Raw genomic sequence first — 57,671 nt, forward strand, 5'->3', positions numbered from 1 at the left:
AAATGGTCCGGGCGGGACGGGATCGTCACCACCAGGGTGTAAAGGGTGGCATTTTAATACGCGTTTCACCGTCAACCAACTGCCTTTTATCACTCCAAACCTGCGCAATGCCTCAATTCCGTAGCTTGAACAAGTTGGAGTGAAACGACAATGCGGCCCGAGTAGCGGACTAATCAGGCGTTGGTAGACCCGAATGAGGGCTATCAGGACCCGCGAGCCAGGCGACAGTGGCGGCGCCATAATTTTTCCAACGCTTCCGAGAGAGCACGGTTATCGAGGTCGGCAACCCCTTTTTTCGCCACCACCACGAAATCCATAGCCGGGAGTTCATGTTGGCGTAGACGGAAGCTTTCACGCGTCAGACGTTTAATCCGATTGCGTTCATGCGCTCGTCGAACGTTTTTCTTGGCGACTGTAAGACCGATACGGGGATGCCCCAGCGAATTCAGGCGGCCGAGGATGGTGATTTGCGGCGTGCCAGCCCGTTGTGGCTGCTGGAAGACGAATGTGAATTGACTGGGAGTTAACAAGCGTAACTCCCTGGGAAATGCGAGCTTAACCACTCAGGGGTTAGCTTTATTACTTAGAAACGGTCAGACGAGCACGGCCTTTAGCACGACGACGTGCCAGTACCTGACGACCATTTTTAGTAGCCATACGAGCACGGAAGCCGTGAGAACGGTTGCGCTTCAGTACAGACGGTTGAAAAGTGCGTTTCATGGCGATTTCTACCTAAACTTGAATAAATTCAATGGCTTTATTGGATATCCGCCCGAAAACCGAACGATGGACACCGAAGCCATGGGTGATTAAAGAGGCCGGATTGTAATAATTGTACACTCCGGAGTCAATTCTCTTTCCTTATTTACCGCGCTTTTCCGCACCTTTTCACAGGGAAAAAGTACAACTATATACCGGTGAAAACCAGCATTACGCGCCGGGTGGAGGATTATACGGGCTACCGGATAAAGCGCAAGGATCGTCCAGGATCTTTATTAGATCGATTAAGCCTAATTTTGTCTATGGTCATTAAATTTTCCAATATGCGGCTTAAATCGTGCCCGCCTGGTGTCTGGATCGTTTACACTTAGCGGGTTCTGGATCATCCTGTGGATAAATCGGGAAAATCTGTGAGAAACAGAAGATCTCTTGCGCAGTTTAGGCTATGATCCGCGGTCCCGATCGTTTTGCAGGATCTTGATCGGGCATATAACCGCAGACAGCGGTTCGTGCGTCACCCTTATGCAGGGTCTTTTCGACGTGCGTCAACAATCATGAATGTTTCAGCCTTAGTCATAATCGACTTTTGTTCGAGTGGAGTCCGCCGTGTCACTTTCGCTTTGGCAGCAATGTCTTGCCCGATTGCAGGATGAGTTACCAGCCACAGAATTCAGTATGTGGATACGCCCATTGCAGGCGGAACTGAGCGATAACACGCTGGCCTTGTACGCGCCAAACCGTTTTGTCCTCGATTGGGTACGGGACAAGTACCTCAATAATATCAATGGACTGCTAACCAGTTTCTGCGGAGCGGATGCCCCACAGTTGCGTTTTGAAGTGGGCACAAAGCCCGTGACACAAACGCTGAAAGTCCCTGCCAGCAATACAGTTGCACCGGCTCAGGCTGCTCAGGTGCAACCGCAACGTGCTGCGCCTTCTACGCGCTCAGGTTGGGATAACGTTCCGGCTCCGGCAGAACCGACCTATCGTTCCAACGTTAACGTTAAACATACATTTGATAACTTCGTCGAAGGTAAATCTAACCAACTGGCGCGCGCGGCGGCTCGTCAGGTGGCAGACAACCCTGGCGGTGCCTATAACCCGCTGTTCCTTTATGGCGGCACGGGGCTGGGTAAAACTCACCTGCTACATGCGGTGGGCAATGGCATTATGGCGCGCAAGCCGAATGCCAAAGTGGTTTATATGCACTCCGAACGCTTTGTTCAGGACATGGTAAAAGCCCTGCAAAACAACGCGATCGAAGAGTTTAAACGCTACTACCGTTCTGTTGACGCGCTGCTGATCGACGATATTCAGTTTTTTGCTAATAAAGAACGATCCCAGGAAGAGTTTTTCCACACCTTTAACGCCTTGCTGGAAGGTAATCAACAGATCATTCTTACTTCGGATCGTTATCCGAAAGAGATCAACGGCGTTGAGGATCGTTTGAAATCCCGCTTCGGCTGGGGGTTGACTGTGGCGATCGAACCGCCAGAGCTGGAAACCCGTGTGGCGATCCTTATGAAAAAGGCAGACGAAAATGACATTCGTCTGCCGGGTGAAGTGGCATTCTTTATCGCCAAGCGTCTACGCTCTAATGTGCGTGAGCTGGAAGGGGCGCTGAACCGTGTTATTGCTAACGCCAACTTTACCGGACGGGCGATCACCATTGACTTCGTGCGCGAAGCGTTGCGCGATTTGCTGGCATTGCAGGAAAAACTGGTCACCATCGACAATATTCAGAAGACGGTGGCGGAGTACTACAAGATCAAAGTCGCAGATCTCCTTTCCAAGCGTCGATCTCGCTCGGTGGCACGTCCGCGCCAGATGGCGATGGCGTTGGCTAAAGAGCTGACTAACCACAGTCTGCCGGAGATCGGTGATGCGTTTGGCGGTCGTGACCATACAACGGTGCTTCATGCCTGCCGTAAGATCGAGCAGTTGCGTGAAGAGAGCCATGATATCAAAGAAGATTTTTCAAATTTAATCAGAACATTGTCATCGTAAACCTATGAAATTTACCGTAGAACGTGAGCATTTATTAAAACCGCTACAACAGGTGAGCGGTCCGTTAGGTGGTCGTCCTACGCTACCGATTCTCGGTAATCTGCTGTTACAGGTTGCTGACGGTACGTTGTCGCTGACCGGTACTGATCTCGAGATGGAAATGGTGGCTCGTGTTGCGCTGATTCAGCCGCACGAACCAGGGGCGACGACCGTTCCGGCGCGCAAATTCTTTGATATCTGCCGTGGTCTGCCTGAAGGCGCGGAAATTGCTGTGCAACTGGAAGGTGAGCGGATGCTGGTGCGCTCCGGGCGCAGCCGTTTTTCGCTTTCTACTCTGCCAGCGGCGGATTTCCCGAATCTTGATGACTGGCAGAGCGAAGTTGAATTTACCCTGCCGCAGGCAACGATGAAACGTCTGATTGAAGCGACCCAGTTTTCGATGGCGCATCAGGACGTTCGCTATTACTTAAATGGTATGCTGTTCGAAACCGAAGGTGAAGAACTGCGCACCGTGGCGACTGACGGCCACCGCCTGGCGGTCTGTTCAATGCCAATTGGTCAGTCTTTGCCGAGCCATTCGGTGATCGTGCCGCGTAAAGGCGTGATTGAACTGATGCGTATGCTCGACGGCGGCGACAATCCGCTGCGCGTGCAGATTGGCAGCAACAACATTCGCGCCCACGTAGGTGACTTTATTTTTACCTCCAAACTAGTGGATGGTCGATTCCCGGATTACCGTCGCGTTCTGCCGAAGAACCCGGACAAACATCTGGAAGCAGGCTGCGATCTGCTCAAGCAGGCGTTTGCTCGTGCGGCAATTCTCTCTAACGAGAAATTCCGTGGCGTGCGTCTGTATGTCAGTGAAAATCAACTGAAGATCACCGCCAACAACCCGGAACAGGAAGAAGCGGAAGAGATCCTCGACGTCACCTACAGCGGCGCGGAGATGGAAATCGGCTTTAACGTCAGCTATGTGCTGGATGTTCTGAACGCGCTGAAATGTGAAAACGTGCGCATGATGCTGACCGATTCAGTTTCCAGCGTGCAGATTGAAGATGCGGCCAGCCAGAGTGCGGCTTATGTTGTCATGCCAATGAGACTGTAATGTCCCTCACCCGCTTGTTGATCCGCGATTTCCGCAATATCGAAACCGCGGATCTCGCTTTATCTCCCGGCTTTAACTTTCTGGTGGGTGCCAACGGCAGTGGCAAAACCAGCGTGCTGGAAGCTATCTATACGCTCGGCCACGGCCGGGCGTTTCGCAGTTTGCAGATTGGTCGCGTCATTCGCCACGAGCAGGAGGCGTTTGTTCTTCACGGGCGTTTACAGGGCGCAGAGCGCGAGACGGCGATTGGCTTAACCAAAGACAAACAGGGCGACAGTAAAGTCCGTATTGACGGTACTGACGGGCATAAAGTTGCGGAACTGGCGCACCTGATGCCGATGCAGTTGATAACGCCTGAGGGGTTTACTTTACTCAACGGTGGCCCCAAATACAGAAGAGCATTCCTCGACTGGGGATGCTTTCACAACGAACCCGGATTTTTCACCGCCTGGAGCAATCTCAAGCGATTGCTCAAGCAGCGTAATGCGGCGCTGAGGCAGGTGTCACGTTACGAACAGCTCCGCCCGTGGGATAAAGAACTGATCCCGCTGGCGGAGCAAATCAGCGCCTGGCGCGCCCAGTACAGCGCCGGTATCGCCGCCGATATGGCCGATACCTGTAAGCAATTTCTCCCTGAGTTTTCTCTGACTTTCTCTTTCCAGCGCGGCTGGGAGAAAGAGACAGAGTACGCTGAGGTGCTGGAACGTAATTTTGAACGCGATCGCCAGCTAACCTACACCGCGCACGGCCCGCATAAAGCGGACTTACGCATTCGCGCCGACGGTGCGCCGGTGGAAGATACCTTATCGCGTGGGCAGCTTAAGCTGCTGATGTGCGCCTTACGTCTGGCGCAAGGAGAGTTCCTCACCCGTGAAAGCGGGCGGCGGTGTCTCTACCTGATAGATGATTTTGCCTCTGAGCTTGATGATGAGCGTCGCGGGCTGCTTGCCAGCCGCTTAAAAGCGACGCAATCACAGGTCTTTGTCAGCGCGATCAGTGCTGAACACGTTATAGACATGTCGGACGAAAATTCGAAGATGTTTACCGTGGAAAAGGGTAAAATAACGGATTAACCCAAGTATAAATGAGCGAGAAACGTTGATGTCGAATTCTTATGACTCCTCCAGTATCAAAGTCCTGAAAGGGCTGGATGCGGTGCGTAAGCGCCCTGGTATGTATATCGGCGACACGGATGACGGCACCGGTCTGCACCACATGGTATTCGAGGTGGTAGATAACGCTATCGACGAAGCGCTCGCGGGTCACTGTAAAGAAATTATCGTCACTATTCATGCTGATAATTCCGTCTCTGTACAGGATGACGGGCGTGGCATTCCGACCGGTATTCACCCGGAAGAGGGTGTATCGGCGGCAGAAGTGATCATGACCGTGCTGCACGCAGGCGGTAAATTTGACGATAACTCCTATAAAGTGTCCGGCGGTCTGCACGGCGTTGGTGTTTCGGTAGTAAACGCCCTGTCGCAAAAACTGGAGCTGGTTATCCAGCGTGAAGGTAAAATTCACCGTCAGATCTACGTGCACGGTGTACCGCAGGCACCGCTGGCGGTTACCGGCGATACCGATAAAACCGGCACTATGGTACGTTTCTGGCCGAGCCTCGAAACCTTCACCAATGTAACCGAGTTTGAATATGAAATTCTGGCGAAACGCCTGCGAGAGTTGTCCTTCCTTAACTCCGGCGTTTCCATTCGCCTGAAAGACAAACGTGACGGCAAAGAAGACCACTTCCACTATGAAGGCGGTATCAAGGCGTTCGTTGAGTATCTGAACAAGAACAAAACGCCGATCCACCCGAACATCTTCTACTTCTCCACCGAAAAAGACGGTATCGGCGTTGAAGTGGCATTGCAGTGGAACGATGGCTTCCAGGAAAACATCTACTGCTTTACCAACAACATTCCGCAGCGTGATGGCGGTACTCACCTGGCGGGCTTCCGTGCGGCGATGACCCGTACTCTGAACGCCTACATGGACAAAGAAGGTTACAGCAAAAAAGCCAAAGTCAGCGCCACCGGCGACGATGCGCGTGAAGGCCTGATTGCGGTTGTGTCCGTGAAAGTACCAGATCCGAAATTCTCCTCCCAGACTAAAGACAAACTGGTTTCTTCTGAGGTGAAATCGGCGGTAGAACAGCAGATGAACGAACTGCTGGCAGAATACCTGCTGGAAAACCCAACCGATGCGAAAATCGTGGTTGGTAAAATTATCGATGCTGCCCGCGCCCGTGAAGCGGCACGTCGTGCGCGTGAAATGACGCGTCGTAAAGGTGCACTGGACTTAGCCGGCCTGCCGGGCAAACTGGCGGACTGCCAGGAACGCGATCCGGCGCTTTCTGAACTGTACCTTGTGGAAGGGGACTCCGCGGGCGGCTCTGCGAAGCAGGGGCGTAACCGCAAAAACCAGGCGATTCTGCCGTTGAAGGGTAAAATCCTCAACGTCGAGAAAGCCCGTTTCGATAAGATGCTGGCTTCCCAGGAAGTGGCAACGCTCATCACCGCGCTTGGCTGCGGTATCGGTCGTGACGAGTACAACCCGGACAAATTGCGTTATCACAGCATTATCATCATGACCGATGCGGACGTCGACGGCTCGCACATTCGTACGTTGCTGTTGACCTTCTTCTATCGTCAGATGCCGGAAATCATTGAACGCGGTCACGTCTACATTGCCCAGCCGCCGCTGTACAAAGTGAAGAAAGGCAAGCAGGAACAGTACATTAAAGACGATGAGGCGATGGATCAGTACCAAATCTCCATCGCGCTGGATGGTGCTTCTTTGCATACCAACGCCAGTGCACCAGCTTTAGCTGGCGAAGCGTTAGAAAAGCTGGTGTCTGAGTACAATGCGGCGCAGAAAATGATCGTTCGTATGGAACGTCGTTATCCGAAGGCGATGCTGAAAGAGCTTATCTATCAGCCGACGCTGACGGAAGCGGATCTCTCTGACGAGCAGGTTGTTACCCGTTGGGTGAATGCGCTGGTGACAGAACTGAACGATAAAGAGCAGCATGGCAGCCAGTGGAAGTTTGATGTCCACACCAATGCCGAGAAAAACCTGTTCGAGCCGATTGTTCGCGTGCGTACTCACGGTGTGGATACTGACTATCCGCTGGATCACGAGTTCATCACCGGTGGTGAATATCGTCGTATCTGCACGCTGGGCGAGAAACTGCGTGGCCTGCTGGAAGAAGATGCGTTTATCGAACGTGGTGAGCGTCGTCAGCCGGTAGCCAGCTTCGAGCAGGCGCTGGACTGGCTGGTGAAAGAGTCCCGTCGTGGCCTCTCCATCCAGCGTTATAAAGGTCTGGGCGAAATGAACCCGGAGCAGTTGTGGGAAACCACTATGGATCCGGAAAGCCGTCGTATGCTGCGCGTTACCGTTAAAGATGCGATTGCTGCCGACCAGTTGTTCACAACTCTGATGGGTGATGCTGTTGAACCGCGTCGTGCGTTTATCGAAGAGAACGCTCTGAAAGCGGCGAATATCGATATTTAATGGCATTAGCAATGCGAGCGTGCCTGATGCGCTACGCTTATCAGGCCTACAATACTCATGCAATATATTGAATTTTCATGATTTTGTAGGCCGGATAAGGCGGTTACGCCGCATCCGGCAAGAAGCTATAAGAAAAGGGCGGAGATGATCTCCGCCCTTTTTACTCCTGTAATCCGCAACTATCATCCCGCAGAACTATACTTTCTGAGTCAACACGTAACGCTTTACAGGTGATTATCATGGGACTTTTCGATGAAGTTGTCGGTGCCTTTCTGAAAGGCGATGCGGGGAAATATCAGGCCATTCTGAGCTGGGTTGAAGAGCAGGGAGGCATCCAGGTGCTGCTGGAGAAACTGCAAAGTGGCGGCTTAGGTGCCATTCTCTCAACCTGGTTGAGTAATCAACAGGGCAATCAACCGGTTAGCGGCGAACAACTGGAATCGGCACTGGGTACGAATGCAGTAGCCGATCTCGGGCAAAAACTCGGCGTAGATACCAGTGCTGCTTCCAACATGCTGGCGGAACAATTGCCGAAGATTATTGATGCGCTATCTCCGCAGGGCGAAGTTTCACCGCAAGCCAATAACGATCTGCTTTCCGCAGGCATGGAGTTGCTGAAAGGGAAACTCTTCCGCTAAGCAAAAGGGGAGCACGCAAGGCGCGTTGCATCCCCCTTTTCCCTCGGGTGTTGTACTGATTTTTGAGCGGAATCGCGTTAGCATGGGTCAGGAATCAATCTACCTGGGGAACTCATGGCTATCAAACTCATTGCTATCGATATGGATGGCACCCTTCTGCTGCCCGATCACACCATTTCACCCGCCGTTAAAAATGCGATTGCCGCAGCTCGCGCCCGCGGGGTGAATGTCGTGCTGACGACAGGTCGTCCTTATGCAGGTGTTCACAGCTACCTGAAAGAGCTGCATATGGAACAGCCGGGCGACTACTGTATTACTTATAACGGTGCACTGGTGCAGAAGGCCGCTGATGGCAGCACCGTGGCGCAAACAGCATTGAGCTATGACGACTATCGTTTCCTGGAAAAACTCTCTCGCGAAGTCGGTTCCCATTTCCACGCGCTGGACCGCACCACGCTATACACCGCCAACCGTGACATCAGCTATTACACGGTACATGAATCATTTGTGGCGACCATTCCGTTGGTGTTCTGCGAAGCGGAGAAAATGGACCCTGACACCCAGTTCCTGAAAGTGATGATGATTGATGAACCCGCCATCCTCGACCAGGCCATCGCGCGTATTCCGCAGGAAGTGAAAGAGAAATATACCGTACTGAAAAGCGCGCCGTACTTCCTCGAAATCCTCGACAAACGCGTCAATAAAGGCACCGGTGTGAAATCGCTGGCGGATGTGCTGGGCATTAAACCGGAAGAAATTATGGCGATTGGTGATCAGGAAAACGACATCGCAATGATTGAGTTCGCAGGCGTCGGCGTGGCGATGGATAACGCCATCCCATCGGTGAGAGAAGTGGCGAATTTTGTCACCAAATCCAACCTTGAAGATGGCGTGGCGTTTGCTATTGAAAAGTATGTGCTGAATTAATCAGTAAGCGGGCAAACAGTATGAACGTGTTTGCCCGCCGCAATTAACAATTTCTGGCCGTGCATAAAATCAGGAACTGGAGTGGTGAAGTCACAATATCCAGCGTAATGGTGACTGGCAGCAGCGCATTAGCGAGGGCGCGCGGGACTCCATCTGTTGCTTTATACGCATAAAATCCCACCGTAAAGGGTTGATGAAAAACCATCATGTTTGAGTAATCCGCTTTTTTATTTTTCTGGTGGATAGAGCCTTTCAGGCCGTCCAGTATCCATGTACAACGCCGGGTATCACAAATAAAACCATATTGTGTCGCCAGTGTTTTATCTTCCTCACCGTTCCAGTCGTAATAGAGCGTAATAGCACCAGAAAAATTCTTATGACCGCTGCTCAAAATAAATTTCGCGTTATCGGAAACGGTGATTCTTTCGCCATGAATTGCCGGGTCGTTCAGCATTTTAACCACCTCATCGCCGCCGTTGGTCAACAGGTAGTCCAGCGACTCTCCAACAAAAACATAGCCTTTCGTACCGTTACTATCCTCTGCCAGCGATAGACCCTTAATCGTGTCTGAGCGCCATTGCTGGGCATGTGGAGAGCTTGCGGTATTGAAAACCAGTCCAGCGGTTAGACATCCGGTCAACGCGAATGCTAAAGAACATAAACAGGCTGCTTTAATAAATCCTTTAAAATTCAACTTCATGATTAATCCTTTAAACAAGAGTGCTAAGCCGTTGAAAGCATACTCTTATTTCCCCCCTGTTTAGCGCCCGACATCCCTTTTCAGATTTCTGCCCGGCGCATGTCATTTTTTTATGCATTGTTCTTTTTGTGATCTAAATTGTAGTACAACAATATAAATTTGTACTACATTACGCGCACAGCAAACGCGAATGTCATCACGCTGGTACTACAAAGTTGCCGCGTTATGCATCGATCGGGGTAAAGTAGAGAAGAACATACAGAGCACAAGGACTCTCCATGACTCTCAATAAAACCGATCGCATCGTTATTACGCTGGGTAAACAGATCGTTCACGGCAAATACGTGCCAGGCTCGCCGCTTCCGGCCGAGGCGGAACTCTGTGAGGAGTTTGCAACCTCGCGCAACATCATCCGTGAAGTGTTCCGTTCGCTGATGGCGAAGCGCCTGATTGAAATGAAACGTTATCGCGGGGCGTTTGTGGCAGCGCGTAACCAGTGGAATTACCTCGACACTGACGTACTGCAATGGGTGCTGGAAAACGACTACGACCCACGGCTTATCAGTGCAATGAGCGAAGTACGAAATCTGGTGGAACCAGCGATTGCCCGCTGGGCGGCGGAGCGCGCGACCTCCAGCGATCTGGCTCAGATTGAATCGGCGCTGAACGAGATGATTGCTAACAATCAGGATCGCGAGGCGTTTAACGAAGCGGATATTCGCTACCACGAGGCGGTACTTCAGTCGGTACATAACCCGGTGTTACAGCAACTTAGCATCGCGATTAGTTCGCTGCAGCGGGCAGTTTTTGAACGAACCTGGATGGGCGATGAGGCCAACATGCCGCAAACGCTTCAGGAACATAAGGCGCTGTTCGATGCGATACGGCATCAGGACGGCGATGCGGCAGAGCAGGCGGCGCTTACCATGATCGCCAGCTCGACACGAAGATTAAAGGAAATCACATGACAGCTCGCTACATCGCAATTGACTGGGGATCGACCAATCTGCGCGCCTGGCTTTATCAGAGCGACAACTGCCTGGACAGCAGGCAATCAGAAGCAGGCGTCACGCGCCTGAACGGAAAATCTCCGGCTGCGGTGTTAGCAGAAGTGATAGCAGGCTGGCGTGAAGAGAATACGCCAGTGGTGATGGCAGGAATGGTTGGCAGCAATGTTGGCTGGAAAGTCGCTCCTTATTTATCCGTTCCTGCCTGTTTCTCATCTATTGGTGAACAGTTAACGTCTGTTGGCGACAATATCTGGATTATTCCCGGATTATGCGTCTCTCATGATGATAACCACAATGTGATGCGCGGCGAAGAAACACAATTGCTTGGCGCGCGTGCTCTTGCTCCTTCCTCTCTTTATGTTATGCCCGGTACGCATTGCAAATGGGTGCAAGCCGATAGCCAGCAAATCAACGATTTTCGCACCGTGATGACCGGTGAATTGCACCATTTACTGCTAAATCAGTCATTGATTGGGGCTGGTTTGCCGCCGCAGGAAAACTCTGCCGATGCCTTCGCGGCCGGTCTTGAACGCGGCCTTAATGCTCCCGCCGTATTGCCGCAACTTTTTGAAGTTCGCGCCTCGCATGTGCTGGGAACGCTTCCCCGCGAACAGGTCAGCGAATTTCTCTCTGGTTTGTTGATTGGTGCTGAGGTCGGCAGTATGCGCGACGACGTGGCTCATCAACAGGCTATCACCCTTGTCGCCGGAACATCGCTGACCGTGCGTTACCAACAAGCCTTTCAGGCTATGGGTTGCGACGTAACGGCGGTGGCGGGCGACACGGCATTTCTGGCTGGTATAAGGAGCATTGCTCATGCAGTGGCAAACTAAACTCCCGCTGATCGCCATTTTGCGCGGCATTACGCCTGACGAGGCGCTGGCGCATGTTGGCGCGGTGATTGACGCCGGGTTCGACACGGTTGAAATCCCGCTGAATTCTCCCCAATGGGAGCAAAGCATTCCCGCAGTCGTTGAAGCATACGGCGACAAAGCGTTGATTGGCGCAGGTACGGTACTGAAACCTGAGCAGGTTGATACGCTCGCCAGGATGGGCTGCCAGCTCATCGTTACGCCCAATATCCATAGTGAGGTCATTCGTCGTGCGGTGGGTTACGGCATGACCGTTTGCCCCGGTTGTGCGACGGCGACCGAAGCCTTTAGCGCGCTCGAAGCAGGCGCGCAGGCACTGAAAATATTTCCGTCATCGGCTTTTGGCCCGCAATACATCAAAGCATTAAAAGCGGTATTACCGCAGGACATCGCGGTCTTTGCCGTTGGCGGCGTGACGCCAGAAAACCTGGCGCAGTGGATAGACGCTGGTTGTGCTGGAGCGGGCTTAGGTAGTGATCTCTATCGCGCCGGACAGTCCGTGGAACGTACCGCGCAGCAGGCAGCAGCATTTGTTAAGGCGTATCGAGAGGCAGTGCAATGAAAATTACCAAAATTACCACGTATCGTTTACCTCCCCGCTGGATGTTCCTGAAAATTGAAACCGATGAAGGCGTGGTCGGTTGGGGCGAACCGGTGATCGAGGGCCGCGCCCGCACGGTGGAAGCGGCAGTTCACGAGCTGGGTGACTATCTGATTGGTCAGGATCCATCGCGCATCAACGACTTATGGCAAGTGATGTATCGCGCCGGTTTTTATCGTGGCGGCCCCATTCTGATGAGCGCCATCGCCGGGATCGACCAGGCGTTATGGGATATCAAAGGCAAAGTGCTGAATGCGCCCGTCTGGCAACTAATGGGTGGCCTGGTCCGCGACAAAATCAAAGCCTACAGTTGGGTCGGCGGCGATCGTCCGGCGGATGTTATCGACGGCATTAAAACCCTGCGTGAAATCGGCTTCGATACTTTCAAACTGAACGGTTGTGAAGAACTGGGTCTGATTGATAACTCCCGCGCGATAGATGCGGCGGTCAACACCGTGGCACAAATTCGTGAAGCCTTTGGTAATCAGATTGAGTTTGGCCTTGATTTTCACGGTCGCGTCAGCGCGCCGATGGCGAAAGTGCTGATTAAAGAACTGGAACCGTATCGCCCGCTATTTATTGAAGAGCCGGTGCTGGCGGAACAAGCCGAATACTACCCGAAACTGGCGGCGCAAACTCACATTCCGCTGGCAGCGGGGGAGCGCATGTTCTCGCGCTTCGATTTTAAACGCGTGCTGGAGGCGGGGGGAATTTCGATCCTGCAACCGGATCTCTCCCACGCGGGCGGTATTACCGAATGCTACAAAATTGCCGGAATGGCGGAAGCCTATGACGTGACTCTTGCGCCGCACTGTCCGCTCGGCCCCATTGCACTGGCTGCTTGCCTGCATATCGACTTTGTCTCCTATAACGCCGTACTTCAGGAACAAAGTATGGGCATTCATTACAACAAAGGCGCGGAGTTACTCGACTTTGTGAAAAACAAAGAGGACTTCAGCATGGTCGGCGGCTTCTTTAAACCGCTAACGAAACCGGGCTTAGGCGTGGAAATCGACGAAGCCAAAGTCATTGAGTTCAGTAAAAATGCCCCGGACTGGCGTAATCCGCTCTGGCGTCATGAAGATAACAGCGTAGCAGAGTGGTAATTCCTGCCACGTAAGCCCCTCATCGGGCACTAAAACAGCAATACAAAAATATAACCCTCTGTAACTTACAGGGCATGGTGAGCGGTCTCGCTATGCCCAAAATCAGGAGATAGCTCGCTATGGATATTCCCGTAAATGCAGCAAAGCCGGGGCGTCGGCGTTATCTGACGTTAGTGATGATTTTTATTACGGTAGTGATTTGTTATGTCGATCGCGCCAACCTGGCCGTGGCTTCCGCCCATATTCAGGAAGAGTTCGGTATTACTAAAGCCGAAATGGGCTATGTATTTTCGGCCTTCGCCTGGCTTTATACCTTATGTCAGATCCCCGGCGGTTGGTTTTTAGATCGCGTGGGTTCACGTGTGACTTATTTTATTGCGATATTTGGCTGGTCGGTGGCGACATTATTCCAGGGATTTGCCACGGGCTTAATGTCATTAATTGGTCTGCGGGCGATAACCGGTATTTTCGAAGCGCCCGCTTTCCCGACCAATAACCGTATGGTGACCAGTTGGTTCCCGGAACATGAACGTGCTTCTGCCGTTGGTTTTTATACCTCTGGTCAGTTTGTCGGTCTGGCGTTTCTGACTCCGCTGCTGATCTGGATTCAGGAGATGTTGAGCTGGCACTGGGTGTTCATTGTCACCGGCGGTATCGGCATTATCTGGTCGCTGATTTGGTTTAAAGTTTACCAGCCGCCGCGCCTGACTAAAGGCATCAGCAAAGCTGAGCTGGATTACATTCGTGATGGTGGCGGTCTGGTGGATGGCGATGCGCCGGTGAAAAAAGAGGCGCGTCAGCCGTTAACGGCAAAAGACTGGAAACTGGTGTTCCATCGTAAACTGATCGGCGTCTATCTCGGGCAATTTGCGGTGGCGTCTACGCTGTGGTTCTTCTTAACCTGGTTCCCGAACTATTTAACCCAGGAAAAAGGGATAACGGCGTTGAAAGCGGGTTTTATGACCACGGTGCCATTTCTCGCTGCGTTTGTCGGTGTACTGCTCTCAGGATGGGTAGCGGATCTGCTGGTGCGGAAGGGCTTTTCGCTGGGCTTTGCGCGTAAAACACCAATAATCTGCGGCTTGTTGATCTCCACCTGCATTATGGGTGCTAACTATACCAATGACCCGATGATGATTATGTGTCTGATGGCGCTGGCATTCTTCGGTAACGGTTTTGCTTCGATTACCTGGTCGCTGGTCTCTTCTTTGGCACCGATGCGCCTGATTGGTTTAACCGGCGGGGTGTTTAACTTCGCCGGTGGTTTGGGGGGTATCACCGTTCCGCTGGTGGTGGGTTACCTGGCGCAGGGTTACGGTTTTGCACCTGCACTGGTTTATATCTCCGCCGTCGCGTTGATTGGCGCGCTCTCTTACATCCTGCTGGTAGGCGATGTGAAGCGCGTTGGGTAATCTCTCAACTGTGGAATATGTGCAATGCCACTGCGCATAATCCACTTTCTTAAGGCCGGTGCGGTCAGGCATCGGCTTTTCAGGATCTTGCCGTAGAGTTTTAAACGCAGTTTGCGGGTGGCGTGCCAGTAAGCGGCATTGATTTTCTCCGGCTGCTTCAGTAGCACCGAACGCAGTATTTCCGCGCTATCCAGCGCATAGCTAATCCCCTCCAGCGAGCTGGCACTGATAAATCCCGCCGCTTCGCCAATAAGAAAAGCATTGTCCTTACCGCAGACAAAATCCTGCCAGCGTGAGGGAAACAACACGGTGCATTTTTCACTTTTCACCGCTTTGCCAAACTGGAACTGAAAGGCGTTCATTTTCTCTTTCAGCGCCGCAAAACGCGCCTGGCCGTCTTTCATCGGATAGGCACCGCCAAAAATAAAATAACCGTCTTTGCTGATACTCCATGAGTAACAGTCAGTTATCGCATTATCAAAGATACAGGAGTAGAACGGCGTCGGATGTTTCTCTGTGAACCACTGCTGGATAGCGACATATTTACGAATCTGATGATCCGGGTAGAGATGTCGCCGCACCATCGAGTTTGCACCATCAGCACCGACCAGATAGTGGGCAGTAATGTGTTGCTCCCAGCCATCGGCGCGAAAAATAACATGCCATTTATCATCCTCACGCCAGATTTTCCGGCACAGGCTGTCGTGGTAAACCTCAACGCTGGTGGGGATCAGCGATTTCATCCACAAGTCGAAGGCATGACGATTAATATTGATATAGCTTCGCTGGTAGTTACGCGTGAGCGATGCTGTGACGTCGACGGTTTTGACGCTGAAAATCTGTGGGTTGGCGATCACATCGACAGGGAGCGTTAGCCCGTCGCGAATAAAAGAACGCTGCGCGTCCGGTGCCAGCAGACCACCGCAAGGTTTGCTGAAACCTTCTGTACCGCACTGGTGCTTTTTATCCAGTGCAATCACCTGCATTTTTCCTGCTAACTGCCGCGCCAGTGCGGAACCCGCCGGGCCGAGGCCGATAATCGCTACGTCAAAATGTTCCATCTTTTTACTCACATTCATCACGATGGCAAAAGACTATTGTCTGAAAGTGAAGTCCTTGTGAAGTATGATGGCGGAAACCGTTTTGTATCAGGATCACGCCATGAAACAACTCACCAACGCTTCACGAAACCACCTGCTCACCAATACCAACACCTGGACACCCGATAGCCAGTGGCTGGTATTTGACGTGCGGCCTTCTGGCGCGTCGTTTACCGGCGAGACAATTGAGCGTGTGAATATCCATACCGGCGAGGTTGAAGTTATTTACCAGGCGTCACAGGGTGCACACGTTGGCGTGGTGACCGTTCATCCGAAGCTGGAGAAATATGTCTTCATCCACGGCCCAGAAAATCCTGATGAAACATGGCATTACGATTTCCATCACCGCCGCGGCGTGATTGTTGAAGGCGGAAAGATGAGCAATCTCGATGCCATGGATATTACCGTTCCGTACACTCCTGGGGCGCTACGTGGCGGCAGTCATGTACATGTCTTTAGCCCGAACGGTGAAATGGTGAGTTTTACCTATAACGACCATGTACTACATGAATGCTGCCCGGCGCTGGATTTGCGAAACGTCGGGGTTGCGGCACCGTTTGGCCCGGTTAACGTACACAAACAGCATCCGCGCGAATACAGCGGCAGCCACTGGTGCGTGCTGGTAAGTAAAACCACGCCCACGCCGCAGCCGGGCAGTGATGAAATCAATCGCGCTTATGAAGAGGGATGGGTCGGAAACCACGCGCTGGCGTTTATTGGCGACACACTTTCGCTGAACGGCGAGAAAGTACCGGAGCTGTTTATTGTAGAGCTGCCACAAAATGAAAACGGCTGGAAAGCGGCTGGTGAGGAGCCGTTAAGCGGCACGGAATCAACCCTGCCAGCGCCGCCGCGTGGTGTCGTGCAGCGACGTTTAACCTTTACTCACCATCGTACTTACCCAGGGTTAGTCAACGTTCCACGCCATTGGGTGCGTTGTAACCCACAGGGGACGCAAATCGCGTTTTTAATGCGTGACGATAACGGTATTGTGCAATTGTGGCTTATCTCCCCACAGGGCGGCGAACCGCGCCAGTTAACCGATAACAAAACGGATATTCAGTCAGCGTTTAACTGGCATCCGTCAGGAGAATGGCTGGGTTTTGTGCTGGATAATCGTATTGCCTGTGCACATGCGCAAAGCGGTGAAGTTGAGTATTTAACCGAAAATCACGCCAACCAACCTTCGGCAGACGCCGTGGTCTTCTCGCCAGATGGTCAATGGCTGGCGTGGATGGAAGCTGGCCAGTTGTGGGTCACCGAAACTGGCCACTAATTCAGTTCGTTGGCATTCGGGCTGGTGGAATGACGGCATTGATGGCCTGCGCGTCGGCTTCACTTTTTTCCACGCGTGAGCGCACTGAACTGTCTTTGCGGAATGCATCCCACGGCAGTAAAAGCGTGTCCATAACAGCGGTAAACGGCATATCAAGAATCACCAGTGACTTAGTGCCCCAGTTGGTTTCATTGTCACCAATCATGGTGGCGCTGGCACGGGTGCCAGGGTATGTTCCCTCTTTGCCCCCTGTATGGGACATCACGCTGGAACATCCTGTCATTAACGCCATCCCGCTGCACATTAAGAGTGCTAACAACACATTTCTTATCATAATAAATTCATCAGTTGATCGTTGGTGTTGGCATGATGTGTTATAGCGATCCCTTGCTGAAAATAACATCATCATCATGTCGCACTGTGGCGGCTATCGCACTTTAACGTTTCGTGCTGCCCCTCAGTCTATGCAATAGACCATAAACTGCAAAAAAAAGTCCGTTGGAAAGACTTGAAAAGTGCATATCCAGACCCATTTTTATACCATAGCCGATGAGAACGCGCCTGATGGGTGTTCTGGCTATCCGACCTGTCCATTGTGGAAGGTCTTACATTCTCGCTGATTTCAGGAGCTATTGATTATGCGTAACTTTGATTTATCCCCGCTTTATCGTTCTGCAATTGGATTTGACCGTTTGTTTAACCACTTAGAAAACAACCAGAGCCAGAGTAATGGTGGCTACCCTCCGTATAACGTTGAACTGGTAGACGAAAACCATTATCGCATTGCTATCGCTGTAGCTGGTTTTGCTGAGAGTGAACTGGAAATTACCGCCCAGGACAATCTGCTGGTGGTGAAAGGTGCTCACGCCGACGAACAAAAAGAGCGCACCTATCTGTACCAGGGCATCGCTGAACGCAACTTCGAACGCAAATTCCAGTTAGCAGAAAACATTCATGTTCGTGGCGCTAACCTGGTGAACGGTCTGCTGTATATCGATCTCGAACGCGTGATTCCGGAAGCGAAAAAACCGCGCCGTATCGAAATCAACTAATTCTCTAAGGCCGCCTGGCGCGGCCTGGCAACTTCATGCTCGCCGTCAGGGAGCATATGCGAATCCTCGGATTTGCAGGTACTTACTCGCTTCTTAGAAGGAGAAATGACTATGCGTAACTTCGATTTATCCCCACTGATGCGTCAATGGATCGGTTTTGACAAACTGGCCAACGCACTGCAAAACGCCGGTGAAAGCCAGAGCTTCCCGCCGTACAACATTGAGAAAAGCGACGATAACCACTACCGCATTACTCTTGCGCTGGCGGGCTTCCGTCAGGAAGATTTAGATATTCAACTGGAAGGTACTCGCCTGAGCGTAAAAGGCACGCCGGAGCAGCCCAAAGAAGAGAAAAAATGGCTGCATCAAGGTCTTATGAATCAGCCTTTTAGCCTGAGTTTTACGCTGGCAGAAAATATGGAAGTCTCTGGTGCAACCTTCGTAAATGGTTTGCTGCATATTGATTTAATTCGTAATGAGCCTGAACCCATCGCAGCGCAGCGTATCGCTATCAGCGAACGTCCCGCGTTAAATAGCTAATTAGCTATTCTTTTTGCCCCGCCAGCCTGGTGGGGCTTTTTTTATTTACCATCTTCAACAATGTGTTAATTTTCGCCAATTTAAGATGTTCCTGCACTCTCTTTCCCGTGATAATGTGCGCCATAAGGCAAATCTGCTTCACCGATTCAGCCATAATCCATAGCAATTAAAATGTTATCTCAAGAGAAATGGACGATGAGTGATATAGCATTAACAGTCAGTATTCTGGCTTTGGTGGCGGTCGTCGGTTTGTTTATCGGCAACGTCAAGTTTCGCGGCGTTGGATTGGGCATTGGCGGCGTACTGTTCGGTGGGATCATCGTCGGCCATTTTGTTTCACAGGCTGGGATGACATTAAGTAGCGACATGCTGCATGTTATCCAGGAATTTGGTCTGATCCTGTTCGTTTACACTATCGGCATTCAAGTGGGGCCGGGATTCTTTGCCTCGTTGCGTGTCTCCGGATTACGCCTTAATTTGTTTGCTGTTTTGGTTGTCATCATCGGTGGCCTGGTCACCGCCATCCTGCATAAATTGTTCGATATCCCACTTCCCGTGGTGCTGGGGATTTTCTCCGGCGCGGTCACCAATACGCCAGCGCTGGGCGCAGGTCAGCAGATCTTACGCGACCTCGGCACACCGATGGAGATGGTTGATCAGATGGGGATGAGCTATGCGATGGCGTATCCATTCGGCATTTGCGGGATTTTGTTCACCATGTGGATACTGCGGGTTATTTTTCGCGTCAATGTTGAGACGGAAGCCCTGCAGCACGAGTCGACACGAACCAACGGCGGTGCGCTAATCAGGACGATTAATATCCGTGTTGAGAATCCTAATTTGCATAATTTAGCCATTAAAGATGTGCCGATTCTCAATGGAGATAAAGTTATCTGCTCGCGATTGAAACGAGAAGAAACCCTAAAAGTACCTTCGCCAGAGACCATTATTCAGTTGGGAGATTTACTGCATCTGGTGGGGCAGCCTGCGGATTTACATAATGCACAACTGGTGATTGGTCAGGAAGTGGATACTTCTCTGTCGACGAAAGGCACCGATTTGCGTGTCGAACGCGTGGTGGTCACCAATGAAAATGTGCTCGGCAAGCGTATTCGCGACCTGCATTTTAAGGAGCGCTATGATGTCGTCATTTCGCGACTGAATCGTGCCGGGGTTGAACTGGTCGCCAGTGGCGATATTAGCCTGCAATTTGGCGATATCCTCAACCTGGTTGGACGCCCGTCGGCTATTGATGCCGTTGCCAATGTATTAGGTAATGCGCAGCAAAAACTGCAACAGGTTCAGATGTTACCCGTGTTTATTGGTATCGGTCTTGGCGTGTTGTTAGGCTCCATTCCGGTGTTCGTGCCAGGATTCCCGGCGGCGTTGAAGCTGGGGCTGGCGGGTGGTCCGCTGATTATGGCGCTGATCCTTGGACGTATCGGCAGTATCGGCAAGCTGTACTGGTTTATGCCGCCAAGTGCCAACCTGGCACTGCGCGAACTGGGTATCGTACTGTTCCTTTCAGTTGTTGGTCTGAAATCCGGCGGCGATTTTATCCATACATTGGTTAATGGCGAAGGGCTAAGTTGGATAGGCTATGGTGCATTGATTACCGCGATTCCGCTGATCACAGTCGGCATTCTGGCGCGGATGTTAGCCAAAATGAATTATCTCACTATGTGTGGGATGTTGGCGGGTTCAATGACCGATCCACCGGCGCTGGCGTTTGCCAATAATCTTCATCCAACCAGTGGTGCAGCGGCTCTCTCTTACGCCACGGTGTATCCATTAGTCATGTTTCTGCGCATCATCACACCCCAGTTACTTGCGGTGCTTTTCTGGGGCATAGGTTAACCCTTTTCCGGGTGGAGTTGCCGTAAATGGTACTCCACCCGGTATTCACAGGCGTTTCTGAACATTACTGAGTTACTTAAACCAGTGAACCACCGGTCAGGAAAGAAAAGATCAGGAATATCAGCACAATTCCACAGATGATGCCGATACCAAAAAGCAAGGTATGGAAAGCCAGCGTCCCGCTACCAAAAAACAGTGCACCGCGAATGCTCCAGCGATTTTCTTTACGCATACCGGCAACAAACGCGCAGAGTAGCGCGGCAATGGCCAGGGCGATACCGCCGTGATCGAGGATTTTATCGACATCAACGTCCTCTTTTTTCTGCGTCGTGGTGATTTTTTCGCCTTTTATTCCGGCGAGAAGACCTCTTTTAATTTCCGCCGTTTTTTCTGCAATAACGCTTTCCAGCGTTGGCGGCGGCGTGGAAAAAGGGCCGAATGAAAAGTGGATAATGCCCATTATTAAAGCGATAGCACCGAACAGCATACCCAGTGAACTGATTTTATTTTGCGCTATGATACCCATCTGACCTCCTTGTAGCGGATGGCAAGCATATCAGGAAAGCGCCGGACGACATTCCTAAAAATAGACGAATAAGACATCGCTATTGCGAAACGACTAAGGAGCCATAGTGAAAATTTCCCGACTCGGAGAAGCGCCCGATTACCGTTTTTCTCTGGCTAATGAGCGTACCTTTCTGGCGTGGATCCGAACTGCGCTGGGTTTTCTGGCGGCAGGTGTTGGGCTGGATCAGCTTGCGCCGGATTTCGCCACGCCGGTCATTCGCGAACTGCTGGCATTGTTGTTGTGTCTGTTTTCCGGCGGGTTAGCGATGTATGGTTACCTGCGCTGGCTACGTAACGAAAAGGCGATGCGTCTGAAAGAAGATTTACCCTACACCAACAGCTTATTAATCATTAGCTTAATATTGATGATTGTGGCGGTGATCGTTATGGGACTGGTACTGTATGCCGGATAGCCGCAAAGCCAGACGGATTGCCGACCCGGGTCTTCAGCCGGAACGCACATCGCTGGCATGGTTTCGCACCATGCTGGGTTACGGTGCGTTGATGGCGTTGGCAATCAAACACAACTGGCATCAGTCAGGCACATTGTTCTGGATTTCTATTGGCATCCTTTCCTTTGTGGCATTGATCCTCTGGCGCTATACCCGCAATCGCAATTTAATGGATGTCACTAATAGCGATTTTTCCCAATTTTACGTAATCCGTGACAAATTTATGATCTCCCTCGCGGTGTTATCTCTTGCAATACTGTTTGCTGTAACGCATATACATCAAATTATCGTATTAATTGAGAGAATCACATGACAGGAAGTCAGGTTAGAAATGCTGAAGAGGACAGGCACAAATTGGTTATAGAGTATAAAGACGCTCTGCAACCTGCCGATTTTTATCAAAATTTCAAACAGCGAGGCATCCGCTCCGTGCAACTTATTCCCCACATTGAATTTGATGACCGGGGCGAGCTGACGGCAGCTTCGATGACAGAGGAGCTGTGGGGGCAATTTTTAATTGCCCTGTTCGAGTGTTGGGTGCGGGCAGATATCAGTCGTATATCAATTGAGCTTTTCGACGCCACCCTGCAAAAATGGTGCAGGAGCGAAAAACTGCAACCCCGGCGAGGCTGTCAGGGATGTGACTGGCATCGTCTTTGCCCACAAGCATGGGATGATCAGCCGGACGACGTGCTTTGTGCTGGCTATCAAGCTTTTTATTCCCACTCGGCACCGTACATGCGGGTGATGCGCGACTTGATAAAGCAGCATCGTTCTCCCATGGAGTTGATGACGATGCTGCGGTGATGCGAGCTTAAACGGCCTGCCCCTGGTGTGATATCCGCGTTGCCAGCGGCAGCCAGCAAAGCACAATCAATAACCCCATTAAGGTCATCAACAGCCCCTGACTTCCTTGGCCGGTTTGCGGCAGCATCGCAGAGAGCGACGCCAGTACGCCGGAACCAATGTTTTGCAGGCCGCCAACCAGTGCGCCAGCAGTACCTGCCAGGAATGGAAACGGCTCCATCGCGCCGCTGGTGGCCAGCGGAAATAGCATTCCGGCACCAAAAAAGAACAGCGCGGCGGGAACGAGTAGTGTCCAGACATTCATCACGCCAAACCAGCCAGGGATCCACATCATCAGTCCTGCCAGCAGGCAACAGATAACTGACTGCCACATTAACGAAGAGAACCGTTTATTCGGGCGTCCGGCAAACCATGCGCCGAAAAATGCCGCCGGGATTGGCAGAATAAATAAAATACTGACCGTCATACTGCTCAGCCCTAATACTGCGCCCATCAACACACCAGAACAGGCTTCGAAAGCGGCAATTCCTGCCAGACCGCCAATAAGCATCAGTAAATAGCAGTTAAAACCGCCGTTACCGAAAAGAGTTTTATAACTGGTCAGTAGGCGCGTGCGTGGCGCATCGACAGGGCGCGTTTCCGGCATCCAGCGCGCCATACTGAACGTCACACCGGCACAGAGCACCAGCAAAAACAGGTAACAGGCCCGCCAGTTCCACATGGTATTCAGCAGACCGCCAATTAATGGCGCAAGCAAAGGGCTGACGAGAATACCCATATTTAACATGCTATTAGCGTGACGTAGCTGTGTCCGTTCATACAGATCACGCGGTAATGTACGCGCCATCACACCACCGACACCGGTTCCCATTCCCTGCATTGCGCTGGCAGTAATTAATACCGTCAGGCTGGAGGTGGTGACCGCCACCAGCGTTGCTAACATAAAAATGGACATCCCGACGAGGATCACCGGGCGGCGACCCACACGGTCGGAAATTGGGCCATAAAACAGTTGTGAGACACCGTAGGTCAGCAGATACGCGCCCATTACGCTCTGCACCGCCCCTTCACGGACGTTGAGATCGCGCGCCATATCGGCAATAGCTGGAATATAAATAGTTTGTGCCATCTGACCGACAGCCACGAGTAATACCAACATCAATAATAAATTGATGTTTCTATGCGTTTTCATTATCACAGATGCTTATATAAGAATATTTAGAATAAGTTGCTACGCATTCCAATAAATGCGGGAGAGGAATCTATCACATTGATAAATGTTAGCCAGATATATATATGGAATGATGAATAACGAAGCGGCAGAATATATAAACAACAGCGGCAATAAATGTTTCCGGAATGGATTGTAGTTTAAATAAATTCTGTAGGGTGGATACGATGCGTCAGCATCGCATCGACACGAATCTGCCAGCAGAATGTAAAAGACCACCTCCTCAGGAGGTGGTCTTTTACTTCTTACGTTTCAGTACAAAACGTGATCAGTCCCTCATTTTTTCCCTGATGAAAAATTTTCCATTGTCTCTCCTGTAAACCTGTGCTTGTATAAATATTGTTAAACACAAAACAAACAAGGTCCCCAATGACTACTTCCATGCTCAACGCAAAACTACTACCAACTGCGCCATCCGCCGCAGTGGTCGTCGTGCGTGTGGTGGTGGTCGTCGGCAATGCGCCGTAGGGACTGGAACAACACACGATTCCAAAACCCCGCCGGCGCAAACCGGGCGGGGTTTTTCGTTTAAGCACCCCCGGAAAGTCGGCCCAGAAGAAAAGGACTGGAGCATGGCAAGTTCGGGCACAACATCGACACGTAAGCGCTTTACTGGCGCAGAATTTATCGTTTATTTCCTGGAACAACAGGGCATTAAGGTTGTGACGGGGATCCCTGGTGGCTCAATTCTCCCTGTCTATGACGCCTTAAGCCAAAGTACACAAATCCGCCATATTCTGGCCCGTCACGAACAAGGAGCGGGATTTATCGCCCAGGGGATGGCGCGCACCGACGGAAAACCAGCGGTTTGCATGGCCTGCAGTGGGCCGGGAGCAACTAATCTGGTGACTGCCATTGCCGATGCGAGGCTGGACTCCATTCCGCTGATTTGCATCACCGGTCAGGTTCCGGCCTCAATGATTGGCACCGACGCCTTCCAGGAAGTCGATACCTACGGCATCTCTATCCCCATCACCAAACATAACTATCTGGTCAGACATATCGAAGAACTTCCGCAGGTCATGAGCGATGCCTTTCGCATTGCGCAATCAGGCCGCCCTGGCCCGGTGTGGATAGACATTCCTAAGGATGTGCAAACAGCGGTTTTTGAGATTGAAGAACAACCTGCTCCGGTAGAAAAAGCCGCCGCGCCTGCCTTTAGTGAAGAGAGCATTCGTGACGCGGCAGCGATGATTAACGCAGCCAAACGCCCGGTGCTTTATCTGGGAGGCGGTGTGATCAACGCGCCTGCGCGGGTGCGTGAACTGGCAGAGAAAGCGCAACTGCCCACCACCATGACCTTAATGGCGCTGGGCATGTTGCCAAAAGCGCATCCGCTGTCGCTGGGTATGCTGGGAATGCACGGTGTACGCAGCACCAACTTTATCTTGCAGGAGGCGGATCTGCTGATTGTTCTCGGTGCACGTTTTGATGATCGGGCGATAGGCAAAACCGAGGAGTTCTGCCCGAACGCGAAAATCATTCATGTTGATATCGACCGCGCAGAGCTGGGCAAAGTTAAGCAAGCGCACGTGGCGATTCAGGCGGATGTTGATGATGTGTTGGCGCAATTAATCCCACTGGTGGAAGTCCAACCGCGTACAGAGTGGCACCAACAGGTGGCTGATTTACAACGCGAATTCCCGTGCCCTATCCCGAAAGCATGCGATCCGTTAACGCATTACGGCCTGATCAACGCCGTTGCCGCCTGTGTGGATGACAACGCGATTATCACGACCGATGTTGGTCAGCACCAGATGTGGACCGCACAAGCGTATCCGCTCAATCGTCCTCGTCAGTGGCTGACCTCCGGTGGGCTGGGAACCATGGGCTTTGGCCTGCCAGCGGCGATTGGCGCGGCGCTGGCAAACCCGGATCGCAAAGTTTTATGTTTCTCCGGTGACGGCAGTCTGATGATGAATATTCAGGAGATGGCCACCGCCAGCGAAAACCAACTGGATGTCAAAATCATTCTGATGAACAACGAAGCGTTAGGGTTGGTGCATCAGCAGCAAAGCCTGTTCTACAAGCAGGGCGTTTTTGCCGCCACCTATCCGGGCAAAATCAACTTTATGCAAATAGCCGCCGGATTCGGTCTCGAAACCTGTGATTTGAATAACGAAGCCGATCCGCAGGCTGCGTTGCAGGAAATTATTAATCGCCCTGGCCCGGCGCTGATCCACGTGCGCATTGATGCCGAAGAAAAAGTTTACCCGATGGTGCCGCCAGGTGCGGCGAATACTGAAATGGTGGGGGAATAAACCATGCAAAACACAACTCATGACAACGTGATTCTGGAACTCACCGTTCGCAACCATCCGGGCGTAATGACCCACGTTTGTGGGCTTTTTGCCCGCCGCGCCTTTAACGTCGAGGGTATTCTCTGCCTGCCGATTCAGGACAGCGACAAAAGCCATATTTGGCTACTGGTTAATGATGACCAGCGGCTGGAGCAGATGATAAGCCAAATCGACAAACTGGAAGATGTGGTCAACGTGCAGCGTAATCAGTCTGACCCGACCATGTTTAACAAGATTGCAGTGTTCTTTCAGTAACCGCTCAAGGCTTGAACAGCGGCGCGCTTATCGTTAAGGTAAGCGCGTTTTTTTACCCGCCAGGACAAGACCATGATCACCGTTGCCCTTATAGACGATCACCTTATCGTCCGCTCCGGCTTTGCGCAGTTGCTGGGGCTGGAACCTGATTTGCAGGTAGTTGCTGAGTTTGGCTCGGGGCGCGAGGCGCTGGCCGGATTGCCTGGGCGCGGTGTGCAGGTGTGTATTTGCGACATCTCAATGCCGGATATTTCGGGGCTGGAGTTGCTAAGTCTGCTACCAAAAGGGATGGCGACAATTATGCTCTCCGTTCATGACAGTCCGGCGCTGGTTGAACAGGCGCTTAATGCGGGCGCGCGCGGTTTTCTCTCCAAACGTTGTAGCCCGGACGAACTGATCGCCGCCGTGCATACAGTTGCCACGGGCGGCTGTTATCTGACGCCGGACATCGCCATTAAGCTGGCATCCGGCCGCCAGGACCCACTGACCAAACGCGAACGTCAGGTGGCGGAAAAGCTGGCGCAAGGGATGGCAGTAAAAGAGATCGCCGCTGAACTGGGGTTGTCGCCTAAAACAGTGCACGTACATCGCGCTAATCTGATGGAAAAACTGGGCGTCAGTAACGACGTTGAACTGGCTCGCCGCATGTTTGATGGCTGGTGATGAAGACGTTTTTTTCCCGCTTAATTACCGTTATTGCCTGCTTTTTTATTTTCTCTGCCGCGTGGTTTTGCCTGTGGAGTATCAGCCTGCATTTGGTTGAACGCCCGGAGCTGGCTGTGCTGCTGTTCCCGTTTGGCTTGCGGCTGGGACTGATGTTGCAATGCCCGCGCGGATACTGGCCCGTATTGCTGGGCGCGGAATGGTTGCTGATTTACTGGTTGATGCAGGCGGTTGGGTTAACGCATTTTCCGTTATTGATGATCGGTAGTTTACTGACGTTACTGCCCGTGGCGTTGATTTCTCGCTATCGCCATCAGCGTGACTGGCGCACGTTGCTGTTACAAGGAGCAGCGTTGACGGCGGCAGCGTTGTTACAGTCACTGCCCTGGCTTTGGCACAGGTATGGAAACGAGTCGTGGAACGCGCTGTTATTGACCTTAACTGGCGGTCTGACGCTGGCTCCTGTTTGTCTCGTGTTCTGGCATTACCTGGCGAATAACACCTGGCTACCGCTGGGGCCGTCGCTGGTTTCTCAGCCGATAAACTGGCGTGGACGCCATCTGGTCTGGTACTTGCTGCTGTTTGTTATCAGTCTCTGGCTGCAACTGGGGCTGCCGAACGAACTGTCGCGCTTTACGCCATTCTGCCTGGCGCTGCCGATTATTGCCCTGGCCTGGCACTATGGCTGGCAAGGAGCGCTGATTGCGACGCTGATGAACGCCATTGCGTTGATTGCCAGCCAGACATGGCATGATCATCCGGTGGATTTATTGCTCTCGCTGCTGGTGCAAAGCCTTACAGGCTTGTTGCTTGGTGCAGGTATTCAGCGACTGCGCGAGCTTAACCAGTCGCTGCAAAAGGAACTGGCGCGCAATCAGCATCTTGCCGAACGTTTGCTGGAAACCGAAGAGAGCGTGCGCCGCGACGTAGCGCGTGAACTGCACGATGATATCGGCCAGACCATCACCGCTATTCGCACCCAGGCGGGCATTGTTCAGCGACTGGCAGCGGATAACGCCAGTGTGAAGCAGAGTGGGCAGCTAATCGAACAACTGTCGCTGGGCGTTTACGACGCGGTGCGCCGCTTGTTAGGGCGGTTACGCCCACGTCAGTTGGATGACCTCACTCTTGAGCAGGCCATTCGTTCACTGATGCGAGAAATGGAACTGGAGGGGCGCGGTATTATCAGTCATCTCGAATGGCGGATAGATGAATCGGCGTTAAGTGAAAACCAGCGAGTAACGCTGTTTCGTGTCTGCCAGGAAGGGCTGAACAACATTGTGAAACATGCCGATGCCAGTGCGGTCACGCTGCAAGGCTGGCAGCAGGATGAGCGGTTAATGCTGGTGATTGAAGACGATGGTAGCGGTTTGCCGCCAGACTCAGGGCAACACGGTTTTGGCCTCACCGGAATGCGTGAGCGTGTAACGGCGCTGGGCGGCACCTTAACCATCTCCTGTCTGCACGGCACACGCGTCAGTGTCTCTCTCCCCCAACGTTATGTCTAAGGCTTGATGATGTTGCAGTTTCTGAAAGCGCCTGCCGACGCGCCGCTGATGAGTGATAAACGTGAAATTGATGCCTGCTACCGCTACTGGCGTCGGCATATTTTGTTGACCATCTGGTTAGGTTATGCGCTGTTTTATTTCACGCGTAAAAGTTTTAACGCCGCTATGCCGGAAATCCTTGCTACCGGCGTGCTAAGTCGTAGCGATATTGGCCTGTTAGCAACCCTGTTTTATATCACCTACGGTTTGTCGAAGTTTGTCTCCGGCATTGTCAGCGACCGCTCAAATGCGCGTTATTTTATGGGGATTGGGCTTATCGCGACTGGCATCATCAACATTCTGTTTGGATTTTCCACTTCGCTATGGGCGTTTGCCGTGCTCTGGGTGTTGAACGCCTTTTTCCAGGGCTGGGGGTCGCCGGTTTGTGCGCGTCTGTTAACTGCCTGGTATTCACGTACCGAGCGTGGCGGTTGGTGGGCGCTGTGGAATACGGCACATAACGTTGGCGGTGCGTTGATCCCCATCGTGATGGCGGCAGTTGCGCTGCATTATAGCTGGCGTATCGGGATGATGATTGCCGGAAGTTTAGCCATTATAGTGGGGGTTTTTCTCTGCTGGCGGCTACGCGACCGCCCGCAGGCGTTAGGTTTACCGGCGGTCGGAGAATGGCGGCATGACGCACTGGAGGTAGCCCAGCAACAGGAAGGGGCGGGGTTGACACGTAAAGAGATCCTCACCAAATATGTGTTGCTGAATCCATACATCTGGCTGCTTTCGTTCTGCTACGTGCTGGTTTACGTGGTTCGTGCAGCGATTAACGACTGGGGCAACTTGTACATGTCCGAGACGCTGGGCGTCGATTTGGTGACGGCGAATACCGCGGTAACCATGTTTGAACTGGGCGGATTTATCGGTGCGCTGGTTGCAGGCTGGGGATCGGACAAACTGTTTAACGGTAACCGTGGGCCGATGAATTTGATATTCGCCGCGGGGATTTTGCTTTCTGTCGGCTCGCTGTGGCTGATGCCGTTTGCCAGTTACGTGATGCAGGCGACCTGCTTTTTCACCATTGGCTTTTTTGTTTTTGGCCCGCAGATGTTAATCGGCATGGCAGCGGCAGAGTGTTCTCACAAAGAGGCTGCAGGGGCAGCGACGGGGTTTGTCGGCTTGTTTGCTTATCTTGGGGCATCGCTCGCCGGTTGGCCGCTGGCGAAAGTGCTCGATACCTGGCACTGGAGCGGTTTTTTTGTGGTTATCGCTATCGCCGCCGGGATTTCGGCGCTGCTGTTACTGCCCTTTTTGAATGCTCAGGCACCACGCGAAGCGTGATGCATCTCACCTTTTTACTTCATATCCGGCAAAACTAAGAAATTTTCCTGGTTTTGCCTGGACGCTATCCCAGGCCTGATTTGCTGCTGATTTTTACAATGAATACCTCACGCAGGTATTCATTTCAGGAGTAACCCATGCTGGCTTTCCTCAACCAGGTTCGCAAGCCGACTCTGGATCTTCCGCTCGAAGTGCGGCGCAAAATGTGGTTCAAACCGTTCATGCAATCCTACCTGGTGGTCTTTATTGGCTACCTGACGATGTACCTGATTCGTAAGAACTTTAACATTGCGCAGAACGACATGATCTCCACCTACGGGCTGAGCATGACGCAGTTGGGGATGATAGGACTGGGCTTCTCCATCACCTATGGCGTGGGTAAAACGCTGGTTTCCTATTACGCTGACGGCAAAAATACTAAGCAGTTCCTGCCATTCATGCTGATCCTTTCAGCCATTTGTATGCTGGGGTTCAGTGCCAGTATGGGCAGCGGCTCGGTTAGCCTGTTCCTGATGATTGCTTTCTACGCCTTAAGCGGCTTTTTCCAGAGCACCGGCGGTTCGTGCAGTTACTCCACCATCACCAAATGGACGCCGCGTCGTAAGCGCGGGACGTTCCTCGGTTTCTGGAACATTTCCCACAACCTCGGCGGCGCGGGTGCGGCGGGTGTGGCGCTGTTCGGCGCAAATTACCTGTTCGATGGCCACGTGATTGGCATGTTTATTTTCCCGTCGATTATTGCACTGATTGTCGGTTTTATCGGTCTGCGTTACGGAAGTGACTCCCCTGAAGCTTATGGTCTTGGCAAAGCCGAAGAACTGTTCGGTGAAGAGATCAGCGAAGAGGACAAAGAGACGGAATCCACGGATATGACCAAGTGGCAGATCTTTGTCGAATATGTTTTGAAAAACAAAGTGATCTGGCTGCTGTGCTTCGCCAACATCTTCCTGTACGTGGTGCGTATTGGTATCGACCAGTGGTCAACCGTCTACGCTTTCCAGGAACTCAAACTCTCTAAAGCGGTAGCGATTCAGGGCTTTACGCTGTTTGAAGCAGGCGCACTGGTCGGTACGCTGCTGTGGGGCTGGCTCTCCGACCTGGCGAATGGTCGCCGTGGCCTGGTGGCCTGCATCGCGCTGGCACTGATTATCGCGACACTCGGTGTGTATCAGCACGCCAGCAATCAATACATCTACCTGGCTTCTCTCTTTGCATTAGGTTTCCTGGTATTTGGTCCGCAACTGTTGATTGGCGTGGCGGCTGTTGGCTTTGTACCGAAAAAAGCGATCGGCGCTGCCGACGGGATTAAAGGCACCTTCGCCTACCTGATTGGTGACAGCTTTGCCAAGTTAGGTCTGGGGATGATTGCCGATGGTACTCCGGTATTCGGCCTTACCGGCTGGGCTGGAACCTTCGCCGCGCTGGATATCGCCGCAATTGGCTGTATCTGCCTGATGGCGATAGTCGCGGTGATGGAAGAACGCAAAATCCGCCGCGAGAAAAAAATTCAGCAGTTGACAGTGGCATAAACGTAACTGGTGACTTTTGCCCGGCATGATGCCGGGCTTTTTTTATTCCGCGATCTCAAGTGTAGTGAAGGAAAACGTCTCGCCATCAAACAAACCCTGGCTGGTCAGTTTCAGCGCGGGGATCACTGGCAGGGAAAGAAATGCCATCTGAATAAACGGTTCATCCGGTAGTGGACCACATTCACGGGCGGCGACTTTCAATGCGTCAATTTGTTCCGCCAGTGACTGCGCTGTGTCGGTGCTCATCAGCCCGGCAATGGGCAACGGCAGGTGGCTCTGTACCTGACCGTTACGTACTACGCAAAGCCCACCGCCGTCCTGAATAACCTGATTCACCGCCAGCGCCATTTCTTCGGTGCTACGACCGATCACCACAATATTATGGCTGTCATGGCTGACCGTCGCCGCCATCGCGCCTTCGTTCAGGCCAAAGCCGCCGAGCAAACCACAGGCCGGAGTCAGTCGTTGTCCGTAGCGCTCAAGCACGGCAATAAAGCACACATCATCGCGATCAAAACCGTTTTCGCTGTAAACGCAGGAGCGGGAGTGCGTAATCAGTTCGTTATGAATAACGTCAATGACACGATAGCGTTTTCCGGGAGTAAATTGCAGCGCAAAGTCGCTGGCGGAAACTGGCTGGCGGGCAATGGTATTGCCATACGGCGGGGCAGATTGCGCCAGTCTTACCGACTCTTGTGCCTGTAAGGTTTGTGCGTCAATCGGTTCGCCTTTCACCAGTACCTGTTGTACTGTGACCTTACGCGCGTCACTTAGCAGAACGATATCGGCCTGTTTGCCTGGTGCCAGTAAACCGAGATGATTAAGACCAAAATGACGCGCCGTCGACCAACTGGCTACACGATATGCCACATGCAGCGGCACATTGTGTTGTTCGATCAGGCGGCGGATTAAGGCGTCGATATGCCCTTCATGGGCAATTTCCCACGGGTTACGGTCATCGGTACAGAGCATGCATTGCGGGCTGTTAAATTCGTTGATCAACGGTGCCAGTGCATTGAGATTGCGGGCGGCGGACCCTTCGCGGATCATCAACGACATACCGAGTTGTAATTTCCGGCGACCTTCTTCCAGCAGATAACTTTCGTGGCAGTTTTCAATACCCGCAGCAATATAAGCGTTAAGTTCTTTACCACCCAAACCGGGACAGTGACCGTCCAGCGTCAGATGGCGAAACGCGTCCAGTTTATCGAGTAGCGCATTTTGGCCGCTAATCACGCCTGGATAGTCCATCATCTCGGCCAGACCGGTAACCTGCGGATGATCCCGCCAGGTGAGCATCTGTTCGAGGGTAAAACTGGCACCGTTTACATCGCAGCCTTCCAGGGCGGGAACGCAAGAACTGACCTGCAAATACTGATTCTGCCTTGCCTGTTCAGCGCAGCGGGCAAACCAGGCGAATCCGGCTTCACCCATGACGTTGACGATTTCATGAGGGTCGCAAATGACGGTTGTCAGGCCACGCGGCAGGGTGGCGGTTTCAAAGGTGACTGGCGTCATCATGCTGGATTCAATATGCAGGTGAGCATCAATAAACCCCGGCACTGCCGTTGCGCCGTTAGCATCAATTCGATGCAAAGCCGGAGCGTCGGCGTATTCTGCGCCAACACCGGCAATGTAACGCCCTTTAATCACTATCGGGCCGGAAATTTCTCCGCCATTGATCAGATCCAGAATAGAGACATTATCAATAATATAATCGGCAACGGCTTCTCCACGGGATACGGCTAACAATTCCTGGTATTCGCCCCGACTAATGTGATGAAATTTATGGCTAATAGAATTATTCATGTTTTTCTCATTTTGATTTTATCAGTTTGATTATTATTTATCATAAAGAAACGTCGCGAGATTATTAAAGAATATCCATTAATGTGCAATTGAAATGTGATAATTATCACTGAACCGTTGTTGTCATTTGTTTTACAAAAGCAAGGAATTAAATCTCCTTCAATGGACAAAAAAATGAATAATGACAATACCGATTACGTGAGTAATGAATCAGGGACGCTTTCGCGATTATTTAAACTGCCGCAACATGGGACCACCGTCCGCACAGAATTGATTGCAGGGATGACCACTTTTTTAACCATGGTGTACATCGTTTTCGTTAACCCGCAAATTCTCGGTGCGGCGCAAATGGATCCGAAAGTGGTGTTTGTCACCACCTGTCTGATTGCCGGTATCGGCAGCATTGCGATGGGGATATTTGCTAACTTACCCGTAGCGCTGGCTCCAGCAATGGGGCTGAATGCCTTCTTTGCGTTTGTGGTGGTGGGGGCAATGGGCATCTCCTGGCAGACCGGTATGGGCGCTATATTCTGGGGCGCAATAGGGCTATTTTTGCTCACGCTTTTTCGTATACGTTACTGGATGATATCTAACATTCCGTTAAGTTTACGTATTGGTATCACCAGTGGCATCGGGTTATTTATTGCCTTAATGGGATTAAAAAACACCGGTGTTATTGTCGCCAATAAAGATACGCTGGTGATGATTGGTGATTTAAGTTCTCATGGTGTGTTGTTGGGTATTTTAGGTTTTTTTATTATAACCGTGTTGTCATCACGTAATTTTCACGCCGCGGTGTTGGTTTCTATTGTTGTTACTTCCTGCTGTGGATTATTTTTTGGTGATGTTCATTTTAGCGGCATCTATTCCATTCCACCTGATATTAGCGGTGTTATTGGTGAAGTTGATTTGAGCGGAGCATTGTCGCTTGAACTGGCCGGTATCATTTTCTCCTTTATGTTGATCAACCTATTTGATTCATCAGGAACATTAATTGGCGTAACTGATAAGGCTGGCTTAATAGATAGTCACGGTAAATTCCCGAATATGAATAAGGCGCTGTATGTCGATAGCGTCAGTTCGGTGGCTGGCGCGTTTATCGGCACCTCTTCTGTTACCGCCTATATTGAAAGTACTTCTGGTGTGGCGGTCGGTGGTCGCACGGGGCTGACTGCGGTAGTGGTCGGCGTTATGTTCCTGCTGGTTATGTTTTTCTCGCCGCTGGTGGCGATGGTTCCTCCTTACGCAACCGCCGGGGCGTTAATCTTTGTTGGTGTGTTGATGACTTCAAGTCTGGCGCGCGTTAACTGGGATGATTTTACCGAATCGGTGCCCGCATTTATTACCACGGTAATGATGCCTTTTACCTTTTCAATTACTGAAGGTATCGCGCTGGGCTTTATGTCGTACTGCATCATGAAAGTGTGCACCGGGCGCTGGCGCGATCTGAACCTGTGTGTGGTGGTGGTAGCGGCGCTATTTGCGTTGAAAATCATCCTGGTGGATTAGTATCTGATAAGTGTTTCCAGATATCATGAGTGCCGTTTACGCAGGAGAACTCATGATCTGGATAATGCTTGCCACGCTGGCGGTGGTGTTTGTGGTTGGTTTTCGGGTGCTGACATCCGGGGCCAGAAAAGCGATTCGCCGCCTGAGCGATCGGCTGAATATTGATGTGGTGCCTGTCGAATCGATGGTCGATCAGATGGGAAAATTAGCCGGTGACGAATTTTTACGTTATCTGCATCGCCCGGATGAGTCGCACTTGCAAAACGCCGCGCAGGTGTTGCTCATCTGGCAAATTGTCATTGTCGATGGCAGTGAACAGAACCTGCATCAGTGGCATCGAATTTTGCAAAAAGCCCGTCTCGCCGCACCCATTACCGATGCACAGGTGAGGCTGGCGCTGGGTTTTCTACGAGAGACAGAGCCTGAAATGCAGGAAATTACCGCTTTCCAGATGCGCTATAACGCGTTTTTTCAGCCTACTGAGGGCGTTCACTGGCTGCATTAAAACCGCTTTGCCTGATGCGACGCTGGCGCGTCTTATCAGGCCTACAGACCGAGTACGGATAAGGCGTTCACGCCGCATCCGGCAATCTTTGTCTTGTTCCGTTTCAATCTTACCCCTACCTCATGCGACACCGTAAAAGTTGCAAAAACGTTAAATACATCACACATTTCAATGTTAAAGTGGTCGGCTTTTCCCCTGAAACATGCCTCGAGTAACACCATGAGTGAATTTATTACAGAAAACCGCGGCGCGGGTGCCATCAGCCGACCGAACTGGTCAGCCGTTTTCTCGGTGGCGTTTTGCGTCGCTTGCCTGATTATCGTTGAGTTTTTGCCTGTCAGTTTATTGACGCCAATGGCTCAGGATTTAGGTATTTCGGAAGGGGTTGCCGGACAATCGGTGACTGTTACCGCCTTTGTAGCGATGTTTGCCAGTTTGTTTATTACCCAGACAATTCAGGCCACTGACCGTCGCTACGTTGTTATTTTGTTTGCCGTTTTGCTGACGCTCTCTTGCTTGCTGGTTTCCTTTGCCAGTTCCTTCAGGATGTTGTTAATCGGCCGCGCTTGTCTGGGACTGGCGCTGGGTGGGTTCTGGGCAATGTCAGCGTCGCTGACCATGCGGCTAGTGCCGCCTCGAATGGTGCCGAAGGCTCTGTCGGTGATCTTCGGTGCCGTTTCTATCGCGCTGGTGATTGCCGCGCCGTTAGGCAGCTTTTTAGGCGAGCTTATCGGCTGGCGCAATGTCTTTAACGCGGCGGCAGTGATGGGCGTTCTGTGTATTTTCTGGATTATTAAATCATTGCCCTCACTGCCTGGCGAACCGTCACATCAGAAGCAAAATACCTTCCGCCTGTTGCAGCGTCCGGGGGTGATGGCCGGGATGATCGCTATCTTTATGTCCTTTGCGGGGCAATTCGCTTTCTTCACTTATATTCGCCCTGTGTATATGAATCTGGCGGGATTCGGCGTAGATGGCTTAACGCTGGTACTGCTGAGTTTTGGTCTCGCCAGCTTTGTCGGTACATCGCTTTCGTCGATCATTCTTAAACGTTCGGTAAAACTGGCCTTAGCGGGCGCACCGTTAGTGCTCGCCTTTAGCGCGCTGATACTGGTGTTGTGGGGAAGCGATAAAATTGTTGCTACCGGCGTGGCGATTATCTGGGGGCTGACCTTTGCTTTAATTCCCGTTGGCTGGTCAACGTGGATCACCCGCTCACTGGCTGATCAAGCAGAAAAAGCCGGGTCTATTCAGGTGGCCGTTATTCAGCTTGCCAATACCTGTGGCGCGGCAATCGGCGGTTATGCGTTGGATAACATTGGCCTGACTTCGCCGTTAATATTGTCCGGTACGTTGATGTTGCTTACCGCACTGTTGGTTACCGCAAAGGTGAAAATGAAGAAATCCTGATGTCAGGTTAAAGAGGCGTTAGTCAGAGGTCATTGCCACTCTTACATATCCGGGCATTCTACCCGACCCAACGCTTCCCAGTAGTTATTCTGATTATTACGCTCCATCGCCACGATGGCTTCGCGTATGTGTTGTTTATTGCCTTCATCTGACAACATTAACTTTTCCCATGCTTCATCTGACAATGAAGCCTGTGGGGTGCAAATTTTCCGCAAATCCTGCAATACCGTATTTTTCTCTTTTGCGGATTGTAATGAGCTAAAAGGTGACTCGGCGTATACGATATCTGGCACAGTAAAAACGGTGAAAATAAGCAGTAGTGTCGTTGATTTCATGGATTTAACCTCTTACAAATGCGCATCGAATAAAGCATAAGTGTAGTTTGCTTTATTCGCTCTCATCATGCTGTACGAAACGCGCTTGTGTAGTCAGTAAGAAGTGCCAGACCTTATATGCCTCTTTTATTCCTTTTTATTCTTATCGATAGCGTTTCGTTTTTTAAACCGCAGCGACCTTACCGCTATAGTCAGGTAATCATTAATAAAAGGATAAAAAATGAAACTGACAACACATCATCTACGGACAGGGGCTGCATTATTACTGGCGGGGATCTTGCTGGCAGGCTGCGACCAGCAAAGCAGCGATACAAAACACATTAAAGTTGGCGTAATTAACGGTGCTGAACAGGATGTGGCGGAAGTCGCTAAAAAAGTGGCCAAAGAGAAGTATGGCCTTGAGGTTGAACTGGTAGGATTTAGTGGCTCATTGCTGCCTAACGATGCAACAAATCATGGTGAACTGGATGCCAACGTTTTCCAGCATCGCCCTTTCCTTGAACAGGATAATCAGGCTCATGGTTACAAGCTGGTGGCGGTGGGAAATACCTTTGTCTTCCCGATGGCTGGTTATTCGAAAAAAATCAAAACGGTCGATCAGCTAGAAGATGGGGCGACAGTAGCAATTCCGAATGATCCGACCAATCTGGGGCGTGCGCTGTTACTGCTGCAAAAAGAGAAACTGATCACCCTGCAAGAGGGAAAAGGTTTACTGCCAACGGCGCTGGATATTACCGGGAACCCGCGCCATTTGCAGATAATGGAGCTGGAAGGGGCACAATTACCGCGAGTGCTGGATGATCCGAAAGTGGATGTGGCAATTATCAGCACGACTTATATTCAGCAAACCGGGCTTTCCCCGGTGCATGACAGCGTTTTTATTGAAGATAAAAATTCGCCGTATGTGAATATTCTGGTGGCGCGGGCAGATAATAAGGATGCAGAAAATGTGAAGGAATTTTTGCAATCTTATCAATCACCGGAAGTGGCTAAAGCGGCAGAAACTATCTTTAACGGTGGCGCGGTGCCGGGCTGGTAATCATCAACCGTACCGCGCTGGATAGTTAAATTTTTCTGGCGCGGCGGCGGGAATCTACAGAAATTAATATTACTGATGAAAGAATCAATAGTGTCCCTAACCAGTCTGGTAATGTGAAGGTGATCCCCAGTAACAGCAAAGAAAGCAGCGCGCTACTTAACGGTTCTGCGCAACTCAAAATGCTGGCTTTCGGCCCGCCAATTAACTGTGCGCCCTTCAAATACAGACTAAAGGTCAGTGAAGTTCCAATTACCACCAGATAGAAAAACGCCAGGATCAGGCTGCCATTAACCACGAAATTTGTTCCTTGCCCGGCATAAAAAGGTAGCAGGATCAGACCACCAATGAGCATACTCCAGCCAACGACGGGCAGCGTGCCGTAACGGGCAATGAGCGTTGAGGGGTATGTTGTATAGAATGCGGCAGCGAAGGCTGAAGCTATCCCCCAGAACAGCGCGGCGGGAGAGATCGATAACGATGTCGGATTACCGTGGGTGACCAACAAAAAGGTGCCCACGAGAGAGGTCAAAATCGCGGTAAATACCAGAATGCCGGGGCGTGATTTACGTACTAGTGAGAACCAGGCCACGATAATCGTTGGTGATAAAAATTGCAGCACCGTTGCTGTAGCGGCATTGGATTTTTCGATGGTCAGTAAGAAAGTAAGCTGGACGGTCAGCGCGCCAACGATGGAAAAAATCAGCAGGCTGATGGCATCTTTATGATTTCTAATGATTGAGAAGACTTTATCGCCGTGGACAAATGAGAGTGTCAGCAGAATAAACCCGGCAAATATCAGTCGCGTCATGGTAAGAAACTGCGATGACATCTGGCTTTGCTCCATGATGTATTGTGCGCAGACCCCTGAACTCCCCCACAAAACGGCGGCAATTAGAACGTTCAGCATTCCCTTTCTGGTGGAACTCATATTTTCCTCTGCATACTGTTTTGTCGTTTATGTTGCAGGCATGATAGCAAAAATGGCGAGGATGGTTCTTCAGGTAAACCAGTCATTTGATGGGGCGACATTTATGAAACGGGTGAAATACTTGTTAAACCGTCAGATTATGACGTTATCATTTTGTTCTGACAGCGTGCTATTGTTCGCTTTTTAAACGCGAAGAATGTTATGCAAATCCATAAAGTAATAACCCCCGAGTTTGTGAAGAAGTTTTCCTGCGTCGGTCCCAACTGCCTGATTTCCTGCTGTCAGGGATGGAATATACACATCGACAAGAAAACCCATCATACTTACCTCAACGAACAACACCCGAAAATTGCCCAGTTGGCGAAAGAGAATCTATTACGGGTGCGAAATGGTAAAAGCCGCTATTCGATAATCAAACTGGACGCGCAGGGGCAGTGTCCGTTTCTCGATGAAAATAAACTCTGCCTGGTTCATCGCGATCTGGGAGAAGAAGCGCTTTCAGAAACCTGTTCTACTTATCCACGTAACAAAAGGCACTACGCGGATACAACTCGCCATTCGATGGTGCTCTCATGTCCAGAAGTAGCCCGGCTGGTATTATTTGATGCCGACAGCATGTTAGTGCACGAACAGGATGAGCTGTTGGCGAAGGCGAAAAACGCTTTCACCGCTCAGCAGCCTGTTAATCAGATCCACCAGATTGTGCATCTCTTTGCCTGGCACCTCCTGCAGTCGCCATCGTTGAACGTTGAAGAGAATCTGATGGCGCTGGCACAGTTTATGGTTTACCTACAGCGTATTGAGTTCGATCTGCACCGCTATTTTGTGCAGGCTGAACAGTACCATCAGGAGTTATTAAGCGAGCTGGCGGCAGGTATTAGCCTGATGAGTCAATCAACGCCTACGGAGTCGGTGGGATTGAAGGTGCGTGCGCTGACGGTATTGGGTTCGCTTGTCGCGAATAAGAGCAGCAGGGATCGTATTATTGCTGATGCGCATCGAAAGATGGCAGTGTATTTAGACGTAGCAAACAGCCCGGATAAGCAGGTTCTGGCTGACAAGTTTGCAGTTCTGGACAAGCAGTGGCAGCAGCTTTGCCAGGTATCTATCCTCAGCGCTCCGCATGTATTGCGCAATTTACTGACCTACAAAATTTACCACAGCCATTTTCCTGAGGCTGATTTCTCAACGGTTATGCGCCAGGTTTACCGTTTGATCCTCGACTATTTCTACACAAAGCATTTGCTGAGTGTGATATCGCTGGAAGTCACTCCAGATGAGGCAACGGTGCTGAAGATTGTGGCGAGCCTTGCTGAGAAAACCTTGCATTCGCCAATTATCAATCAGCGGATGGATAAAGCGATCGACATGATCAATACCGGGGACGATCTCTCCTGCTTGCTGTTGATTTGTTGAAAAACAGGCGCAGTAGTAAGCCAGAAATCCCAGGGAATGCCAGCTTCAGCTCCCGTTGTTTTATCAGCGCTGGTAAAGCCAGGTCGATATGAAGCAGCATCGGGGAACAGGATTTCCCGGTGATTGCGGCCAGATCAGTCAGGTAAGATACCCCCAATGCCCCCCAAAAATAACGTGCCGCAGGTTGAAGTCGGTTGACCTCAGGATACAAAGAAATCCAGGTATATAAGGAAATAGAAGAGGTTTTGTGAATGTCGGGAGAGTTCAGAAGAGGCAAATTGGCGGAAGATCACAGGAGTCGAACCTGCCCGGGACCGCTGGCGGCCCCAACTGGATTTGAAGTCCAGCCGCCTCACCGGAGACGACGATCTTCCGCGCCTCGATTGCTACATGGAGGCGGGGCGCATTATAGCTACTTCCTTGAGTTTCTACATCCCCTGGTTCATTTTTTTCCGGGCAATATGCGCAAAGCTTTATCACTAACCCATTATAATTAACATAAATATCATATATTCCAATGATATATGGGTAGGTTTATCGCTACCACGATCACATAAAACAAGAATCATAAATTAATAACCAGATATCGGAATATTCACTCTGGCAGGGATGGTTTACAAAACTCTTTATCGGTCTCAGCACCCCCATAGCATCAAGGAAAAGCAGATGAAGAGTGAAGTGTTGTCCGTTAAAGAGAAAATTGGTTATGGCATGGGAGATGCCGCCAGCCACATTATCTTCGATAACGTAATGTTATATATGATGTTCTTTTACACCGATATTTTTGGTATTCCTGCCGGATTTGTCGGAACCATGTTTTTGGTCGCTCGTGCACTGGATGCGATTTCCGATCCTTGCATGGGGTTGCTGGCCGATCGAACGCGCTCTCGCTGGGGTAAATTTCGACCGTGGGTACTGTTTGGCGCACTGCCATTTGGTGTGGTCTGTGTACTGGCATATAGCACGCCAGATCTCAGTATGAACGGTAAAATGATCTATGCAGCAATTACTTATACCCTACTTACCTTACTTTATACCGTCGTCAATATCCCTTACTGCGCATTGGGTGGTGTAATTACCAATGACCCGACTCAGCGTATCTCGCTGCAATCCTGGCGTTTTGTGCTGGCGACCGCGGGAGGCATGCTCTCCACTGTGCTGATGATGCCGCTGGTTAATTTAATTGGTGGTGATAATAAACCACTCGGTTTCCAGGGCGGCATCGCGGTGCTTTCCGTGGTGGCATTTATGATGCTGGCTTTCTGTTTCTTCACCACTAAAGAACGCGTTGAAGCGCCACCTACGACGACGCCTATGCGGGAAGATTTACGTGATATCTGGCAAAACGACCAGTGGCGTATTGTCGGTATTCTCACCATTTTTAATATTCTGGCGGTGTGTGTACGTGGTGGGGCGATGATGTATTACGTCACGTGGATTCTGGGTACGCCGGAAGTGTTTGTCGCTTTTCTCACCACTTATTGCGTGGGTAACCTGATTGGCTCCGCACTGGCAAAACCACTGACCGACTGGAAATGTAAAGTCTCTGTCTTCTGGTGGACGAACGCCCTGCTGGCCGTGATTAGCCTCGCGATGTTCTTCGTTCCCATGCAGGCCAGCATCACCATGTTTGTCTTCATCTTCGTGATTGGTGTGTTGCATCAACTGGTGACACCTATCCAGTGGGTAATGATGTCCGATACCGTTGACTACGGCGAGTGGTGTAATGGTAAACGACTCACCGGGATCAGTTTTGCTGGCACGCTGTTTGTGCTCAAACTGGGGTTGGCCTTCGGAGGCGCACTTATCGGATGGATGCTGGCTTACGGTGGATATGATGCAGCAGAAAAAGCGCAGAACAGCGCCACAATTAGCATCATTATCGCGCTATTCACGATTGTTCCGGCGATCTGTTATTTGCTGAGCGCGATTGTCGCTAAACGCTACTACTCTCTCACAACGCACAATCTGAAAACCGTTATGGAACAGTTGGCTCAGGGCAAACGCCGTTGCCAGCAGCAATTCACCTCTCAAGAAGTGCAGAACTAAGGAACGGCAATGAAAATTAGCGATGGAAACTGGTTGATTCAACCTGGCCTCAATTTGATTCACCCGCTTCAGGTGTTCGAGGTTGAACAGCAGGGTAATGAAATGGTGGTCTATGCTGCCCCCCGTGATGTGCGTGAACGTGCCTGGCAGCTTGACACGCCTTTATTTACGCTGCGTTTTTTCTCCCCACAGGAAGGTATTGTCGGTGTACGGATTGAGCATTTTCAGGGGGCGCTGGATAACGGCCCTCATTATCCGCTCAATATTTTGCAGGACGCGAATGTCACAATCGAAAACACAGAAAGTTACGCTGAGTTTAAAAGTGGCAACTTAAGCGCGCGTGTCAGTAAAGGTGAGTTCTGGTCACTGGATTTTCTGCGTAATGGCGAACGTATTACCGGTAGCCAGGTGAAAAATAATGGCTATGTGCAGGACACTAATAATCAACGAAATTATATGTTTGAGCGGCTGGATCTTGGCGTCGGTGAAACGGTTTACGGGCTGGGAGAGCGTTTTACTGCCCTGGTGCGCAATGGTCAGACGGTAGAAACCTGGAACCGGGATGGCGGCACAAGTACTGAACAGGCGTATAAAAATATCCCGTTCTACATGACTAACCGTGGTTATGGTGTACTGGTCAATCATCCCCAATGCGTCTCTTTTGAAGTGGGATCGGAGAAAGTCTCCAAAGTGCAGTTCAGCGTGGAGAGTGAATACCTCGAATACTTTGTTATCGACGGCCCGACGCCGAAAGCGGTACTTGATCGTTATACCCGTTTTACCGGCCGTCCGGCGCTGCCGCCCGCGTGGTCCTTCGGTCTGTGGTTAACCACTTCATTTACCACTAACTACGACGAAGCGACGGTTAACTGTTTTATCGATGGTATGGCGGAACGCAATCTGCCGCTGCATGTTTTCCACTTTGACTGTTTCTGGATGAAAGCCTTCCAATGGTGCGATTTTGAGTGGGATCCACTGACCTTTCCGGACCCGGAAGGCATGATCCGCCGCCTGAAAGCAAAAGGGCTGAAAATCTGCGTCTGGATTAACCCCTATATTGGGCAGAAATCTCCAGTCTTTAAGGAGTTACAAGAGAAAGGCTATTTACTCAAACGCCCGGACGGCTCGCTATGGCAATGGGATAAATGGCAGCCAGGGCTGGCGATTTATGACTTTACTAATCCGGATGCCTGCAAATGGTACGCCGATAAACTGAAAGGTCTGATCGCGATGGGTGTCGATTGTTTTAAGACCGACTTTGGCGAACGTATTCCAACAGACGTTCAGTGGTTTAACGGTTGTGATCCGCAGAAAATGCATAACCATTATGCATACATCTACAACGAACTGGTATGGAACGTGCTGAAGGAAACCGTTGGCGAGGAAGAAGCCGTCTTGTTTGCCCGCTCGGCTTCCGTAGGTGCGCAGAAATTTCCGGTGCACTGGGGCGGTGATTGCTACGCCAATTACGAATCAATGGCGGAAAGCCTGCGCGGAGGTTTGTCTATTGGCCTTTCTGGTTTTGGCTTCTGGAGCCACGATATCGGCGGCTTTGAGAATACCGCTCCGGCGCACGTTTACAAACGCTGGTGCGCGTTTGGTTTGCTCTCCAGCCATAGCCGTTTACATGGCAGCAAATCTTATCGTGTGCCGTGGGCCTACGATGATGAGTCCTGTGACGTGGTGCGCTTCTTCACGCAACTGAAATGCCGCATGATGCCGTATCTTTATCGTGAAGCTGCTCGTGCGAACGCGCTGGGTACGCCGATGATGCGCGCAATGGTAATGGAGTTTCCGGACGATCCGGCCTGTGATTACCTTGATCGCCAATACATGTTGGGCGGCAGCGTGATGGTCGTGCCGGTGTTCACTGAAGCTGGCGATGTGCAATTCTACTTGCCTGAAGGTCGCTGGACGCACCTGTGGCATAACGATGAAATAGACGGCAGCCGCTGGCATAAACAACAACACGGCTTTCAGAGTCTGCCGGTATATGTGCGTGATAACACCCTACTGGGGCTGGGCAACAATGAACAACGCCCCGATTATGCGTGGCACGAAGGCACGGCCTTCCAGCTCTTTAATCTGCAAGACGGGCGTGAAGCCGTCTGCGAAGTCCCAGCCGCTGATGGTTCGGTGATCTTCACCCTGAAAGCGGCACGTACTGGCAACATCATTACTGTGACTGGTACGGGAGAAGCGAAGAACTGGACGCTGTGCTTGCGCAATATCGCTAAAGTAAATGGTCTGCAAGGCGGTTCGCAGGCTGAAAGTGAGTTGGGTGTTGTGGTGACCCCGCAAGGGAATGAGCTGACAATTACGCTGTAATTTGTTGAAGAAATACCGGGTACGTCTGTGTCGTACCCGGCGAGATTGATTTTACTGTACCGGCTCCGTCGATGTAACTTCACCACTGGAAACCACGCCAGCATTCATGGTTTGGGTCACTTGTTGTTTTTCAGCATTTACGGCGTGGAGCTGTCCGTTAACCGTGGGTTTTAGCGGTGCATCGGCCTGAATATCGCCGCTGGCGGTGAGCTGAATATTGCCATCTCCAGTGATGGGTAATTCTGGCCATCCCCATTGTTGCAAAATATTTACCGGTACACCGCGTCCGTTCAGGCTGATATGGGTCTGGCGCTGCGGCGTTTGTGAGACGCTGGCAGTGGCTTCCAGAATGCCTTTCTCGGTAAACGCGCTAAGTTCGCTGATATTCACCGTGCTGCTGTTGGCGGTTAGCGCCAGCGACGGGCGGCGCACATCAACACGATTGAATGTTGCAGCGGCAGCATTCAGATTTGCCGTGCCACTCCAGACGCCCCACTTATGATCGGCTACCAGTGTCAGATTCGCGCCGTAGCCATCCAGCGCTGTGAGCTGCCACGGGAAGGCTGGGTCAATATCAATGATTAGATTGCGGCTGGCGCTGAATCTCTTCAGTTGCAGAGTGTTTAACCAGGCGGGAGTTTGCTGCATCCACAACTGTTGCCAGTTTTTAGGTAAGGTATATTCCAGTCCAACAATCGCTGCATCGTCGAGGATCAGCGTTTTTCCATCGCGCTGCCAGTTTCCTGACGTTCTGACCATCCCCCCTTCCCAGCGGCTGGTGAACTGGCGCAGCGCTACGCCTTGCGGGGAAAATTCCGCGTTTATAATCGGGTCAAATAAATGCAGCGAACCATAAATAAACTCGCTGGCGTTCATTGACAGCTTGCCTTCCTGTGTCTGCCAGTCATCTTTAATAAAGGTCATATTGCGCAAGCTGAGATCGAGATCGGTCACCGCCCAGTCCGGGCCTTGCAGGCGGGCGTCGATCACTTCCAGGCGGCCAATCTGCAATGACGGGACAGAGCGCAAGGGCGCAAAGAAGTCGGTGAGCGATTTTTCGCTTTGCAGACGGATATCCGCCAGGCGCAGATTTTCCACCTGCCAGCTACCGTCGGCGTTACGCTGCGCATTTCCGGTTAATGTCCCGCGGGCGATGTCGGCACCCAGATTAGTCAGTGTGACGCGATCGTTATCAATATTCCCTTCAATCAACACATTGGTGGCAGGAACATCATTGAGCGACAGAGAGCCAGCACTGAACTGAATTTGTGCTTTTGAGCCTAGTACTTTACCGGCTTCCGGCGACCACGGAACGACGCCGCCATTGACTCGCTGTGCGCTAAGATTCCACTCGCTATTGGGACTGTTAAATGCCATATCACGCAGTTGCAAACGATCCGCTTTAAACGGTAGCGGCGCGGTCTGGTCGGTGAGATTCAGCGTCCCGTTTTCCAGCAGGATAGTATCGACATGCCGTGGCTCGCTCAGTTGCCGACTACTTAGCGCGATATCGACACTTTTTGCAACCAGAGTGGCGGGTTGACCATCACGACCGAATGTGACGTTCTCCAGCAAGATATGAGACGGCGCGGAAAAACGGTGATCCATCGCCCCGAAGGCCAGATGATAGTCGCTATTCTCGGAAATCCATGCGCTGATATGCTCTGCTCCCCAGCGGGTTTGCAGAAGGAAATAGAGGCCAACTATCGCCACTAACAGCGTGATGAAAATGTAGAGAAGCAGCTTCCCAATAAATTTCATGGTCTTCCATCCCGTGAAATGCACATAAGGGAGTTATGCACGATTTACGCGCATTCCTCAAGGCAGGAATGGAGAAAGAGAGTGGTTACGGCGGTAAAGAATTTTACCGCCGCGAGTAAATTACTGCTTTTCTGGCGGGAAAATCAGATTCAGTACAATGGCAGTGATACCGCCAGCGGCAATCCCGGAGGAGAGCAGATTTTTCAGCCAGTCAGGGGCAAACTGCAAAATCAGTGGCTGCTGAGAAACACCCAGACCGACCGCCAGCGACAGGGCAATAATCAGAATCGCCCGACGGTTCAGTGGCTCACGAGAAACGATACGCACACCGGATGCGGCGATAGTACCAAACATCACCAGCGTAGCGCCGCCCAGAACAGGTTCGGGAATGTGTTGGACAAAACCGCTCACCGCAGGGAACAGGCCCAGCACGATCAACATCAGCGCCACGACAAAACCGACATAACGGCTGGCAACACCGGTCAATTGGATCACACCGTTGTTCTGCCCGAAGCAGGAGTTCGGGAAGGTGTTAAACACCGCCGACACAAACGAGTTCAGGCCGTTTGCCAGCACGCCGCCTTTCAGACGTTTCATGTACAGTGGGCCAGAAACCGGTTGTTCGGAAACGTCGGAGGTGGCTGTGATATCGCCAATAGTTTCCAGTGAGGTGATCATAAAGACCAGCATCAGTGGTAGCAGCAGGCTCCATTCAATACCAAGTCCGTAATAGAGCGGCGTTGGCACCATAATCAGCTCTTGCGTCATCGGCTCGTTGCTTTCTGGCAACATGTCCATAAACCACGCCAGTGCATATCCTGCCGCCATTGCAATCACCAGCGAGGCTACGCGTAAGTAGGGGTTACGTTGGCGATTAAGCAGGATGATTAAAGCTAAGACCACGCCCGCCAGTAGCAGATTTTTCGGTGCACCAAAGGTGTTATCGCTCATGGCCGCATAACCGCCACCAATGGATGTTAGCCCAACCTGAATCAGTGACAGGCCAATAATCATCACCACGACGCCGGAAACCAGCGGCGTAATAATGCGGCGCGCCAGATGCAGAACGCGGGAGATAACCATTTCGGTGCAGCTTGCCAGCATCAGTGTGCCGAACAGAGCCGCCATCATCGTAGGAACATCGGCACCACCGGTCTTCAGCGCTGTTCCGCCCATAATCAGCGGAGCAACGAAGTTAAAGCTGGTGCCCTGAATAGACAACAAACCGGAGCCAACCGGACCCCAGGCTTTAATTTGAATAATTGATGCCACACCAGAGGCAAACAGCGACATACTAATAATGTGTTGCGTGTCCTGTGCTGGTAAACCCAGCGCCTGGCAGATTAACAATGCTGGCGTGATTACCGCGACAAACATCGCCAGCAGGTGCTGACAGGCGGCAAACAGAGTTTGAGCAAGCGGCGGACGATCTTCAAGACGGTAAATCAGTTCGCTGTTTTGAGTCTGCGCAACCGGTTGCGCATTTTCTGACTCGAAGGTGGAAACAGACATCGAAAACAATCCCGTGGTAGCAAAGCGGGCATTTTAGCTGACCGAAAGGCAAAAGCAAACGTTTGCCAATCATTCTTCTAAATATTTAAATGCGATAAATGCACTTTTTTATATAACTTTTGGTTGTTTTCTGCTTAAAATCCATGCCATTTTTTTATTTTCAGCTAAGAATTCGAACCGGGAAAGCATGACTCGATACTCGTCATATTTCGTCTTACTATGATTGCGCGATGAAGTATGACGAGTATGAAGAGTGGTGCGGATACAAAGGAGTAACTATGTTTCATCTCGATACTTTAGCAACGCTTGTTGCCGCAACGCTGACGTTGCTGCTCGGGCGCAAGTTGGTCCATTCCGTCTCCTTTCTGAAAAAATACACCATACCAGAACCGGTTGCCGGAGGGTTGTTGGTGGCACTGGCTCTGCTGGTGTTGAAAAAAAGCATGGGCTGGGAAGTTAATTTTGATATGTCCTTGCGCGATCCATTAATGCTGGCTTTCTTCGCCACCATTGGCCTGAACGCCAATATTGCCAGCCTGCGTGCCGGTGGACGCGTAGTGGGGATTTTCCTCATTGTGGTTGTTGGTCTGTTGGTGATGCAAAATGCCATCGGCATTGGCATGGCTAGCCTGTTAGGGCTTGATCCGCTGATGGGGCTGTTGGCGGGGTCTATTACGCTTTCTGGCGGTCACGGGACCGGCGCAGCGTGGAGTAAATTGTTCATTGAACGTTATGGCTTCACCAACGCGACGGAAGTGGCGATGGCCTGTGCGACGTTTGGTCTGGTTCTGGGTGGGCTGATTGGCGGCCCGGTGGCGCGTTACCTGGTGAAACACTCCACCACGCCGAACGGCATACCTGATGACCAGGAAGTCCCCACCGCATTTGAAAAGCCCGACGTAGGGCGCATGATCACCTCGCTGGTACTGATTGAAACTATCGCGCTGATTGCTATCTGTCTGACGGTAGGGAAAATCGTTGCGCAACTTTTGGCTGGCACTGCTTTTGAATTGCCAACCTTTGTTTGCGTGCTGTTTGTGGGCGTGATTCTGAGCAACGGCTTGTCAATGTTGGGCTTTTACCGCGTCTTTGAGCGCGCGGTATCCGTACTTGGTAACGTAAGCCTGTCGCTGTTCCTGGCGATGGCGTTGATGGGGCTGAAACTGTGGGAGCTGGCTTCGCTGGCGTTGCCGATGCTGGCGATTCTGGTCGCGCAAACCATCTTCATGGCGTTGTACGCTATCTTTGTCACCTGGCGCATGATGGGGAAAAACTACGATGCGGCGGTGCTGGCCGCGGGGCACTGTGGTTTTGGCCTTGGTGCAACACCAACGGCAATCGCTAACATGCAGGCGATCACCGAACGTTTTGGCCCTTCACATATGGCCTTCCTGGTGGTGCCGATGGTCGGTGCGTTCTTTATCGATATTGTCAATGCGCTAGTGATTAAGCTGTATTTGATGTTGCCGATTTTTGCCGGTTAAAAATGAAAAAGCGTCGGAAGGAGCCGGAAACGCTACGTGAACGCTGTCGCCATATTTTTGGTGACGAGCCGCCAGTGCTCTGTGTATGGGAAACGGAATTTGATTACGCAGATGCTGAACTCAAGGCGCTGGCGGCTAAAGAGTGGCAACAGATCAGCGAATGGGATTTGAGTGCTTACTATGTACTCAATCTCGTTTATAACGAACCGATGCAAATAGAGCTGTTTCGCTATCTGTTTCCGCTATGCCTGGCGCAATGGCATGAAACCGTTTTAGCTGGCGGTTATGGTGATCACTTCGAAGAATCCTTAATGAAGGCATTGCGTCGGCCCTATCTCTGGCAGGAGATGATGAATGCTTCCCAACGCCAGCAGGTACGGCAATTTTTACTGGAAACCGCGTTGCAGCGTATGGATAACGAGCGTGGTTTCAATTATGTTCTTTGCTGGCTGGCGGTGCCCAATACTCTGGGCGGGGCCGCGCCGTTAATTCATTCTCTCTGGTCACACTGGTGGGCGCTGGATACGCCGGGAAAAGCGGTGTGTGCTATTCAGTATGCCGCGCATCTTATTTATCCCATAGAAGCCAATCCGTTATGGTCGCAAGAATGGTTAGGCTGGGGACATCCATTAGGTCATAAAGATGGCTGGTCCTCTGAGAATCGCGCTTTTCTTCGCCAGATGTTAACACCTGAAATGATTGTGGCTGGCGTACAGGCAGCGGCTGAAATTCTGCGTGGTGAACCGGAAGGCGCAATGGCGGCGCGAATTGCGCAGGATGCGTATGAGGCAGTGGATATCATCACTATCCAGATTGAAGATTTACTGCGTGACTTGTCTTGTGATGAGTCTGGTCATGCGTTGGAGTAACGTTCCGTCTCCGGCATCCAGCGTTCTATCAGGGCTTTTGCCTGCTGGGGATAACGTTCGTGAATATGGCGTGCCAGGCGCTGAACTTCCGGGATCATCGCCTGATCGCGCAGCAAATCAGCCACTTTAAACTCTGCATTGCCTGTCTGGCGCGTGCCCAGCAGTTCACCAGGGCCGCGAATCTCTAAATCTTTTTGCGCAATCACAAATCCGTCGTTGCTGTCGCGTAGCACTTGCAGGCGGACTTGCGCCGTTTTGGAGAGTGGTGTTTTGTAAAGCAGAACACAGTGAGAAGCCACCGCGCCACGACCTACGCGCCCGCGCAACTGGTGTAACTGCGCCAGACCCAGACGCTCCGGGTTCTCGATAATCATCAGGCTGGCGTTGGGGACATCGACGCCTACTTCAATAACAGTCGTCGCAACCAGCAGGTGTAGTTCACCTTGTTTAAACGACGCCATCACCGCCTGTTTCTCGGCAGGTTTCATCCGCCCATGAACCAGACCGACGTTCAGTTCCGGCAGCGCCAGTTTTAACTCTTCCCAGGTAGCTTCCGCTGCCTGCGCTTCCAGTAATTCCGATTCTTCAATCAATGTACAAACCCAGTACGCCTGACGACCTTCCGTTATGCAGGCGTGGCGCACGCGGTCGATAATATCGTTACGACGCGTATCAGGAATTGCCACTGTCGTCACTGGCGTGCGGCCTGGCGGCAGTTCATCAATGACCGAGGTATCGAGATCGGCATACGCAGTCATTGCCAGCGTGCGGGGGATCGGCGTGGCGGTCATGATCAACTGATGAGGATGAAAGCCCTGCTGCTGGCCTTTCTCCCATAACGCCAGGCGTTGATGCACGCCAAAACGATGCTGTTCGTCGATAATCACCAGCGCCAGACCGTTAAACTGTACCTGTTCCTGGAAGATAGCGTGGGTGCCGACAATCATCTGCACCTGACCGCTGGCGATGGCTTCTTGCTGTGCCAGCCGCGCTTTGCCCTTCTGTTTGCCCGCCAGCCAGCCCACTTCGATACCGAGCGGTTCAAACCAGTTGCGGAAATTATTGGCGTGCTGTTCGGCAAGCAATTCGGTTGGTGCCATCAGTGCCACTTGTTTGCCGTGAGCGATAGCACGCAGCGCAGCGAGAGCGGCAACCAGTGTTTTACCGGAACCTACATCGCCCTGTACCAGACGCATCATTGGCACATCCAGCGCCATATCGCGCTCAATCTCCGCCACCACACGCGCCTGCGCGCCCGTTGGCTTGAACGGTAAGGCAGCGAGCAGTTTGTCCTTCAGCGCGTCACTGGCGCTAAGCGGCTGAGCATGAAAACGTTGGGCACCGGCGCGTAACGCTAACATGCTGAGGTTGTGCGCCAGCAGCTCTTCCAGAATAAGACGACGCTGTGCCGGATGCCGCCCGGTTTCCAGATCGCTGAGCTGTAGTGTTGGCGGTGGACGATGCAGGGTGCGCAAGGCTTCCGGCAGCGTCATCATTCCTTGTGACAGTTCCGGCGGCAGCAGTTCTTCAATGGCGCAGGTGTCGAGCAGATCCAGCGCCTGATCGGTCAGTTTGCGCAGCGTTGCCTGTTTTACACCTTCCGTTGTTGGGTAAACCGGGGTGAGGGTTTCCTGTAACTCCGGAGTACTGAGATCGCCCTGTACGCGGTATTCCGGGTGGATCATCTCCGCACCATATTTACCGCGCTTTGCTTCGCCATAGGCCAATACGCGTCGACCTGTCGCCAGGCTATTTTTCATCGCGGCGTTAAAGTTGAAAAAGCGCATGGTGAGAATGCCGGAACCGTCGCTAATCTGACAGGTCATCATCCGGCGACCGCCGAAGGAGATATTGCAGTTCAGTACTTCGCCTTCCACCGTGGCATAAATGCCCGGCAACAGCTCACCTATGGGATAGAGATGGGTGCGATCTTCATAGCGCAGGGGAAGGTGTAACAGTAAATCCTGCACGGTATGCAGGTTGATTTTCGCCAGTTTGTTACTTTGCGCTGCGCCCACGCCCGTTAGGGAACTGAGCGGGACAGCATCTAACAGGCGACCTTTCATAGCGCTTACCCTGCGGCCTGCATGGTAGCCCACCACTCAGCATCGGCTTCAATCTCGCCTTGTTGATTGACGTGGGGGTAGGGCAGGCCTTTGCGTTTCGCGACTTTAGCCAGCACCGGATAGCCACCTTCAAACAGCAGGCGTTGTTGCTCTGCTTCCGGCAACATACTGTTTTCACGCAGATACATACCCGCGTTTTGCCGCTGACGCTGGGCTTCGTAAAGAATAAGTGCGGAGGCGACGGAGACATTAAGCGACTGCACCATGCCGATCATCGGAATGATGATGTCCTGATCTGCCAGTTCTAATGCTTCCTGCGTGATGCCCGTTTTTTCCTGTCCCATTAAAATACAGGTCGGGCGGGTGTAATCGATTTCGCGAAAATCGACGGCTTTATCAGAAAGGTGGGTTGCCAGAATCTGCATACCCTGACCTTTCAGGTGGGCGACTGCATCGCCAATGGTGCGGTGTGTTTTCACCTGTACCCAACTGTTACTACCAGCAGCAGCCGAAGCCATGGTGCGCATCCGGCTACCAGGCCAGACAGCGTGAACTTCGTGTACGCCAACGGCATCTGCGGTACGAATGATCGCAGAAACGTTATGGGGTTTGTGAACCTGTTCCATGCAGACGGTCAGGTCAGGCTGCCGCCTGGCGAGCATTTCGCAGATGCGTGCATAACGTGTTGGGTTCATAAAACATTAATTTCTGTTTCGGGTGACTTTAATTACGTCTGGCATTACGCGGATTTTGCGCATGATATTTGCCAGATGTACGCGGTCACGTGCGGTCAGACGAATAAAGGCACTGTAGACGCGACCATCTTTCTCTTCTGTATTCAGACTTTGAATATTGGAATTAGTGGTGTTGATCGCTGCTGTCAGGTTTGCCAGTGCGCCCTGATGGTTGAACATCTCAACTTTTATTTCGGTGATGAACTCCTGCGCCGTCTCTTTATCCCATTCCACAGCCATAAACTTCTCTGGCTCTTTCTGATAGCCACGGATGTTACGGCAGGATTCATGGTGGATCACCAGACCCTTACCGGGGCTGACGTGGGCGATAATCGGGTCGCCAGGAATTGGGCGGCAGCATTTCGCAAAGGTGATCAGCACGCCATCGGCACCTTTGATCGGCAGATGCCCGTGACTTTGGGTCGCTGGTGGAATAGAGGCGTCACCATGTTGCAGATTTTTCGCGACCACCACGCTCATTGCGTTACCAAGGCCAATTTCAGCCAGCAGATCGTCAAGCGTTGCCAGCTTCATGCGGTCCAGTTCGCGCTGGATATTCTCCTGCGGAATTTCATTCAGCTTGCGGCTGCCACCTAATGCATGGTTGAGCAGACGGCGACCGAGGCTTACGGAATCATCACGCTTGAGGTTTTTCAGCAACTGGCGAATTTTGGCGCGCGCTTTCGAGCTGACGACAAAGTTCAGCCATGCGGCATTCGGGCGAGCGCCCGGTGCGGTAATGATTTCAACGGTTTGACCACTGGAGAGCGGCTGCGATAGCGGGTACGGCTGGCGGTCGACGCGCGCGCCCACGCAGGCGTGACCGATATCGGTATGCACTGCGTATGCGAAGTCGACAGGTGTGGCACCGGCAGGCAACTCGACAATGCGCCCTTCCGGTGTGAAAACGTAAATCTCATCCGGGAAGAGATCGGATTTAACGCTCTCGATAAATTCGAACGAGCTGCCGGCGCTTTGCTGCAGCTCCAACAGGCTCTGCATCCAACGCTGGGCGCGGATTTGTGCAGTAGTGCTGGTTTCGCCGTGCTCTTTATACGCCCAGTGCGCGGCAACACCCATCTCCGCCATCTGGTCCATATCTTCGGTACGAATCTGGACTTCAACCGGAACGCCGTGCGGGCCAATCATTGAGGTGTGTAAAGACTGATAGCCGTTCGCTTTTGGGATGGCGATGTAGTCTTTCACGCGCCCCGGACGCGGCTTGTACAGGCTGTGCATCTGACCGAGCACGCGATAACAGGTATCGGCATCATGGACGATTACGCGAAAAGCATAGATGTCCATGATCGAGTGAAAACGCTGCTCTTTGAGCACCATTTTGCAGTAAATCGAATAAAGATGTTTCTCGCGACCACTGACACGGCATGGTATTCCCGCTTCCTGCAAACGCCCTTCGATTTCAGAGAGGATTTTTTGGATCATCTCTTTACGGTTGCCGCGTGCAGCTTTCACCACTTCTTTAATCACGCGGTAGCGGTTGGGGTACAGCGCTTCAAAACCCAGCTCTTCGAGTTCGGTTTTAATGTGGTGGATACCTAAACGGTGTGCCAGCGGACTGTATATTTCAAGGGTTTCACGGGCGATGCGGCGACGTTTGTCCGGGCGGAGTGAGCCCAGCGTGCGCATGTTGTGGGTACGGTCTGCGAGTTTGATGAGAATGACGCGGATATCTTGCACCATCGCCATAATCATCTTGCGAAAGTTTTCGGCCTGCGCCTCTTTCTTATCGCGGAACTTGAGTTTATCAAGTTTTGACACCCCCTCTACCAGTTCGGCTACGCTTTTGCCAAAAAGCTGTTCCATGTCCTGGTAGGTGGCGGGAGTATCTTCAATCACGTCATGAAGTAGCGCCGCCATCAGCGTTTCATAGTCGAGTTTCATCTCGGCCAGAATGCAGGCAACCGCTACCGGGTGCGTGATATAGGGTTCACCGCTTGAACGTGTTTGCCCCTCGTGAGCATCACGTGCAACGAGATACGCCTGCCGCAGACGCTTAATTTGGTCTTCCGGCAGGTAGTTTTGAATCAGTTGATTCAGGCTTTCAAACAGATACAAGGGCGACCCGCTTTGTGATTAACGACGACCTTCAGCAATAGCGGTAACGGCTTGTAATTCAGCGGCTTCCTGCTCTTGCTGTTCCTGGCGTTCGCGAACGTCGAGGATCTGGTTGTTGATCAGACCTTCTTCGATTTCGCGCAGCGCGATTACTGTAGTTTTATCGTTTTCTTCCGGTACTAGCGGATCCTTTCCGCCTACCTGCATCTGACGAGCGCGACGCGCGGCGACCAGTACCAGGTCAAAACGGTTACCAATTTTCTCTACAGCGTCCTGAACAGTTACGCGTGCCATACTTAAAAAGCTCCACAGGTGAAGAAATGACTGGGCATGATACTGAAAGAAGGTTCAGTCTGCCAACAATTTGCTGATTAAAGCGTCATGACGTTGCTTTTGGCGACTCATGCGCAAGCGTTCGGCGCGAATAATGGTCTTCAAATCGGTCAATGCGGTATCGAAGTCATCATTCACAATCAAATAATCATATTCGGCGTAATGGCTCATTTCTGCAACTGCTTGCGCCATACGCTTTGCAATGACCTCTTCGCTGTCCTGACCGCGACCGCGTAGACGGCGGTCCAGCTCGATTTTGGACGGCGGTAAAATAAAGATACTACGCGCATGCGGCATCTTCTGGCGAATTTGCTGCGCACCCTGCCAGTCGATATCAAGAAAAACATCCACACCGCTTGCCAGTACTTGCTCAATGGCCTCGCGCGAAGTGCCGTAGTAATTACCGAACACTTCCGCGTGCTCAAGGAATGCATCTCTGCTAATCATTTCTTTAAATTCATCATGATTAACAAAAAAGTAATGCTCACCGTGTACTTCACCAGGACGCGGTGCGCGCGTGGTGTGTGAAACAGAAACCTGGGTGTCATACAACGGTTGGGTTTTTAATAAAGCCTGAATCAGGCTGGATTTACCCGCGCCACTGGGGGCAGAAACAATATAAAGCGTGCCTTGAGCCATGAGTATCTTTCGTATGTGATTAGCGAAATAAAGCCTACATACGAGCTTATTATACACGGCGTGGCCATGTGACGTAGCCCTTGCTCACACTTTTTGCGCAAAGTTGTTGCGTTTTGCGTAGCTGTTTCCGCTATTCCCTGTCATTTACTGCAATCAGGACGATTCTCTGGAAGCATCATCGCACACTTCAGTTTTGCTTCTCGGCTTTGCATTCACCTCGTTGTATACCTGCCAGCCTGACAACAGCGGAGGTGACGATGAAAGTATGGATTGCAGTGTTAATGAGTGTTTTATGCTGGCAAGCATCGGCGCAGGGAGTCTGCCCAGTCTGGTCGCCAGCCAGAGCGCATGAAGAAATTTCCCGCCTGCAACAGCAAATAAAACAGTGGGATGAGGATTACTGGAAAAAGGGAAAAAGTGCTGTTGAAGACGGCGTTTATGATCAACTCAGCGCCCGCCTTGCACAGTGGCAACGTTGTTTTGGTGAAGAGACAACTCGTGAAGCCATGATACTGCCTTTAATTGGAACCGTAATGCATCCAGTTGCTCATACTGGAGTGCGTAAGCTGGCGGATAAAAATGCATTGAGCCTTTGGATGCGTGAACGCAGCGATCTTTGGGTGCAGCCAAAAGTTGATGGTGTCGCGGTAACTCTGGTCTATCGTGACGGAAAACTGATTAAGGCGATCAGCCGTGGCAATGGCCTGAAAGGTGAAGACTGGACGCAGAAAGTGCGCTCGATTCCTTCTGTACCGCAATCCGTCAGCGAACCTTTAGCCAATAGCACACTGCAAGGAGAAATATTTCTCCGGAGCGAAGGTCATATCCAGCAGCAAATGGGCGGAATGAATGCGCGTGCAAAAGTTGCAGGTATGTTGATGCGCCAGGACAATAACGACACGCTAAATTCGCTGGGCGTTTTTATCTGGGCGTGGCCGGATGGACCGCAGTTAATGGCCGAGCGATTGCAGCAGCTTGCAAGCGCGGGATTTAGTCTGACGCAAGCGTACACTCACACGGTGAAAAATGCTGATGAGGTTGAGCGAGCACGTAATGAGTGGTGGAAAGCGAAATTGCCCTTCGTCACCGATGGCGTGGTTGTGCGAGCGGCTAAGGAACCCGAATCCCGCCATTGGCTACCGGGGCAGGCGGACTGGCTGGTGGCGTGGAAATATCAACCTGTGGCACAGGTTGCTGAAGTGAGTTCGATTCAGTTTGCAGTGGGCAAAAGCGGAAAAATATCGGTGGTGGCGTCACTCGCACCAGTCATGCTGGATGATAAAAAAGTTCAGCGGGTGAATATTGGTTCCGTCAGTCGCTGGCAGGAGTGGGACATAGCGCCAGGCGATCAAATCCTCATAAGTCTTGCCGGTCAGGGTATTCCACGTATTGATGATGTGGTGTGGCGGAGTGCGGAACGCAGAAAGCCGACACCGCCAGAAAACCGCTTTAACTCGTTGACCTGTTACTTTGCTTCTGATGTTTGTCTGGAGCAATTCATATCACGCTTAGTCTGGTTGGGGTCAAAACAGGTTTTGGGGCTGGATGGCATTGGCGAAGCTGGCTGGCGCGCACTGCATCAGACGCATCGCTTTGAGCATATCTTTTCCTGGCTTTCATTAACGCCAGAGCAATTACAGAACACGCCAGGGATAGCGAAAAGTAAAAGCGGGCAGTTATGGCATCAGTTTAATCTGGTTCGTAAGCAGCCTTTTACCCGCTGGGTGATGGCAATGGGAATACCGTTAACCCGGGGGGCGCTTAATGCCGGTGATGAACGGTCCTGGAC

At 51.6% G+C, this 57,671-nt stretch carries 52 protein-coding genes, 1 tRNA gene, 1 pseudogene and 1 other annotated feature (2 of these 55 running past the window's edge); of the genes and pseudogenes, 35 read left to right on the plus strand and 19 right to left on the minus strand.

The window, feature by feature from the left end:
• The 3 genes in view from yidD to rpmH are tightly spaced (at most 16 nt apart) and all read right to left on the minus strand, a layout consistent with a single transcriptional unit that may run on beyond the window.
• Positions 1-240, minus strand: partial view of a membrane protein insertion efficiency factor YidD gene (gene yidD, locus A1SC_RS0122280; RefSeq protein ID WP_001307474.1) — the 5' portion only. 18 nt of this gene lie to the left of the window's left edge; 240 of the gene's 258 nt are visible here — the first part of the coding sequence; its start codon is at positions 238-240; its stop codon lies off the left edge, out of view.
• Entirely contained in the window at positions 204-563 is a 360-nt protein-coding gene (rnpA, locus tag A1SC_RS05980; protein WP_000239730.1) for a ribonuclease P protein component, read from the minus strand. The genes yidD and rnpA overlap by 37 nt, the downstream gene beginning before the upstream one ends.
• Before the next feature lie 16 nt (positions 564-579).
• Positions 580-720 carry a 50S ribosomal protein L34 gene (gene rpmH / locus A1SC_RS05975; protein WP_000831330.1) on the minus strand — a complete coding sequence of 47 codons (141 nt, stop codon included), beginning with the start codon at positions 718-720 and terminating at the stop codon, positions 580-582.
• A 606-nt stretch (positions 721-1,326) separates the two neighbouring features.
• On the opposite strand from rpmH, the gene dnaA reads away from it, so the two are divergent.
• The 6 genes from dnaA to yidA all read left to right on the plus strand — a co-directional run bounded on the left by dnaA (position 1,327) and on the right by yidA (position 8,913).
• Entirely contained in the window at positions 1,327-2,727 is a 1,401-nt protein-coding gene (gene dnaA / locus A1SC_RS05970) for a chromosomal replication initiator protein DnaA (RefSeq protein ID WP_000059100.1), read from the plus strand.
• A 4-nt stretch (positions 2,728-2,731) separates the two neighbouring features.
• A complete protein-coding gene (dnaN, locus tag A1SC_RS05965; protein WP_000673456.1) occupies positions 2,732-3,832 on the plus strand; it encodes a DNA polymerase III subunit beta in 1,101 nt (366 codons plus the stop codon).
• Positions 3,832-4,905, plus strand: coding sequence for a DNA replication/repair protein RecF (gene recF, locus A1SC_RS05960; RefSeq protein ID WP_000060099.1), 1,074 nt, complete (start codon positions 3,832-3,834; stop codon positions 4,903-4,905). The genes dnaN and recF overlap by 1 nt, the downstream gene beginning before the upstream one ends.
• Positions 4,906-4,933: 28 nt before the next feature.
• Positions 4,934-7,348: a DNA topoisomerase (ATP-hydrolyzing) subunit B gene (gene gyrB / locus A1SC_RS05955; RefSeq protein ID WP_000072079.1), complete on the plus strand. Its 2,415-nt coding sequence runs from the start codon at positions 4,934-4,936 to the stop codon at positions 7,346-7,348.
• A gap of 239 nt (positions 7,349-7,587) precedes the next feature.
• A complete protein-coding gene (locus tag A1SC_RS05950; RefSeq protein ID WP_000522197.1) occupies positions 7,588-7,986 on the plus strand; it encodes a YidB family protein in 399 nt (132 codons plus the stop codon).
• Between the two features lie 114 nt (positions 7,987-8,100).
• On the plus strand, positions 8,101-8,913 hold the full coding sequence (gene yidA / locus A1SC_RS05945; protein WP_016262706.1) for a sugar-phosphatase: 813 nt from the start codon (positions 8,101-8,103) through the stop codon (positions 8,911-8,913).
• A gap of 43 nt (positions 8,914-8,956) precedes the next feature.
• Here the strand turns inward: yidA and A1SC_RS05940 are convergent, their stop codons facing one another.
• A complete protein-coding gene (locus A1SC_RS05940) occupies positions 8,957-9,613 on the minus strand; it encodes a YidX family protein (RefSeq protein WP_016262707.1) in 657 nt (218 codons plus the stop codon).
• Between the two features lie 278 nt (positions 9,614-9,891).
• On the opposite strand from A1SC_RS05940, the gene dgoR reads away from it, so the two are divergent.
• From dgoR to A1SC_RS05915, 5 genes are all read left to right on the plus strand, one after another.
• On the plus strand, positions 9,892-10,581 hold the full coding sequence (dgoR, locus tag A1SC_RS05935) for a D-galactonate utilization transcriptional regulator DgoR (RefSeq protein WP_000174297.1): 690 nt from the start codon (positions 9,892-9,894) through the stop codon (positions 10,579-10,581).
• On the plus strand, positions 10,578-11,456 hold the full coding sequence (gene dgoK / locus A1SC_RS05930) for a 2-dehydro-3-deoxygalactonokinase (RefSeq protein ID WP_016249429.1): 879 nt from the start codon (positions 10,578-10,580) through the stop codon (positions 11,454-11,456). Before dgoR ends, dgoK begins: the two co-directional genes overlap by 4 nt.
• Positions 11,440-12,057 carry a 2-dehydro-3-deoxy-6-phosphogalactonate aldolase gene (dgoA, locus tag A1SC_RS05925; protein WP_016262708.1) on the plus strand — a complete coding sequence of 206 codons (618 nt, stop codon included), beginning with the start codon at positions 11,440-11,442 and terminating at the stop codon, positions 12,055-12,057. Before dgoK ends, dgoA begins: the two co-directional genes overlap by 17 nt.
• Complete coding sequence (dgoD, locus tag A1SC_RS05920; RefSeq protein ID WP_016262709.1) at positions 12,054-13,202, plus strand: galactonate dehydratase; 1,149 nt, start codon at positions 12,054-12,056, stop codon at positions 13,200-13,202. Before dgoA ends, dgoD begins: the two co-directional genes overlap by 4 nt.
• Before the next feature lie 119 nt (positions 13,203-13,321).
• Positions 13,322-14,614 (plus strand): MFS transporter, encoded by a 1,293-nt coding sequence (locus A1SC_RS05915; RefSeq protein ID WP_000354284.1) that lies wholly within the window; start codon positions 13,322-13,324, stop codon positions 14,612-14,614.
• Here the strand turns inward: A1SC_RS05915 and cbrA are convergent.
• A complete protein-coding gene (cbrA, locus tag A1SC_RS05910) occupies positions 14,575-15,675 on the minus strand; it encodes a colicin M resistance lipid reductase CbrA (RefSeq protein WP_016262710.1) in 1,101 nt (366 codons plus the stop codon). The genes A1SC_RS05915 and cbrA overlap by 40 nt on opposite strands.
• A 100-nt stretch (positions 15,676-15,775) precedes the next feature.
• On the opposite strand from cbrA, the gene A1SC_RS05905 reads away from it, so the two are divergent.
• The gene (locus A1SC_RS05905) at positions 15,776-16,990 is read left to right on the plus strand and encodes a YidR family protein (RefSeq protein WP_001517433.1); all 1,215 of its coding nucleotides are present in this window, start codon (positions 15,776-15,778) and stop codon (positions 16,988-16,990) included.
• A gap of 1 nt (position 16,991) precedes the next feature.
• On the opposite strand, the gene A1SC_RS0122285 is transcribed toward A1SC_RS05905, so the two are convergent.
• On the minus strand, positions 16,992-17,324 hold the full coding sequence (locus A1SC_RS0122285; protein WP_010377863.1) for a YceK/YidQ family lipoprotein: 333 nt from the start codon (positions 17,322-17,324) through the stop codon (positions 16,992-16,994).
• 238 nt (positions 17,325-17,562) lie between these two features.
• Positions 17,563-17,635, plus strand: a sequence feature (ROSE (Repression Of Heat Shock gene Expression) occurs in the 5'-region of heat shock genes and acts as an RNA thermometer to modulate expression.).
• On the opposite strand from A1SC_RS0122285, the gene ibpA reads away from it, so the two are divergent.
• The 3 genes from ibpA to A1SC_RS05890 all read left to right on the plus strand — a co-directional run bounded on the left by ibpA (position 17,629) and on the right by A1SC_RS05890 (position 20,439).
• The gene (ibpA, locus tag A1SC_RS05900) at positions 17,629-18,042 is read left to right on the plus strand and encodes a small heat shock chaperone IbpA (protein WP_001243437.1); all 414 of its coding nucleotides are present in this window, start codon (positions 17,629-17,631) and stop codon (positions 18,040-18,042) included. It overlaps the preceding feature by 7 nt.
• A gap of 111 nt (positions 18,043-18,153) precedes the next feature.
• Positions 18,154-18,582 (plus strand): small heat shock chaperone IbpB, encoded by a 429-nt coding sequence (gene ibpB, locus A1SC_RS05895; RefSeq protein ID WP_001243426.1) that lies wholly within the window; start codon positions 18,154-18,156, stop codon positions 18,580-18,582.
• A gap of 195 nt (positions 18,583-18,777) precedes the next feature.
• Positions 18,778-20,439, plus strand: coding sequence for a putative transporter (locus tag A1SC_RS05890; RefSeq protein WP_016262711.1), 1,662 nt, complete (start codon positions 18,778-18,780; stop codon positions 20,437-20,439).
• Positions 20,440-20,515: 76 nt separating this feature from the next.
• On the opposite strand, the gene yidI is transcribed toward A1SC_RS05890, so the two are convergent.
• Positions 20,516-20,965, minus strand: coding sequence for a protein YidI (gene yidI, locus A1SC_RS05885; protein ID WP_000511286.1), 450 nt, complete (start codon positions 20,963-20,965; stop codon positions 20,516-20,518).
• Between the two features lie 106 nt (positions 20,966-21,071).
• Between yidI and A1SC_RS05880 the strand changes: the two genes are divergently transcribed.
• Genes A1SC_RS05880 through A1SC_RS05870 form a run of 3 tightly spaced genes read left to right on the plus strand, consistent with a single transcriptional unit; the run spans position 21,072 to position 22,265 of the window.
• Positions 21,072-21,419, plus strand: a complete 348-nt coding sequence (locus A1SC_RS05880) for a YidH family protein (protein ID WP_000703955.1) — start codon at positions 21,072-21,074, stop codon at positions 21,417-21,419.
• Positions 21,409-21,771 carry a DUF202 domain-containing protein gene (locus tag A1SC_RS05875; protein ID WP_001113441.1) on the plus strand — a complete coding sequence of 121 codons (363 nt, stop codon included), beginning with the start codon at positions 21,409-21,411 and terminating at the stop codon, positions 21,769-21,771. Before A1SC_RS05880 ends, A1SC_RS05875 begins: the two co-directional genes overlap by 11 nt.
• Positions 21,768-22,265, plus strand: a complete 498-nt coding sequence (locus tag A1SC_RS05870) for a radical SAM protein (protein WP_000148082.1) — start codon at positions 21,768-21,770, stop codon at positions 22,263-22,265. Before A1SC_RS05875 ends, A1SC_RS05870 begins: the two co-directional genes overlap by 4 nt.
• Before the next feature lie 7 nt (positions 22,266-22,272).
• Here the strand turns inward: A1SC_RS05870 and emrD are convergent, their stop codons facing one another.
• Positions 22,273-23,457, minus strand: coding sequence for a multidrug efflux MFS transporter EmrD (emrD, locus tag A1SC_RS05865; protein ID WP_016262712.1), 1,185 nt, complete (start codon positions 23,455-23,457; stop codon positions 22,273-22,275).
• 408 nt (positions 23,458-23,865) lie between these two features.
• Here emrD and ivbL point away from each other — a divergent pair, with 408 nt between their 5' ends.
• From ivbL to uhpT, 7 genes are all read left to right on the plus strand, one after another.
• Positions 23,866-23,964 carry an ilvB operon leader peptide IvbL gene (ivbL, locus tag A1SC_RS05860; protein ID WP_001300753.1) on the plus strand — a complete coding sequence of 33 codons (99 nt, stop codon included), beginning with the start codon at positions 23,866-23,868 and terminating at the stop codon, positions 23,962-23,964.
• 104 nt (positions 23,965-24,068) lie between these two features.
• The gene (gene ilvB, locus A1SC_RS05855) at positions 24,069-25,757 is read left to right on the plus strand and encodes an acetolactate synthase large subunit (RefSeq protein ID WP_016262713.1); all 1,689 of its coding nucleotides are present in this window, start codon (positions 24,069-24,071) and stop codon (positions 25,755-25,757) included.
• Between the two features lie 3 nt (positions 25,758-25,760).
• Complete coding sequence (gene ilvN, locus A1SC_RS05850) at positions 25,761-26,051, plus strand: acetolactate synthase small subunit (protein ID WP_016262714.1); 291 nt, start codon at positions 25,761-25,763, stop codon at positions 26,049-26,051.
• 72 nt (positions 26,052-26,123) lie between these two features.
• Positions 26,124-26,714, plus strand: coding sequence for a response regulator transcription factor UhpA (uhpA, locus tag A1SC_RS05845; protein WP_000633662.1), 591 nt, complete (start codon positions 26,124-26,126; stop codon positions 26,712-26,714).
• Positions 26,714-28,222, plus strand: coding sequence for a signal transduction histidine-protein kinase/phosphatase UhpB (gene uhpB, locus A1SC_RS05840; protein WP_001517438.1), 1,509 nt, complete (start codon positions 26,714-26,716; stop codon positions 28,220-28,222). The genes uhpA and uhpB overlap by 1 nt, the downstream gene beginning before the upstream one ends.
• 9 nt (positions 28,223-28,231) lie before the next feature.
• Positions 28,232-29,551: an MFS transporter family glucose-6-phosphate receptor UhpC gene (gene uhpC, locus A1SC_RS05835; RefSeq protein ID WP_001517439.1), complete on the plus strand. Its 1,320-nt coding sequence runs from the start codon at positions 28,232-28,234 to the stop codon at positions 29,549-29,551.
• Positions 29,552-29,688: 137 nt separating this feature from the next.
• Positions 29,689-31,080 (plus strand): hexose-6-phosphate:phosphate antiporter, encoded by a 1,392-nt coding sequence (gene uhpT / locus A1SC_RS05830; protein ID WP_000879190.1) that lies wholly within the window; start codon positions 29,689-29,691, stop codon positions 31,078-31,080.
• Between the two features lie 42 nt (positions 31,081-31,122).
• Here uhpT and adeD read toward each other — a convergent pair whose 3' ends face one another.
• On the minus strand, positions 31,123-32,889 hold the full coding sequence (adeD, locus tag A1SC_RS05825; RefSeq protein ID WP_016262715.1) for an adenine deaminase: 1,767 nt from the start codon (positions 32,887-32,889) through the stop codon (positions 31,123-31,125).
• Between the two features lie 174 nt (positions 32,890-33,063).
• Here adeD and adeQ point away from each other — a divergent pair, with 174 nt between their 5' ends.
• The 3 genes from adeQ (at position 33,064) to nepI (ending at position 36,313) form a co-directional block, all read left to right on the plus strand.
• A complete protein-coding gene (gene adeQ, locus A1SC_RS05820) occupies positions 33,064-34,398 on the plus strand; it encodes an adenine permease AdeQ (protein WP_010377843.1) in 1,335 nt (444 codons plus the stop codon).
• 52 nt (positions 34,399-34,450) lie between these two features.
• Complete coding sequence (locus tag A1SC_RS05815; protein ID WP_001517442.1) at positions 34,451-34,903, plus strand: DUF1198 domain-containing protein; 453 nt, start codon at positions 34,451-34,453, stop codon at positions 34,901-34,903.
• A gap of 219 nt (positions 34,904-35,122) precedes the next feature.
• Positions 35,123-36,313 (plus strand): purine ribonucleoside efflux pump NepI, encoded by a 1,191-nt coding sequence (nepI, locus tag A1SC_RS05810; RefSeq protein WP_001288577.1) that lies wholly within the window; start codon positions 35,123-35,125, stop codon positions 36,311-36,313.
• 41 nt (positions 36,314-36,354) lie between these two features.
• Here the strand turns inward: nepI and yicS are convergent, their stop codons facing one another.
• Positions 36,355-36,648, minus strand: a complete 294-nt coding sequence (yicS, locus tag A1SC_RS05805) for a protein YicS (RefSeq protein ID WP_000843473.1) — start codon at positions 36,646-36,648, stop codon at positions 36,355-36,357.
• Between the two features lie 220 nt (positions 36,649-36,868).
• Here yicS and nlpA point away from each other — a divergent pair, with 220 nt between their 5' ends.
• Positions 36,869-37,687: a lipoprotein NlpA gene (gene nlpA, locus A1SC_RS05800; protein WP_000779416.1), complete on the plus strand. Its 819-nt coding sequence runs from the start codon at positions 36,869-36,871 to the stop codon at positions 37,685-37,687.
• Positions 37,688-37,690: 3 nt separating this feature from the next.
• Here the strand turns inward: nlpA and A1SC_RS05795 are convergent.
• Positions 37,691-38,615, minus strand: a pseudogene (locus A1SC_RS05795) (carboxylate/amino acid/amine transporter).
• A gap of 201 nt (positions 38,616-38,816) precedes the next feature.
• Between A1SC_RS05795 and fliB the strand changes: the two are divergent.
• Complete coding sequence (fliB, locus tag A1SC_RS05790; RefSeq protein WP_016262716.1) at positions 38,817-40,031, plus strand: flagellin lysine-N-methylase; 1,215 nt, start codon at positions 38,817-38,819, stop codon at positions 40,029-40,031.
• 279 nt (positions 40,032-40,310) lie between these two features.
• On the opposite strand, the gene A1SC_RS05785 is transcribed toward fliB, so the two are convergent.
• Positions 40,311-40,405, minus strand: a tRNA-Sec gene (locus A1SC_RS05785).
• 292 nt (positions 40,406-40,697) lie between these two features.
• Here A1SC_RS05785 and A1SC_RS05780 point away from each other — a divergent pair.
• On the plus strand, positions 40,698-42,080 hold the full coding sequence (locus A1SC_RS05780) for a glycoside-pentoside-hexuronide family transporter (RefSeq protein ID WP_000834449.1): 1,383 nt from the start codon (positions 40,698-40,700) through the stop codon (positions 42,078-42,080).
• A gap of 9 nt (positions 42,081-42,089) precedes the next feature.
• Entirely contained in the window at positions 42,090-44,408 is a 2,319-nt protein-coding gene (gene yicI / locus A1SC_RS05775; RefSeq protein ID WP_016262717.1) for an alpha-xylosidase, read from the plus strand.
• 51 nt (positions 44,409-44,459) lie between these two features.
• On the opposite strand, the gene A1SC_RS05770 is transcribed toward yicI, so the two are convergent.
• Positions 44,460-46,169, minus strand: coding sequence for an AsmA family protein (locus A1SC_RS05770; RefSeq protein ID WP_016262718.1), 1,710 nt, complete (start codon positions 46,167-46,169; stop codon positions 44,460-44,462).
• A gap of 120 nt (positions 46,170-46,289) precedes the next feature.
• Complete coding sequence (gene xanP, locus A1SC_RS05765) at positions 46,290-47,681, minus strand: xanthine/proton symporter XanP (protein ID WP_001517446.1); 1,392 nt, start codon at positions 47,679-47,681, stop codon at positions 46,290-46,292.
• A 278-nt stretch (positions 47,682-47,959) separates the two neighbouring features.
• Between xanP and gltS the strand changes: the two genes are divergently transcribed.
• Together gltS and A1SC_RS25240 are read left to right on the plus strand one after the other, a co-directional pair.
• Positions 47,960-49,165: a sodium/glutamate symporter gene (gene gltS / locus A1SC_RS05760; protein ID WP_000468834.1), complete on the plus strand. Its 1,206-nt coding sequence runs from the start codon at positions 47,960-47,962 to the stop codon at positions 49,163-49,165.
• Between the two features lie 2 nt (positions 49,166-49,167).
• Positions 49,168-50,034, plus strand: a complete 867-nt coding sequence (locus tag A1SC_RS25240; RefSeq protein ID WP_016249417.1) for a hypothetical protein — start codon at positions 49,168-49,170, stop codon at positions 50,032-50,034.
• Here A1SC_RS25240 and recG read toward each other — a convergent pair.
• Genes recG through gmk form a run of 5 tightly spaced genes read right to left on the minus strand, consistent with a single transcriptional unit; the run spans position 50,019 to position 55,882 of the window.
• A complete protein-coding gene (gene recG, locus A1SC_RS05750) occupies positions 50,019-52,100 on the minus strand; it encodes an ATP-dependent DNA helicase RecG (protein WP_001517447.1) in 2,082 nt (693 codons plus the stop codon). The genes A1SC_RS25240 and recG overlap by 16 nt on opposite strands.
• A 5-nt stretch (positions 52,101-52,105) precedes the next feature.
• On the minus strand, positions 52,106-52,795 hold the full coding sequence (gene trmH / locus A1SC_RS05745; protein WP_001070171.1) for a tRNA (guanosine(18)-2'-O)-methyltransferase TrmH: 690 nt from the start codon (positions 52,793-52,795) through the stop codon (positions 52,106-52,108).
• 6 nt (positions 52,796-52,801) lie between these two features.
• Complete coding sequence (gene spoT, locus A1SC_RS05740; protein ID WP_000280466.1) at positions 52,802-54,910, minus strand: bifunctional GTP diphosphokinase/guanosine-3',5'-bis pyrophosphate 3'-pyrophosphohydrolase; 2,109 nt, start codon at positions 54,908-54,910, stop codon at positions 52,802-52,804.
• Positions 54,911-54,928: 18 nt separating this feature from the next.
• Positions 54,929-55,204, minus strand: a complete 276-nt coding sequence (gene rpoZ, locus A1SC_RS05735; protein WP_000135058.1) for a DNA-directed RNA polymerase subunit omega — start codon at positions 55,202-55,204, stop codon at positions 54,929-54,931.
• Positions 55,205-55,258: 54 nt separating this feature from the next.
• Entirely contained in the window at positions 55,259-55,882 is a 624-nt protein-coding gene (gene gmk / locus A1SC_RS05730; RefSeq protein ID WP_001517448.1) for a guanylate kinase, read from the minus strand.
• A gap of 257 nt (positions 55,883-56,139) precedes the next feature.
• Between gmk and ligB the strand changes: the two genes are divergently transcribed.
• A protein-coding gene (gene ligB / locus A1SC_RS05725) for an NAD-dependent DNA ligase LigB (protein ID WP_016262719.1) crosses the window boundary here: on the plus strand, positions 56,140-57,671 show its 5' portion. The gene runs 154 nt beyond the window's last position; only the first 1,532 of its 1,686 coding nucleotides appear in the window; the start codon lies at positions 56,140-56,142; its stop codon lies off the right edge, out of view.

The sequence above is a fragment of the Escherichia sp. KTE52 genome, assembly GCF_000408325.1.
Classification (GTDB): Bacteria; Pseudomonadota; Gammaproteobacteria; order Enterobacterales; family Enterobacteriaceae; genus Escherichia; species Escherichia marmotae.

What these genes read in the sequence shown, in the direction of transcription:
- rpmH (WP_000831330.1), bottom strand. Translation starts at nt 720, where the DNA reads ATGAAACGCACTTTTCAACCGTCTGTACTGAAGCGCAACCGTTCTCAC.
- dnaN (WP_000673456.1), top strand. Translation starts at nt 2,732, where the DNA reads ATGAAATTTACCGTAGAACGTGAGCATTTATTAAAACCGCTACAACAG.
- recF (WP_000060099.1), top strand. Translation starts at nt 3,832, where the DNA reads ATGTCCCTCACCCGCTTGTTGATCCGCGATTTCCGCAATATCGAAACC.
- gyrB (WP_000072079.1), top strand. Translation starts at nt 4,934, where the DNA reads ATGTCGAATTCTTATGACTCCTCCAGTATCAAAGTCCTGAAAGGGCTG.
- A1SC_RS05950 (WP_000522197.1), top strand. Translation starts at nt 7,588, where the DNA reads ATGGGACTTTTCGATGAAGTTGTCGGTGCCTTTCTGAAAGGCGATGCG.
- yidA (WP_016262706.1), top strand. Translation starts at nt 8,101, where the DNA reads ATGGCTATCAAACTCATTGCTATCGATATGGATGGCACCCTTCTGCTG.
- A1SC_RS05940 (WP_016262707.1), bottom strand. Translation starts at nt 9,613, where the DNA reads ATGAAGTTGAATTTTAAAGGATTTATTAAAGCAGCCTGTTTATGTTCT.
- dgoR (WP_000174297.1), top strand. Translation starts at nt 9,892, where the DNA reads ATGACTCTCAATAAAACCGATCGCATCGTTATTACGCTGGGTAAACAG.
- dgoK (WP_016249429.1), top strand. Translation starts at nt 10,578, where the DNA reads ATGACAGCTCGCTACATCGCAATTGACTGGGGATCGACCAATCTGCGC.
- dgoA (WP_016262708.1), top strand. Translation starts at nt 11,440, where the DNA reads ATGCAGTGGCAAACTAAACTCCCGCTGATCGCCATTTTGCGCGGCATT.
- dgoD (WP_016262709.1), top strand. Translation starts at nt 12,054, where the DNA reads ATGAAAATTACCAAAATTACCACGTATCGTTTACCTCCCCGCTGGATG.
- A1SC_RS05915 (WP_000354284.1), top strand. Translation starts at nt 13,322, where the DNA reads ATGGATATTCCCGTAAATGCAGCAAAGCCGGGGCGTCGGCGTTATCTG.
- cbrA (WP_016262710.1), bottom strand. Translation starts at nt 15,675, where the DNA reads ATGGAACATTTTGACGTAGCGATTATCGGCCTCGGCCCGGCGGGTTCC.
- A1SC_RS05905 (WP_001517433.1), top strand. Translation starts at nt 15,776, where the DNA reads ATGAAACAACTCACCAACGCTTCACGAAACCACCTGCTCACCAATACC.
- A1SC_RS0122285 (WP_010377863.1), bottom strand. Translation starts at nt 17,324, where the DNA reads ATGATAAGAAATGTGTTGTTAGCACTCTTAATGTGCAGCGGGATGGCG.
- ibpA (WP_001243437.1), top strand. Translation starts at nt 17,629, where the DNA reads ATGCGTAACTTTGATTTATCCCCGCTTTATCGTTCTGCAATTGGATTT.
- ibpB (WP_001243426.1), top strand. Translation starts at nt 18,154, where the DNA reads ATGCGTAACTTCGATTTATCCCCACTGATGCGTCAATGGATCGGTTTT.
- A1SC_RS05890 (WP_016262711.1), top strand. Translation starts at nt 18,778, where the DNA reads ATGAGTGATATAGCATTAACAGTCAGTATTCTGGCTTTGGTGGCGGTC.
- yidI (WP_000511286.1), bottom strand. Translation starts at nt 20,965, where the DNA reads ATGGGTATCATAGCGCAAAATAAAATCAGTTCACTGGGTATGCTGTTC.
- A1SC_RS05875 (WP_001113441.1), top strand. Translation starts at nt 21,409, where the DNA reads ATGCCGGATAGCCGCAAAGCCAGACGGATTGCCGACCCGGGTCTTCAG.
- A1SC_RS05870 (WP_000148082.1), top strand. Translation starts at nt 21,768, where the DNA reads ATGACAGGAAGTCAGGTTAGAAATGCTGAAGAGGACAGGCACAAATTG.
- emrD (WP_016262712.1), bottom strand. Translation starts at nt 23,457, where the DNA reads ATGAAAACGCATAGAAACATCAATTTATTATTGATGTTGGTATTACTC.
- ivbL (WP_001300753.1), top strand. Translation starts at nt 23,866, where the DNA reads ATGACTACTTCCATGCTCAACGCAAAACTACTACCAACTGCGCCATCC.
- ilvB (WP_016262713.1), top strand. Translation starts at nt 24,069, where the DNA reads ATGGCAAGTTCGGGCACAACATCGACACGTAAGCGCTTTACTGGCGCA.
- ilvN (WP_016262714.1), top strand. Translation starts at nt 25,761, where the DNA reads ATGCAAAACACAACTCATGACAACGTGATTCTGGAACTCACCGTTCGC.
- uhpA (WP_000633662.1), top strand. Translation starts at nt 26,124, where the DNA reads ATGATCACCGTTGCCCTTATAGACGATCACCTTATCGTCCGCTCCGGC.
- uhpB (WP_001517438.1), top strand. Translation starts at nt 26,714, where the DNA reads ATGAAGACGTTTTTTTCCCGCTTAATTACCGTTATTGCCTGCTTTTTT.
- uhpC (WP_001517439.1), top strand. Translation starts at nt 28,232, where the DNA reads ATGTTGCAGTTTCTGAAAGCGCCTGCCGACGCGCCGCTGATGAGTGAT.
- uhpT (WP_000879190.1), top strand. Translation starts at nt 29,689, where the DNA reads ATGCTGGCTTTCCTCAACCAGGTTCGCAAGCCGACTCTGGATCTTCCG.
- adeD (WP_016262715.1), bottom strand. Translation starts at nt 32,889, where the DNA reads ATGAATAATTCTATTAGCCATAAATTTCATCACATTAGTCGGGGCGAA.
- adeQ (WP_010377843.1), top strand. Translation starts at nt 33,064, where the DNA reads ATGAATAATGACAATACCGATTACGTGAGTAATGAATCAGGGACGCTT.
- A1SC_RS05815 (WP_001517442.1), top strand. Translation starts at nt 34,451, where the DNA reads ATGATCTGGATAATGCTTGCCACGCTGGCGGTGGTGTTTGTGGTTGGT.
- nepI (WP_001288577.1), top strand. Translation starts at nt 35,123, where the DNA reads ATGAGTGAATTTATTACAGAAAACCGCGGCGCGGGTGCCATCAGCCGA.
- yicS (WP_000843473.1), bottom strand. Translation starts at nt 36,648, where the DNA reads ATGAAATCAACGACACTACTGCTTATTTTCACCGTTTTTACTGTGCCA.
- nlpA (WP_000779416.1), top strand. Translation starts at nt 36,869, where the DNA reads ATGAAACTGACAACACATCATCTACGGACAGGGGCTGCATTATTACTG.
- fliB (WP_016262716.1), top strand. Translation starts at nt 38,817, where the DNA reads ATGCAAATCCATAAAGTAATAACCCCCGAGTTTGTGAAGAAGTTTTCC.
- A1SC_RS05780 (WP_000834449.1), top strand. Translation starts at nt 40,698, where the DNA reads ATGAAGAGTGAAGTGTTGTCCGTTAAAGAGAAAATTGGTTATGGCATG.
- yicI (WP_016262717.1), top strand. Translation starts at nt 42,090, where the DNA reads ATGAAAATTAGCGATGGAAACTGGTTGATTCAACCTGGCCTCAATTTG.
- A1SC_RS05770 (WP_016262718.1), bottom strand. Translation starts at nt 46,169, where the DNA reads ATGAAATTTATTGGGAAGCTGCTTCTCTACATTTTCATCACGCTGTTA.
- xanP (WP_001517446.1), bottom strand. Translation starts at nt 47,681, where the DNA reads ATGTCTGTTTCCACCTTCGAGTCAGAAAATGCGCAACCGGTTGCGCAG.
- gltS (WP_000468834.1), top strand. Translation starts at nt 47,960, where the DNA reads ATGTTTCATCTCGATACTTTAGCAACGCTTGTTGCCGCAACGCTGACG.
- A1SC_RS25240 (WP_016249417.1), top strand. Translation starts at nt 49,168, where the DNA reads ATGAAAAAGCGTCGGAAGGAGCCGGAAACGCTACGTGAACGCTGTCGC.
- recG (WP_001517447.1), bottom strand. Translation starts at nt 52,100, where the DNA reads ATGAAAGGTCGCCTGTTAGATGCTGTCCCGCTCAGTTCCCTAACGGGC.
- trmH (WP_001070171.1), bottom strand. Translation starts at nt 52,795, where the DNA reads ATGAACCCAACACGTTATGCACGCATCTGCGAAATGCTCGCCAGGCGG.
- rpoZ (WP_000135058.1), bottom strand. Translation starts at nt 55,204, where the DNA reads ATGGCACGCGTAACTGTTCAGGACGCTGTAGAGAAAATTGGTAACCGT.
- gmk (WP_001517448.1), bottom strand. Translation starts at nt 55,882, where the DNA reads ATGGCTCAAGGCACGCTTTATATTGTTTCTGCCCCCAGTGGCGCGGGT.